Genomic DNA, 57,671 nt, shown 5'->3' with positions numbered 1-57,671 from the left:
TACATCCAAGGCTGCGACAAAGGGCGGACATCTCTAGTATCAATACCTGTTTTTGCTTCCACCAAACCGACTAATTTAGCAAATCCAGCCACTCGCATTGGTAGCAAATAACCTTCACCCGAATGACTCAAAAAATAGTAAACTAAACCTCCTTGACCGGTCGATCGAGGTTTGAGAGCTTTTACCTCAGTCCAAGGTAGCGACCAACCCTTGCGAAAAAAACGCGGGAACCAGTTAGGATACGTGACTTCAATCCCTTCCTCGCTCAAAATTACCCTTTCACTGAGCACGCCGTACAGGCCCACAGCCCCGACAACAATTGCTGCCCAGAGTGCGGCGGGGGGAACGGGTGCTTTAGTTACTTCCGACAAAAACGGCAATGGAATTGTCAGGGCTGCGTACAAGCTCAACAGCGTGATTCTAATCAGGGGAGAAAGCCGGAATATCGCCGGCTCAAATACTGGGGCAGAAGATGGGGAAGAGGCGATCGGCTGTGCTGACATGGCTGAAATTCGAGAAGCTGTTTAATGATATTTTTGCACAGCTTTCGGGCCCGCCAACAAAACTCAGGGAAATACGAAAAACCGGACAATATTTGCAGTTGTGAGTCTTGATCTAAAATTCATTTCAGAAACTTTGATTCTTAACTGTTGAGTTTTTACCGCTTTGCAGAAGTTGGAATTTTGAGCGCGGAGTTATCAATTAACTGACAATTTATAACTCAAAACTCACAACTGCGATTAATCGACGGCGGTTAGTGCCGGGACAGTCAAAGGTTCTGAGATTTCTCGGGATTTGGGGCGGCCGACCATTACTGCTCGATCGCCCTGAACTGCCTCTGGCGATCTGCTAGGATTGACGTTTGAATAGGGGCCTTCGTTAATCTGCAAGCGATCGCAAGGAATTTTATCCGACAAAATTGCACTGGCCATCATCCCGGTGTGAATTTCCAATGCTGCGGCCGGCATCGCTTCAAACACTAAGCGCTGTCCGGGAAACACCACTCGTTCAAAGTACCAGTTAGGAATGTTGGCGATGCGAGCAATCTGAATTTGACTGGTGGCGTTGACGTAGCAGCACAGAATCTTGCTGTCGGCGTCTGAGGGTACGGGGTCAAGAATTTGAGCCATAACTGCTGAGGGAGCCTTGCCTAAAAGTTTTAGTTATCTTCTCAGGCTAACACTAGGCGATCCCAGCCTACTGTAAAGCCGACTACCAACTCCCTCACAGATTAGAGACCGATCGTACCTAACTTAAAATATAACCGGATAAATATCGGCTTTTTGACTCCCCGCTGGGATTTTCAGTCAAAATACGCTGTATTGACTTATAAATTAGCTTTTTTCTGCTGCTGTCGCCGATCGACACCAACAAGCTCGGCCTTAATCCCAATAGAAAAATTTAAGAATATTTAATGTCAAATTGCGAAAATTAGATAGATTGTAAAGTTATATTAAAAGAATATTAACATAGCTGAAAAAGTTCCACTTTAGGATATGGCAATCATGGAAAACCGAGAAAACCGAGTCCTGTACGTTCGCCTCCCTTGCAATCCTATTTTCCCGATTGGAGTTGTGTATCTTTCGGATCACGTACACAAGCTGTTTCCCGATGTCGAACAGCGCATTTTTGATTTAGGTGCCGTACCCCCCCTGGATTTCGCTAAAGCTTTAGATGCCAGCATAGACGAGTTTAAGCCGACTCTGCTGGTTTTCTCTTGGCGGGACATTCAAATTTACGCGCCCGTGGGCGGCAGGGGCGGCAACCCGCTGCAAAATGCCTTCGAGTTTTACTACGCCAAAAATCCGCTGATCAAGTTCCGGGGAGCACTCGGAGGACTGCGTTTAGCAGCGTCTTACTACACCGAACTCTGGCGCAATTTGGGACTGATTAAGCGCGGATTGAAGCGGGCCCGGAAATACCGCCCCGAAGCTCGTGCAGTGGTCGGAGGCGGTGCTGTGAGCGTGTTTTACGAGCAGTTGGGCCGCAGTTTGCCGGCGGGAACTGTGGTTTCGGTGGGGGAAGGCGAAGCTTTGCTGGAGAAGTTGATTAAGGGCGAAGATTTGGCCGAGGAAAGGTGTTATGTGGTGGGAGAAACCGTGCCGCGCGCGAAGCTAATTCACGAAAAGCCAGCCAACATCGAGAAAACTGCCTGCGATTATAACTACATCGAAACCATTTGGCCGGAATTTTCCTATTATCTACAGGATATGGACTTCTATGTGGGAGTGCAAACCAAGCGCGGCTGTCCTCATAATTGCTGTTACTGCATTTATACGGTGATTGAAGGGAAACAAGTGCGGATCAATCCGGCGGATGAGGTGGTGGCGGAGATTCGGCAATTGTACGATCGAGGTATCCGCAATTTCTGGTTTACCGACGCTCAATTTATCCCAGCACGCAAATTCATCGACGATGCAGTTGAATTATTGCAAAAAATCATCGCCGCCGGCATGGACGACATACACTGGGCCGCTTACATCCGTGCGGACAATCTCACACCAGAATTGTGCGATTTGATGGTAAAAACGGGGATGAATTACTTTGAAATCGGCATCACCAGCGGTTCCCAGGAACTGGTTCGCAAAATGCGGATGGGCTACAACTTGCGAGTAGTTTTGGAAAATTGTCGCGATTTAAAAGCAGCAGGTTACAACGATGTGGTTTCAGTTAATTACTCGTTTAACGTCATTGACGAAACCTTTGAAACTATCCGGCAAACTATTGCTTATCACCGAGAATTAGAGCGAATTTTCGGAGCCGATAAAGTGGAACCAGCGATTTTCTTTATCGGGTTGCAGCCGCACACAATTTTGGAAGAATACGCCTTTAAACAGGAGATTCTGCAACCTGGTTACGATCCCATGAGTTTGATGCCTTGGACAGCGCGCAAGTTGCTGTGGAATCCCGAGCCTTTGGGTTCGTTTTTCGGGCAAATTTGTTTAGAAGCTTGGCAGCGTAATTCCAATGATTTCGGCCGCGAAGTGATGGCTATTTTGGAGGAAAAACTCGGCTGTGCGGATTTGGAAGAGGCATTAACCGCGCCTGTGGAAATCAAAGGCAAACAGTTGGCAGCAGTTAATTAATTAGCAGGTTGGCAGTCAGGACGACGGTTATTTAAAAAATGGGAAATGGGAGAAAAAATGTATCTTCTGTTTCCCTTTTTATTATTCACTAAATAGCTAACCGCAAATAAACATTACCCTGTAACTGAGTCAGTTCGCGATCGCATGGGAGGCGAGAAACCCGGTTTCTAGGAAAATCAAAGGTTTAGTAACGAGAAATATATGAAGAAACCCGGTTTCTCAGATCGGCGCGAACAAGTCATAAAATCTTAAAAATGTCCTAAATGCAAGAGATTGCTTTCCTTCGATCGCATTGACATACTTATGTATTTTCACTGGTGTAGGGTGCACAGCTCGCACCTTACTTAAACCGACAGTGTAGCGTGTTTCTGCACCTTTCACCTCTGATATTAAATATTATTAATATCCAGCAAAGATCGCTTAAGATGTAATTATATAGTTAAAACCAGGAGTGACAAGATGTTTTATAAAGATAGAGTTAAGGGCATTAAAGGAGTAGGTCTAGTTATAGCAGGCATTAGTGCGATTCCCTTCGGGATAGCTTCGCTTCACGGCTTTTTGACAGCCTCAGCAAAAGCAACTCCACTAAATCAACCGATTGCCAAAGTTCGGGCGATCGCACCCAACACTTTGGGCAATAATCAACCGCTGCAAATTGCTCAAGTTGAGGGATGTCCGAGGGCCCAAATGGTGCAATTTTTCGCAACGCCCAACTTTTCTATATACATTTGCAAAACCCAGGAAGGCGAAATTTTTTACCGCGGCCTCAGCAAAATAAATGGCAGCCAAATCAATGTCATGCAAGTAAGGACAGGTGACGACGGAACTTATGAAGCGACTAACGGCAATATTATCTATTCGATTAACCCGGAACGCCTGCAAGTCCGGCAGAATGGCAAGGTAATCTTGACCGAAGCTGTCATCAAGTAACACTAACTGTTATTTAATGATAAATTCACTAAATTTAGGGTGTATTTTATTTAAGTTAAAAATTCAATAGCTGCCCAAAGATATTGATTCCTTAATAATCAAAAATAATTAGTGGTAACGCTTATAAAATTGACTAACTTTTGTTTAAATACCTCTGAATTAGGACGATCGCCACTATATCATCTACCGGCCGCGGCGGAGTCCGCATCCCCTGGGGAATCAAGCGAGAAAGTCCCGTCGGAGGGTACATTTCCCAGTAGCGTTCTTTGGCTTCCAAACTGCTGAACCTCTCGTCAACCCGAACAATTTCGATCTCCGGCGACAAACTCTGCGTCAGTTTTTGTTTCCAACTCTTAGAAGTGGTTTGATCTCCCATCACTAATAACTCAATGGGAAACTGTTGGCACAAAGATTGAATAGTAGATATCGCTGCTTCCGACAGCACAACTTGATGGTAGCAGACCTTCTTATCTCTACCCATTACAGCTATGCCGCATTTGTCTTTACCTGGATCGAAACCTAAAATCATATTATATTTATTAGTTCTGAGTTAATAAGTTTGTAGTTGCGCTGTTGTGGCCGAGGAAACCCATCGCCAACCTAGATATCATCTGATACTTGCATTCTTGAATGTCTCAACATTTTTGCGGGCGATCGTACTTATTTTGCTTGACTTTTTTGCCGGATTGACCTATTATATCATCATGGGAATCCGCGCGGCAATATAATGCCTAAAATCAGAAACCAAGTTTTTGCCATAATCTTTACTTCCCGTTTTAATTTATCGAAAAAACCCGGTTTCTTTGACCCCCCGCAGCAATCAGAAACCGGGTTTTTGCCACAATCTTTGCTTTCCCGTTTTAATTTATCGAAAAAACCCGGTTTCTTTGACTCCCCGCGCAAAAACCCGGTTTCTCTCACCCCTGTGCAGGCGGTGCGTCGCTATGAAATTGTCGATTTGATTTGCAAATTGCAGATGGCGACGCACCCTACTATTTTGAATCGGGTGCAAAGATGAGTTCCCCCAAAAAAAAATTAAAGCGCGCGCAAGAGGGTAAAGAGGAAAAAGGGAAAAGGGCTAAAGAGTCAAGAAGAGTCCTCACAGATAAGACAGGGAGGAAGGGACAGCCAAAGCAACCGCTACACGAAAACCCCTGCACGGGCCCAAGAGGCCCGAGTAGCGCGCAGGGAAGAAGCTGCGGAAGGCAGCACGGCAATTGACCGCACCGATCCTCCACGAACCTCCACGCAGCACTCGGCCACTACTTGTTCCAGTTTCCCAAGAACTTCCGTCAATCGGTGCGCCGTCATAGTTAATGTGCACCTTATCGCTGCACCATTCGCCGACCTGACCGTGCATATCATAAAGTCCAAAGGCATTCGGGCCAAAACTCCCTACATCCATTGTTTGTCTGCGAACAAGTCCCTCGGGCGCTGCACCATAGGGTTGATAACCGTTATAATTAACTAAATCCGTGGTAATTGTCTCGCCAAAATAGAAAGGTGTTATAGTTCCGGCGCGACAAGCATATTCCCATTCTGCTTCCGAAAGTAAGCGATAAATCTTGCCTGTTTTTTCAGAAAGTTTCCGGCATAATTCTACAGCCTGATTCCAGCTTACGGTTTCTACAGGAAGTTTTTCACCTCTAAATTCCGATCGATTATTTCCCATAACTGCTTGGTACTGTGCTTGGGTGAGGGGGTATTTTCCTGCATAAAAAGCTGGTACTGTTACTTGATGCTGCGGACTTTCCTTATCTTTTCTACCTTGCTCTGTTTCTGGCGAACCCATCATAAATGTGCCTCCGGGAATGTAAACCATTTCGAGCACAACTCCATTACCTAAGTCTTCCGGGAAGTAATGAGCAAAAGACTTTCTACGACTGTTTTCTTTTCCTTCAGCATCCACTGTGATGACATCAAATTCAAATGTAGGGAGATAGTCTTGAAACTGCGGTTTTATCTTTAAATCATCTCTATCTTTCAGGAGTGAATAGGCAGCAAATTTCACCTGCATTGATTCCTCGCGCAAGGCTTGCATTATCACATCTAAGCCTGCTTCTCCATATTTGAGTGCTTCGGAGAGGGCGGCGATTCTCACTTCGACAATGGGTGAGGCTAGGCGGCTTTTAACACCAGGAATGCCTCCGAGTACCGCAGCATTGACAGGAATTGAATTTTGACCGCCACGGACGGCATCGTATTCTCTGGGTTCATTTTGATTGTCTGACATTACACCGCACGCTCCTGCATTTTAACAGTTGACAGTTGGCAGTTGGCAGTTGATGATTGCATAGTACCGGAATCGAACCATTTATGCTTGACCGGTATTGGCTCTATTTATGAGGTTATTTATGTCCGCGCCTGATGTGGAGGTTGCTATATAATATATGGCGGCACGGATTCCGATTATTTAATAATATGTCAAGGGCGCGAAAAAGTCAAGCAAAATTGTGCTTCGATCGCGCACAATTTTTGCTCAAATTCGATATATTGATCGCACTTATTATTTAACTTTCAAATCTCCTCCGCCCGGTGGTTGTTGTCCGGTGCGGAAAACAACGGCTCCGTTTTCAAGAGCCACTAAATCTATTTTAAGCGGGCCGGCGATGTAAGTGACATCTGCTGCGATCGCCTGAACGTCCAGCGGTTTCTCGTACTGCTGCAACTGCTCGATAAAACCAGCTAAAGTTTCAATCTGACTGTCGGCAACTTGGACTCTACCGCCGACAACACCGATCAGGCGAGCGCGAAATTGACAAGCTTCTATCAATTGCAGCAACTGCTGCCGCACCTGTTCGTCGGTCAAAGTCACCGGATCGACAGCAACCCCTGCAATCACATCTCCAGCGCGGAAAACCACTCGATTGATTTCTGCTTCTGCAAATACCTTAATTACCTTTTCTTCCCGCAGGTAATTAGCGCCGGCGACAATTCGCACCACGTAGTCTTGACCGTCTTTAACCTGACTAATTAGTTGATCGATTTCTGCTTTAGTAATTTGAATAACCTGGTCTCTAACCTTCCTATTTTCCGGCTGCATCAGTCCGACGGTGGTTTTATTTGCTTCTTGCAAAAGCCGATCGATCGCGCGGCTCGCCATACCGGCTTCGATAATGCGAACGACGCCAGCAGCTAAAATTTGACCGCGCCTGATGGCAACTGTACCCTCGCGGATTGCCTGAAAGTCGCGTTCCAAAACTTGCACTTGCTGCTGCAAGACAGTTTGTTGCTGTTCGAGTTGAGCTTGTTGCTGTGCCAAGGTTTCTAAGAGTGCTTCCCTCTCGGCAATTACTTTGTCGCGCTCGACAATAGTTCGATCGCGATCGGCCAGATTTTGCACCCGCTGGGCAATTTCCTTGTCTCGCTGGGCAATTAGTTCGTTGCGATCGACAATTGCTGCGTCTCGCTTAACAATTTCTCCCTCTCGCTGGGCAATTTCCTTGTCCCGCTGGGCAATTTCTGCGTCTCGCTTGGCAATTTCTCGATCGCGCTGGGCAATTTGAGTTTTTACCTGCTCTCGCTGCTCGATTAACTGTTGGCGTTCCTCTTGGAGTTGGGCGATTTCCGATCCTAAAGTCGTTTTTTGAGCAGAAACTGTTTTCAATTGGTTCTCGGTGCGATCGAGCTGAGCTTGTGTAGTCGATCGGATCGTTTCAACCAGTTTCAATTGTTCTTCGGTGCGGGATTTAGCTGCTTCCACGCTGCTGAGCTGTTCTTCTGTCTTAGATTTAGCCGCTTCTACCTGACTTAACTGCTGTTCAGTTTTAGACTTGGCTGCTTGCACGCTGTTGAGCTGGGCCCGCAGCGAGTTTAATTTTGTTTGCGTCCGAGCTTGCTCAGCATTAGCTGCTTGGAGCGATTGATTAATTTGCTCTAAATTGGCTCTAGCTTGCGCTTGAGCGGCTCTGGCTTGAGCTAATTCACTTTCAACTCGATTTTTTTCTTGAGTGGCCTGGTTGATTTCTCTGCGGGCGTTGTTGAGCCTTTTTTGAATCTCGTCTATTCTAAAAACTCCTGTTCGCAGCGGCTTGCTAGTAGCAAACAAAATGGCCAGAGTAATTGCTGACAGGATGCTGCCGGCCATCACTGTCACAACAACAGCAGTATCGCGGGGGCGAAGTTTGAACAAGCTCAACCTTGCCTTGCCGACTTTCGTCCCAAGGCGATCGCTGACAGTGGCGATCACACCCCCCAACACTAACATTACAAATACCAGGATGTATCCAGCAGTCATTCCGATTTTAGATTTTGGATTTTGGATTTTGGATTGAATCTAAAATCCAAAATCCAAAATCCTATACTTTCTCGGCATCAAGTGAATTGCTGGCTTAAAGCCACCGGGTTGTGGACTGTGATCTTTTTCTTGTGGATCGAGATCATGGTTTCTTGTCTGAGATCCCCCAGCAAACGAGTCACCGTTACCCGAGTCGAGCCGATCGCTTCGGCGATCGCCTGGTGGGACAGCTTCAAATCAATCGTAATCCCCTCTGTACCGGGCACGCCAAAATCCCGGCACAGAATCAGCAAAAAGCTGACGAGTCTCGAACCCATATCTCGGTGGGCCAGCGTTTCAATCATCATCTCGGTTTGCAAAATCCGAGACGACAGTCCCCGCAGCATCACCATCGACAGTTCCGGGTCTTCCTTGAGCGCTTTCTCGACTTGTTCGATCGGCAACGAGATCAACTCTACCGGCGTAAAGGCTACCGCGTGGTAAAACCTGTCCGATCGGTGTCCCGTAATCAGAGACAGCACCCCAAATACGCTATTTTCGCGCAGGAGGGCGACTGTAATTTCTTCCCCTGCTTCGTACACCCTGGAGAGCTTCACAGCACCTCTAATGAGAACGTAGACGCGCTCAGCCGGGTCTCCAGGGAAAAAAATTGTCTTGCCCCGTTCAAAGGTTTCCACAATGGGTGGAAACGCCCCGCCGCTGATTTGGCGGAACACGGCTGCTAGCGGTCTATCATGCGTCACGACTAGATCCTTCTGTACTAATCAATACTTTATAACTTGCCGATTAACCTTATTGAGTAAATATACTGCCCAACCTCCAATATCCAAGGATTCGGTTACTTCCATCTAATGTTAAGGTAAACACGCACTGTATGATTAAATCTAGCCCTTCTCTTAACTTTTTCAATTCCGCCCCCATGTAGCTCCACAGCAAAATTAATATAATTGTGTCTCAATTGTGTCTCAATTGTGTCTCAATTGTGTCTCAATCAGTTAAAGCTGAATCAGTTGTGTCTAAACTGGCGGGGTTGTCGCACAGAGCCAATGAGAACGGTGCTAGTTGCTTCTAGAAGAAATACAGATGATAGATTTGACCGGAAAAAATGCTCTTGTTACGGGCATTGCCAACAATCGCTCGATCGCCTGGGGTATCGCTCAGCAGCTCCACAAAGCTGGGGCCAACCTCGGCATAACTTATTTGAAGGACGAGAAAGGCAAGCACGAGCGCAAAGTCGCTGAACTGGTGGAACCGCTCAATCCCAGTCTGTATTTGCCCTGCAATGTCCAAGACGAGAGCGAAATTGAGTCTACTTTTCAAACCATCGCCGACAAGTGGGGCAAGTTAGATGTCCTGATCCACTGTCTGGCTTTTGCCGGCAAGGACGAACTTTCGGGAGATTTCACCAACACTTCGCGCCAAGGTTTTTCCAATGCTTTGGATATTAGCGCTTACTCGCTGGTACGGCTTTGTGCAGCAGCTAAACCGCTGATGGCCGAGGGTGGCAGTATTGTGACGCTGACTTATTTGGGCGGCGTCCGGGTAGTTCCTAATTATAATGTGATGGGAATTGCTAAGGCGGCTTTGGAAATGAATGTTCGCTATCTGGCTGCTGAACTGGGCCCGTTAAATATTCGGGTAAATGCGATTTCTTCCGGCCCGATTCGGACTCTGGCTTCGTCAGCAGTTGGCGGTATTCTGGACATGATCCACCACGTTGAGGAAGTGGCGCCGCTGCGGCGGACGGTGACTCAGCAGGAAGTGGGAAATGCTGCGGCTTTTCTGTGCAGCAATCTCGCTAGCGGAATTACGGGTCAAGTTTTGTATGTCGATGCCGGTTACGAAATCATGGGAATGTAACAGTTGTCGAGAATTTTGAGTTATGTAGGGGCGGGTTGAGACAATAAACTTTAACTTTAACAAGTAAGTTTTATGCAAAAACCGCCCCTTTCGAGAGTTTTGAGTTGTGGATAATTCTCTTAACTAAACACTGGAGAATCAGCGCTGCTCAATCTGTAATCTTCAATTACTAATTATCAATAACTAATGAATGACCCATTGCGAATTATGGAGATAATCGATCGCCCTTCTCTTCCTCCAACAAGTTCAGTTCAACCAGCTAGGGCCGCCTTGGTGAAACGCACGACACTGGAAACGGATGTCACGGCCAGCCTCAATCTCGACGGTGTAGGAACTTGCAAGGCGTCTACGGGGATTCCGTTTTTAGACCATATGTTGCACCAGATTGCTTCTCACGGATTGATCGATTTGGACGTGCAGGCGATCGGTGATTTGGAGATTGACGACCACCACACGAACGAGGATGTGGGAATTACCTTAGGCCAAGCGCTAGCAAAAGCTGTCGGCGATCGATCGGGCATTTCTCGCTTCGGGCATTTCATCGCACCTTTGGATGAAGCTTTAATTGAAGTAGTGCTAGACTTTTCGGGACGGCCTCACTTAAGTTACAGCTTGGAAATTCCCAACCAGCGGATCGGCACTTACGATACCGAATTAGTCAAAGAGTTTTTTTCGGCGGTGGTGAACCACACTCAAATGACGCTGCATATTCGACAGTTGCAGGGGGGAAATTCTCATCACATTGTGGAAGCCGCGTTTAAAGCATTTGCGCGAGCTCTGCGGATGGCGGTAGAAATCGATCCGCGGCGCGCCAGTCGAATTCCGAGTTCTAAAGGAGTTTTGTAGTTCGGGGTTTGTAGTAGCGTTTGGGCGCTACTACGAACCTGTAAATCAAAATATATCTGCTATATAGTTAAAAACACCTTGACTTCCCTCACCGTACTTTCCGATAAATTCCGCGATTAGTCGATCGCTACACCTTTCTATAGCTTCAGCAATAGAACTTTGTGCTAAAACTTGACTGGCGGATAGACGCAAAACTTCAAACAAATTGACAGTGAAATCAGTATCTTCACTGACAAAATCCCACAGTTCTCGACCTATTAAAGTTATCATTTCCGAATTTGGCAAAATTTGCTTCAGCAAACCAAGTGTTACAGTTTTATTAGTTCTTTTGCCGTAAGCTATACCAATATAAGCGCGATCGCCCTCCTGAATTTTTTCCTCAATTTTGGCAGCCCAATATACTATCTGGTCTTTATCCATATCATTCGGGCCACTTTTTACCTGTATCCAGCATTTCTCGCCATCACTGGTAGTTTTAATGGCGTCCCATCCTGACTTGCCCGGTGGACTTTCTGCACTTTCAGAGCAAGATATCAATAGTTTTTGAATAAAAAATCCCATTGAAGTGACAATAGACCTAGTAGCCGTCATATAAACATTTAGCCTGACAACTTCTTCAGGAGTGTCCAGATTTAACGCCCTAATTAAAAATGGGTTGGGATGAATTTTCCCTAAAGTCAGATTTTCAACCATAACTAGCTGTCGCCCAGTAAAATCTCGACAAATACTGGCTAAAAAATTTTCAGCGATAGTAAGTTGCAGCGACAGCTTGCCTGAAGATATAAATCCTAAAATCCGTTCAATCTCATCGGGAGTAAATCTGAGCGCTCTTTTGCCCGATATGCTGCTGATGCCGTTTCTGAGTGTTGCGGCTTCTAAGTTAAAAAATTCTTCTAACTCCGCAAAGTGACTGGCGAAAGAACGAGACTTGCTCGCCGGGAGTCCTACTTCTTTTTCTAAAACAAAGGCTAATAATTCATGAAGTTGCTCTGACACTTTTATTTCTCCTAAACTTTGCTTTAAATATTAGTTAATTAAATAGAGAAAGCTGTTGAGTTATTTCTCGCCCTTGTACTCGATCGCCCTTAATTACCTGGCAAAGGTACTTACCGATCGCCTCTCCCAATAATACAGGAACTGCATTCCCAATTTGTCTGTATTTAGAAGCAGTCGATCCATAAAAAACCCAGTCGTCTGGAAACGTCTGAATTCGCGCGCACTCTCTGACGCTCAAAGGACGCAATTCATCAGGATGACACATATCTGTAGCCTTTTGATGGGGACTGGTTGTGACAGTAGGCGACGGTTTATCCCACGCCAAGCGTCGATAAAAACCAACTTTACCGCCTTCAGATTTATAAGCTCCTCCCATTGCTTCTTGTTGTAATTCGCTGGGTAAATGCCTCCAGTTTTGACCTGCTGTTAACAGGCGCAAATACTTGAGGCGACTTTCTGAGTAAGGGACAAATTCTGGCTGAGAATCTACTAAATCTTTTAATCCTTCTCTAAGCGTCAGCCATTTGGGTTTTTTACCAGTACCTTTCTGACTGTAATTGGGGAGTGGCAAAGTAACGGAATCATTACCTTTATAACCAATAAAAATTACTCTTTCTCTAACTTGAGGAACGCCGTAATCCGCAGTATTGAGCAAATCATACACAACTTCATAACCAATGCGTTTCATCTCTGCCAAAATCACTTGTAAAGCTGCACCGGGCATCTCATCAGCTTCTAACTGGGGGCAACCTAAACCTCTGCGATCGTGAGGTCGATGTCGAATCGGAGCTGACAGCAATCCCTTAACATTTTCCATGATAAAAAAGCGGGGTTTGATTTCGTCAACGATGCGTATGAAATCCATAAATAAGCTGCCGCGCGGATCGCCAACAGAGCCTCGTTTTCCGGCTGTGCTGAAAGGTTGGCACGGGGGGCCACCAGTCACTAAATCTACTTCATCAGCGCGCAGAGGCCTATCTAAACCTAAGATTTGTCCGCCTTCTTCTAATAAAGTTTGGGCGCTGACTTGGCAAATATCTCTCGGTACAGCAGATACGGATAAATGAGGACGATTTAGAGAGATTGTTTTGGTAGCATCAGGTTCGATTTCTACTAAACTTACTGTCTGAAATCCTGCTTTTTCTAGACCTAAATCTAAACCGTATGCTCCAGCAAAGAGGCTAATAGTTATCGGTTTGTTGTTAATCACAGGTTTTGCCTCAAGACTAGATATTGCTGGAATGAAAATTGTACTTTACTAAAATCTCAAAGCAAGAGCATCAAGCATATATTTACCCTTCTCCCGCCCGACTTCTTGGTATATATCCAAAAGTTCTTCGTAAGCAGTCTCTCCCCCTATAATATTCCAAAACTCATGTCCCATAATGACAGTTTGTTCAAAGGGCGTGTACTTCCTTGCCACTGACCATTTATAATCTGAACGATTTGGCCCGTAAGGATTGTCAGCCATAGCAGAATAAGATTGAGCATCGGGCCGAGACAGTCCGCACAGTAAATGATATCTCAGCAGGGGTTGAATTACCTCCAAGCATTGTCCTTTGTTGGGTTTCGATCCTTTAATTTCCAAGAAAAATTTCCTGCCGTCACGGGATAACACGTACAAATCTGCTTTGACCGATCGCGTAACTAAATGGTTCGTTTTTTGAGCCTCAAGAACAGCTTCAATCATTTCTTCCAAAGCAGGTTTATTTCCATTTTTGTCGGCTGACTGCTCAAATAGCGCTATCTGACGGTCAATTTCATTGATAGCCTCTATGCTAACTTCGCCAGAAATTTCATAGCTTCTGCGTGGTTCTTGGTGATGTTCCAAAGCAATGAGTTTTGCACATTCTTCATAAGTTGTGCCCAAGCTGCTGCTGAAACCTCTTTCAAACTCGTTAATCCGTAGCAAGTCTGACGGGACGATCGCACACAGTCCCGGCGACCCCTGGGTTTTTTAATTTGTGACCCCTAGGATGACGAGCGTTGGTGAGGAAACTTGACAAGCAGCGGCCACACAACTTTTTTTAAGCTGGCTAGATTGGGGAGTAGTTTAAAAAATTAACCCTATGGATTCACTAACTTTTTTGCAGAACATCAAGCTGACAGCGACAAGACAGGAGACTCCTGCCGAATCGGAATCTCAATAGTAAACTCTGTTCCCCCGCCTGGTGCAGAAATACACCCCAAGCTTCCCCGGTGTTTTTCCACTACAATTTGCCAGCTAATCGATAGCCCAATCCCTGTGCCCTTACCGGGGGGTTTTGTCGTAAAAAACGGGTTAAATACGTGGCGACGAACCTCTTCCGAGATCCCTGGCCCATTGTCCACAATTCGGACAGCTACCCAATTGCTGCTTGTTACTTCTGTGCTAATCCGAATCACGCTAGGATTCGCTTTAATTTCTTCTAGCGATCTCTGCGTGTTCCACTCGTCAATAGCATCGATCGCATTTGCAAGTACATTCATAAATACCTGATTCATTTCTCCCCCATAACAGTCCACTTCGGGCAGGTTTGGGCAATAGTCCCGAACCACTTCAATCGAGGGGCGGTCTGAGTTAAATTTTAGCCGACTCTGTAAAATCATCAGCGTGCTGTCGATCCCTTCGTGAAGGTTGACCGATCTCATTTCATATCCTTCTTGCCGTGCGAAGAGGCGCAAAGATAAAACGATTTCGCGGATGCGATCGGCTCCTAAGTACATCGATTTGAACATTTTAGGCAAGTCGTCTTTGAGATAATCTAGCTCGCTTGTGGCGATTTCTGCTTGTATATCTGGAGCCGGATTAGGATAGTGCTTTTCGTAGAGGTCAAGGATAGTGACCAAAGTTTTTGAATATTCCAGAGCATAAGAAAGATTTCCATAAATAAAATTAATTGGATTATTGATTTCATGGGCTACGCCAGCTACGAGCTGACCTAGCCCGGACATTTTTTCGCTCTGAATGAGCTGGCTTTGCACCTGCTTGAGTTCGTGCAGGGAATTTTCGAGCTCTAGGGCTTTGTGCCGCTCTCGCGCTTCCGATGCTTGCAAAGCTGCTTCTGCAAGCTTGCGTTCAGCAACCTCCTGGTTGAGGCGTTCATTCGTTTGGGAAAGTTCAGCGGTGCGCTGTTCTACTCGCGTCTCTAGCTCTTGTGTCAAAACTTGTAGGTCGGCTTGCGCTCGCTCGCGCTCGACAATTTGCGCCTGAAGCTTTTTAGTTAGATTTCGCAGATTCAGGTGCGTGATAGCCCGAGCTAAAACTTCTTCCTGTTGAAGGGGCTTAGTGATATAATCAACTCCCCCCACATTAAAGCCTTTGACTTTGCTTTCTGTATCGTCCAGCGCGGTCATAAAAATCACTGGGATATCTTTAGTTAAGTCATTTGTTTTTAGATTTTGACAGGTTTTAAATCCGTCCATCTCTGGCATCAGAACATCCAACAAAATTAAATCCGGCTGGGAATATTGCACTTTTTTGAGAGCGCTAGACCCACTGCGAGCTACCCAAACAGTGAAGCCAGATGCGCTCAAAAAATCCAATACTGAACCCAGATTAGTGGGCGTATCATCCACAATTAAAATGGTGCCTCTGTCTAAAGATTCGCTAGTCATTTTTACTCCTCATCTAAACTGTTGAACAAATTCTACTAATTTGTCTTCTTCAAAGTTTTTAGTTAATTCAAGCAACTGATTGACAAAAGGTGCATAACGCATATCTATTGCCTTCAGCTTGCTGGCTCGCTTCTCAATACTGAGGAGTTCACCTTTCATCGCTAAATCGAACAGGACTGCAACTTCTTCCGAAGGGGGAGCAATCATTTGTTGGTCTTGGATTTGGGAAGAGGCATCGGTAAATATACCTTCTGAACTGAAAGTTGTTCGCTCCTCATAAACCCATTCTAAACCTAAATGGTTTCCCAAGCATTCTAATAACTTTTCTGCCCGAATTGGTTTGAGGAGAAAAGCGTTGCAGCCAGCCTGGAAAATGCTGTGGGGATCGCCCGATAAAATGCTAGCAGAAGTTCCGATCGCGATTACATCTTTCAATGCAGGGATTTTTCTGATCCGCCTCACCGCTTCAAAGCCGTCCATGACTGGCATTACTAAGTCAATTATAATACAGTCCGGCTGAAATAACAGCGCTTTATTCACGCAGTCTTGACCGTCCGTTGCCTCCATTAATTCAAACCCAATAGGATCTAAAAGATTAACTAGGACAGAGCGATTTTCCCAGCGATCGTCAACTACTAAAATTTTCCGCCGATCGCCTGAGAAACCCCTGATAATTTTTTCAGGTTCTTTTTGATTTCCTTCCCAGGTTTCGGTAATAGGCAACTCTAACTCAAACCAGAAAATACTGCCTTTACCTACAGAGCTTTTTACTTTCAGTTCGCCGCCCATCATCTCCACTAATTGGCGACTAATTGGCAGCCCTAATCCTGTCCCCTCTATCTGGCTAACTGAACCGCTGGCTTGCTCGAAGGGCAAAAATATTTTTGAGAGTTCCTCCGGCGCGATGCCAATGCCTGTATCTTCTACTTGGAAAATAAATTTTGCTGTTAGGGATTGGGGATTGGCGATTGGTGATGACAAAGATTGCTGAGTCTCCAGCCTGTCTACTTTAAAACTAACGCCTCCTTTTTCGGTGAATTTTATGGCATTACCGAGTAAGTTGATGAGAATTTGCCGCAACCTTTTTTCATCGGCTTGGACGCAAGTGGGAAGTGGAGTTAGCGGTTCGTAAATCAAAGAGATTCCCTTCTGTTGGGCGCGAATCTGGCAGATTTCAGTAATGCCTTGGAGAAAGTCTGACAGGTGAAACTCGGTGAGGTAGAGTTCCATTTTTCCGGCTTCGATTTTGGACAGGTCTAGAACGTCATTGATCAGAGTTAGGAGGTGTTCGCCACACTGATGAATGATGTTAATACCAGAATTTTGCTGACTGGTTAAACCTGTGTCTCGTTTGAGGATTTGGGTATAACCTAAAATGCCGTTGAGCGGTGTGCGAAGTTCGTGGCTCATGTTGGCGAGAAATTGGCTCTTGGCGCGGTTTGCGGCTTCGGCCGCTTGCTCGGCTCGCTGTCGCTCTTGAATTTCCACTTCTAGGCTCGTATTTTTGGCTTTTAATTCCTCGGTTCGCTCTTCTACTTTGACTTCTAAAGTGTGATAGAGGTTGGCATTTTCTAAGGCGATCGCAGCTTGTCCCGATAGCATCCGCAACACTTCTACCCGCTTCGGCGTGAAAGCGCCAGCAATCACGTTGTTTTCTAGGTACAGGATGGCACTTAACTTACCTTGAGAGAGGATAGGCGCACACAAAATTGATTTTGGTTTGTGTTGGGCAATGTAGGGGTCGGCATTAAAGATTTCCTCGCGGCTGGAATCATTTAAAACGACATCTTTCTGAGTTCGGGTGACGTAATTAAGTACGGAGATAGGCACTTGCCCATAAGTTGATACTGGTAAAGATTCTAGCACTCGGACTCGATCTTTAGTCCCCGCCGCTTCTATAACAAGTTGACCCTCTTTTGAGAGAATAAGCGATCCAGTTTCAGCGCCGGCGTTTTCTATCAAAATTTTCATTAACTTGGTGAGCAAGTTAGGTAGAACAATTTCGCTAGAAATGGCAATAGATGCTTTCATTACAGTTGCCAAGTCTAGCAACTCTGGTTGACCGCCTGTAATGGTCAAAGGAGCAATTGTCATCTTAGGATCTAAAGGGGTTTCGGTGACCGCAGGCGATCGCGCTATTAATTGCGGGTATTTTTCTTCTAGATGTTTAACTTTAGCTAAAGCTCCCCAGCGCATATAGGCATAATAAGCATCGGTCATGTAGGTTCGGGCAATCTTTTCTTTACCCCATGAACAATAGAATTTAGCAGCGAGTTCCTGAGCTAGTGCTTCTTCGTTGATATACTCGTTTTCTTTAGCAAGAGCGATCGCTTTGTCGTACATCTCGATCGCTTCTACTTTTTCGCCTAAAACACGATATTTTTCGGCCTCTACTAAATAGAATTTATGCAGATGATTCATTGGGGCATACTGCGCCCATTTTTGCAATTTTTCTTGATTAGCTTGTACTCGGTTAAGAATGTCCTGTTGGTCGGACTGCGAAGTTTCAGGATACACAGCTAGCCGTACTAGAGAATCGTAGAAATAGAAGATAACAACAGTTAGCTGCCCTGTAGACGATCCGAAAGAACTTTCTACTTGAGGGATATTTTTTAAAGCTTCCGCGTAATTCTCAAACACATAACCAAGCGCAAGTTTGTGCAAGTATAAGTAATGAATTGCCAGTTGGTTGTTGGTTTGCTGATATAGCGGCAGCATTTTGTCTTCGTCGTAGACTTCCCCCTTTAACTGCCATATATTTTCGCTTCTTCCCATCATGTTTAAGACGGCTTGCCAACCGATTTTTGTATTATTAAGCGCTGTTTCTTGGCTAATTTTATGAATTGCATCTGTGTAAGTTGCTATCTCTCGTTCGAGCTGCATTAGTTGCTTGCCAACAAAAAACGAGTAATGACTCCACACCATGACGGCATAGCCAGCATATTCTAAATCTCCAGTTTCCAGCCCAGTAGAGAAAGCTGCCAGGAAAGGTTCTAAGGTATTTCGGACGTGTTCTTTCCAATGTTGAACAGCAGCATACACTAAGTGGCAAGTCTTGACTTCGATTTCTTTGGCATTTAACTTTGACACTAGACGTAAAGCTAATTGGCCCAACTCATAGCCCCGCTCAATATCTCCTACCGCCCCGCAAAGAAGAAGACTGTATAGCGCATATGCAAAGGGAGACACAGAAGCATTGCCATATTGAACGGATAAATCGACCTGTTTGCACACTGTTAAAGGCACCAGTGCGGGCATCCCAGAATAGCAAGCAGAAAATATACTTGACAAAATCCTGATCGCTGCTAATTGATAAGGATCGCTCATTTCAGGGAGATCGATTAAGTCCTCAATTCGGGTTCCGCTCAAAATTGCCGCAGTTTCCCCCAGCGCCTGCCCAATATCAGATGGGTTTGGCGAGTCGGGAAACTCTACCTCCAACTGCTTTAAGACTTGCAGCCCCGTATTCAATGCTTCGACCAGCTTGTTCTGCGCCATATAAGCTTGAATCTGGACTTCGTACACTTTTACTATGTCCAATAGCGTTTTGGCGCAGTTTTGTACTATCTCAACGAATCTCTGCATTCGGTCAAAATCACCACTCAAATATGCTGACTCTGCTGCTTCTTCATGCAGCCTTAATGCCAGTTCATACCGATTGTCCCAGCTATCTACCGCTAGCAGAGATAAACCCACTTGCAAATATTTGACGGCGGAATCGTGGGCTGTAGCAGCTTTCGCTTTCTGACCTGCAATCAGATTCAATTGGGCTAGTTCATATTTTTGGGATTCAGTGGTAAGTAAGTCAGTACCATAATTGAGTTGGTTAACTAAAGCGAAAATATTTTCTTTTCGGTCTTCTGGCGTTGTACTTTGCAGCAGCAGTTGACCGATTTTTAAGTGGGTCTCTTTTTTCTGCTCATCTGGAATCAAAGAATAGGCAGCTTGCTGCACTCGGTCATGTAAAAACTTGTAGTCAACCTTCACATCAGTTAAGGTAAAACCGCCCGATTCTTCCTGACTAAATACGAGGGGAATTTTGTATTCGTTGCTCAAAGGTAAAATCAACCCAGCTTGAAGGGCTGCCCACAATTGCGCTGCCGTGACTAAGGATGATTCCTGATTGACAATCGCCAAAACTTCTAAGTTAAAAGTGTTGCCAATACAAGCAGCAAATTTTAATACTTTTTGTGTATCTTCTGGCAATTTGCGTATGTTCCTAGCAATCAGTTCGACAACATTGTAATCAGTGATGCCGATCGCTTGAATTTGCTCGATATTCCATTGCCAACCCCCCTTTGTCCCCCCTTGGTAAGGGGGGATTAGGGGGGTGAAGTTATAAGTCAACAAATCTTCTTGATAGAGAGTTTTCAGGAGTTGACTTAAGAAGAAAGGATTGCCCTGCGTTTTATTAAAAAGTAGAGACGCGAAATTTCGCGTCTTTACAGACAGGGATTCCGAACCGCCAGATTCATTTAAAGTATCCGCAATTAATTCTTCGACATGAACTAGGTGTAATGGTTGAAGGACAATATTATTCACCGTCGCACCAGTTTGGCGAATCTTGTCAATTGTTTGAATCGTCGGATGAGTTGGAGAAACTTCGTTATCTCGATATGCCCCAATCAGCAATAAATACTTGCTATCAGAATCAGTTATTAGCAATTCAATTAATTTCAACGATGCCGAATCCGCCCACTGCAAGTCATCGAGGAAGATAACTAAGGGATGGTCAATAGTCGTAAATACGCCAATGAATTGTTTAAAGACGCGGCTGAAACGGTTTTGAGCTTCAGTTGCCCCTAGTTCTGCTACGGGTGGCTGTTTGCCAATAATTAATTCGACTTCAGGGATAACATCAATGATGACTTGTCCGTTATCGCCTAAAGCGGATAACAGTTTTTCTTTCCAAGTTCGGATTTCTACTTCGCCTTCGGTTAGAAGTTGCTGAGTTAAGGATTGGAATGCTTGAATCAGGGAAGCATAAGGAATATTGCGCTTGAACTGGTCAAATTTCCCCGCAATAAAATAGCCTCGTTGCCGCACAATGGGTTTGTGAACTTCATTGACCAAAACTGTTTTGCCTATCCCGGAATAACCGGAAACCAGCATTAATTCGGTGGTGCCACTGGCAACGCGCTCGAAAGTTTCTAGAATTTCTTCAATTTCTTTGTAGCGACCGTAGAGCTTTTGCGGTATATTTAATTGCCCTGCTTTATCCGCACTTCCAACAACAAAGTTGGAAATATCTCCGCTAGCCTGTAGTTGGATAAAACAAGTTTCTAAGTCAAATTTTAGTCCTTCAGTGCTTTGGTAGCGGTCTTCAGCATTTTTAGCTAATAACTTCATCGCAATCGCTGAAATTTGTGGTGGGATTTCAGGATTTAGCTGGTGAGGGGGAATGGGAGTTTTGGCAATATGGCTGTGTACCAATTCCAGCGGGTCTGTGGAATTAAAGGGCAACTCGCCTGTGAGCATTTCATAGAAGGTAACGCCTAGTGAATAAAAATCAGTGCGGTAGTCAATTGACCGATTCATCCGGCCAGTTTGTTCTGGCGACATATAGGCGAGTGTGCCTTCGAGCAAATCGGGATGGCTGAGCGTCGAATTTTCTCGCTCCAGGCGCGAAGCGATGCTGAAATCAATAATTTTAACTTTTTCAGTACCTGGGTTGATGATAATATTTTGTGGCTTTACATCTTTATGAATAATGTTATGTTTATGGAGTTCTGCTAAGGCCGAGACAAGCTGGAGGCCCAAAGAAAGGAATTGAATGATTGTGAGTTTTTTACCCTTCATCCAATCATTGAGAGACTCGGAGCCGGAATCTTCTAATATCAGTGCTAAACCGTTTTTATAGCTTTCTAAACTAATGGCTTTGATAATCGATTCTACGTTCAAGCTGTGCAGGATTTGATATTCGTGTCGCAAGCGGGTGATGTCCGAAAGAGTGGGATACTCAGCCTTTAGCCTTTTGACGATCACGCTGGAAAAGTCTGAATCCTTCCGAGCGCGATCGACTGAAGTTCTTATCCCGCTGTGGAGGGTTTCAACGAATTGATAGCCAGCTAAGTTGATGGTCATTGTTATTCTACCGATCGCAAGGGAATTGAGTGTGAGGTTAAGGCCGGTTTTAAAAGTTAATTATTATTGGAGCTGATCGTAACATAGTAATTTACTCAACAAAAGTGAGCTCATGTTTCGCTTCTGGCAATCATGGTCTCATGAGATTGTGTTGTTAACTGTGCTGCGTCAAGGCGCGTTTTGGGTGTTTGTTGGGGGATTAGTTGGCTGCACTTTCAAGGGGGGTGTCGATCGAGTGTTTTGCCGTTGCTGATAATTATCGTTGTCAACCATCACCTCAAACCGAATCATCTATCCATCCGCAAGCCGAACAATCCCAATGAACAGGCGGCGTTTCATACTGGGCGTAAGTCATTTCACATTGGGGACACCGGTCAGTAAACCGTGGGTGGGTATCCAAAAGTTCTAACTGTTTTTCTTTCTGGTGTCCACCGCTACCTCGGTTGCAGAATCAATTCGCCACCATAGTAGCTTGCCCCTTCGGCTTCCCACACTTCATCGGGTTCAGCGTTGGCGTCTGCTCAAAAGTCGGGGCAAGTGTCGGTGTCTGAGCCTGTGGGATGAACTGCACAGATTAAGTGTGGGTTGGGGGCGATCGAGGAGACAGCTATCGCATTCGGGAAGTTTGGGCATGGCGGGCGTGTTGGGGTTTTGGTTTTAGTTTGGCTCAAAATCAGAGTTGGCGGCGATCGCTGGCGCTGTGTAGCTTAGGCTCCCATTAGGTTCCTCGCTCCTTCAAGATAGAAAAGCCTGAGACGTTCGCCCAAAGGAGTCAAATCAGGCTCGCAGTTTAAAGGAGTCCTTAATAGTTCAACTTGTGCTCCATTTACCTCTGCCACCAAAACGAGTTCGTTTCCTGTTGCAGCTCCTGTAAACTTAGGAAAAAAATCATTTGGTAAAAATTCATTAGTGATGCCGTGCCTCTCCGAGAACTTTAGGTGAGTCCAGTCTATGTCAATTCGCTCGAAATCGCGGCTTTTCAAGTACGTTCTATTATGAACTGTACCAAAGCCTTTTCCAAGTTCCCTTGCAACAGTTCGACTCATGTTATAAAGTTCCCGATTAAGCTGTTGAGCAAGTTCTTTAAAAGACTGGCGTCGGGCATAATCAGATGAAGTTGATACTTTATTTTGAATTCGAGCAATATATTGTTGGGCATTGCGAGCGTTCTCAGTTTCAGAAATGCAAGCTATCAAGGCTTGTTGTAGCTCGGGTATAGATTGCCAGCGGTAGTCGATTTGAGTTCCAAAAGCTCGGTCAAAAATTCCATTCACTTTAGCCAGCAAATCATCAGGGATTTTAGCCAGAGCTTTTTGACTTTCCGGTCTTTGATGGGGCATTCTTCCTTCGTGGTCGAGCAAAGTGACAGGAGGCGAACCGACGATCACAAAAAATAATATCCCGCAGCATTGCGTAATATCTGCCCTGGGGTCGCGCTGCATACTGCTATTTACCTGGAGTTCGGGAAGTGCTAAAAATCTGTTTCCCAGTTGCTGCCAAGCGGGGGTTAAAATAGTTTTGTCAGTATCGGATTCATTAAACGATATGCCAAAATCTATAAGAACTGGAGCGCTGAGGTCATTGTTGCGGATGATAATGTTATCCGGTTTGATATCTCGGTGTACGATGCCAGCCTTGTGACAGTATAGTACGGTATCTAGAAGTTTCAGGACAAGATTAACAGCATCCCCAATCCCCATAGGTTGACCGAGCTCTAGGACTTGAGAAAGTGTTTTCCCTTCAATAAATTCACCAACCATGTAAAGCGGAACGTCGGCAGCAAATTGGTCGGAATTCGAGTCAATTAATTGCGGGATGCCGGGGCAATCGAGGGTTCTCAACGCAGCAACCTCTCTGTCCATTCTCTTGCGTCTTTCAGGATCTTTCTGATTTTTGAGTTTTTTTAATACACAAGTCTGAGACAAAATTTTAGGATCTTTAGGTTGGACAAGAAAAGTCTCGCCTTGTCCGCCACCACCAATCGGTTTGACTATTTCCCATTTTTCATCCCAAGGTTTGTTTTTCTGTTTGCTCATAGTTTTAAAAGTGTGGGTTGACGGAGATGATTACTCGTTCGCAAAGCGAGCAGAATTCATATAAAAATATTCGGGAGTTTTGCCTGACCATAATACAGTATATACTACACCATCCTGGGTTAGGCACTTAAGGCACAGCAGCACTTGGAGGCAGGCCCACACGCATCCACTGATACCGTAGCTGAGATAACGGCTTTCCGATGGTATGAGGTAAAGAAATATTAAGAAACCCCCGGTAGAGACTGGGTTATTTGAATCAAAACGCCAGCACCCCATCTAAAGTTTGCAACCAGAGAGCGGCCATTGGAGCGATCGCCAATGCTGTGTAGGTTCGCAGACTCAATAAAATTGGTGCCGACAAGCGTGAAATATTTTGGCAGACTAACTGGAATCAGCGCGGACTCACGGCATTTGTAGGTTTTTCGCTCGGCTTTCCCAAATAAAGAATACCGAGAGCAATTCTAGCTCCCGGTATGAGTTTTTCCAATTCCGTTGTTGTTAGGTAAATCCAATCAGGCTCAATTTGGTAAAATTTGTCTCACTCTTAAGCGCAGCATTCTGCGTACTGAGTTCACCATTCCTTACACCAAACGCCGATCGTTATTGCTTAGCCTGTTCTAGGGTCGGATTCGCTGGAGTTCCAGCAATTTCACCCAAGTTAATCTTGACGACTTTATTGCGAGCTTCAGTCACTTTGGGCAGGGTTAGCGTTAGAATGCCATCCTTGTATTCAGCTTGCACAGAGTCGTTTTGAATGTGTGCGGGTAAGGGAAGCGTCCGGTGGAATTTGCCGTAGCGGAATTCTGAGCGGACGTAGCCGGGTTTTTCGTCTGTGTTTTCGTAGCGGCGTTCGCCAGAAATAGAAATTGCTTCCCGAGTGACTTGAACGTCAATGTCTTTGGGTTCAATTCCAGGCAGTTGCGCTTTTAATACGAAGTTGTCCCCAGCATCAGCAAATTCCACAGCGGGCACCCAAGTGGCTTGTGAGTTATCTTTCGTTGTTGCCCGTTGGTCAAAAACTTTATCGAGTTGCTGGCGGATCGTTTCAATTTCTGTGAATGGTTGCCAATAGCGCATCAACATAATCTGTCACCTCAAAGATTGGTAAGACTTTATAACGAAAGTTTGGGTTTAAGCTCGTTGCTTACAGTTATCATGATGCCGCTTTCTAAGTAGGAGCAACAGCCAGGAAAACCCCACTGAGTTGGTCGTATTTACCAGAATGAACGTGAAAGAATCAGAATTAATTGGCAGTGAAGAAAACCGTACAAAGCTATTCCTAGAAACCGACTATACTGGGGCAACGCCATGATGAGCCAGCCGAGCGAACTCTGCACGGCGCGAGCCTCGGGGGAAGGAGCGCTGGTGTTGCCAACCGTACCAAAAATGCGGTGCGGGTGATGTGTAGCAGGGTAAGGACGTGCAGAGCGGGCGCAAGCTGCTTTCTAATAGCCATCGCTCTCTGAGGGATCTCGCATAATCCCGATCGAGCTTAAATATCTCCCTTATTTCTTCGCAGAGGCGGACTTAGTTTTGTGTAGTTGCGGTTTCAACCGCCGAACTATGGAGGGGGTAGCTTGTATTAACCACCCCCACTCAATCTATCCAAATTTCGTCAAGAACCGGAAAGCATCGAGTACGTGACTCGCGCAAACGTAAGGCGAAGTGTTGTAAAAAGCTTGCCAAGCCGCCGCTTTATCTTCGTCGTATTTACCGGCTCTTTCCGGGTATTTTCCTTGCCAATTCAGCCGGACTGCGTGACCGACTAATACATCTAAAACGATGTATTCTTCTACTTGCAATTCAGGGTTGCGCTGGGCGATCGCCGCCAACTCCATCAGCGCCTCAATATTGACTTGTCGGTATTCCGGCGCCACAATCTTATTCAGCAAATGCTCGATTTGTAGCGCGAAATTCTTTTCTCCCGGCGTCATTTCCGATAATATAATATGGCTATCTAACCGATTGCGCCGCTCTAATTTGTCGCCAATTATCAAGCCTTTGCAGTGCCGCAGCAGTCCCCAAACACTCGGATAAAAATCCTTCGGTACGCGATTGACTGCACCTTCCATTTGCCGCTTCCGCCGCCATCCTCCCGCAAGCATTTGCGGTTCTTCGGAAACTGGCGCTACTACCCATTCAATATCTTTTTCCTGCTGTTTGACCCGCAGGGATTCTTGCTGTTTGAGGATTTGATTCATTTCCTCGTATTCTGTCAACACTTGGCGCAGGCGATTTTTGATTTCAAAGGGACTTAGCTGCATTAAATGTTCGTAAGCTTCATTTTGGGTCACTCCCAATTCGCGGGCTAATTCGCTTGTTAACAGCAGAATAAAGTAGCTAACTCTCAGTGTCAGCAGACCTTTAAATAATTGCGGTTCTGCTTTAATTAGGACGCTGAGATAAATTAGAATTTCTTGGGTGAGAACTCGATCGCGAATATCTTCTCCGCAGAATTGGCGAATTTTGTCCATCACTTCCGTGTAAGAACCTGGTCGCGAAATTATCGAATCTTCGCTGTAGGCTTTCCCCACAGCAATTTGTTTTTGCCGCACCAAAATATCTGTCACCGCATCGGACAAGCTGATATCAACTTTGTCCAGCAAACCTGCGGCATGGCGGATGACTGCCCATTGGATTTTTGATTGCGAACTTTCTCCAGCTTTTGTATAAACTTCGTTGAGCAAATCCACAACTGTAACTGTTTCTTCGGCACCTCCAAATCCTGTATTAAAATTTAAGCCTTTGAGGCGAACTAGCGTGTGTAGCAACTCTATTTGTTCGTACAAGTTTTCGGAATTTCGCAGGCTATTTAGCAAGAATTGAGTATTAGTTTCGCACTCTAATTTAAATTCTTGCGTGTGACCTAAAGGCCAAGTTTTTTCAGGATTGTAAGTGAGATAGCTGCGCGTTTCTACTGCACCTGTTACCGGAGATTCGGTAAATTCAAAGTCGTGCATGAGATCAATTCTTTCGGTGCCGGCAGTCAGCATTAACTGCTTAAGGTTTCCGAGTTTAACAGGCGTGTTGTTACAGTGTCCATCCCGGAATTCCTTCATTAATTCTAACAACGCTTCCCGGCCGGTTTCCAGCATCGTATGAGTCAGCATCAGCGTTACCGTAGGGCGTCCCAACTGATACCAGTGGCGGTGAATGTGAGCTATTTCGCTCTTGATTTGAGCTACTAAAAAATGGTAATCTAAAGTTAAGTAAAACTCTTGTCGGTTCAAAAATGAGGGGAGAAATACGATCGCCTCTTCGCGAATTTTAAACACCCGAGAAGTTGTTAAACTCCGCAGACGGCGCACGGGGCGGCCGGTTAAGCCTAATTGGTCGTTGCGTCCAATTTGCGTGTAAATAGCTGATAATTCTTTAGTCTGGCGGACTTGAATTGGTTCTACCTGTTTTGGAGTTTGGGCGGCAATGCCGTTAGCCGCTAATTCTGCTTGCAAATCTTCGTCTTCAGCTAACAGTGCAATTTGCACTAAAGGTTCTCTCTGTTGGCCCACTGAGAGGTGCCTTCCCAGCGGGTCGATGTCGCCAACTGCGATTAATCCTTCGTTCAGCAATTGACCGAGAAAGTACAAACTTTGCGCCCAAACGAGGGGAATATTTTCATTGGGTAAGCGCTGCTGGCTGCGGGGATTTAGCTTTTCTGCTTCTATATTTTCGGCGGGGACGTAGTACAATTCTGGTAGCAGGGGCAAACCAGAGCGATCGACTGCTAGAGATTCCAAACGCTGCTGGTACTCTTGCACTTGGGCTTGATTTCCCTGAAATATGCCGTCCAAGAGCAAATAAGTGAAAAATAGCGGCCACTCGCATTCAATGTGCTCGAACTGCCTTAATTCTGTGGGTTCGTAGTGCAGGCGATCGGCATCTTCCAACACTGTTTGGTGTCCGTCCCGCAGAAACCGCTTGCAGCCGTATTTTCCTTGCAATTTGTCAATAATCTTATTTCGAGTCCGTTCTATTAATTCTCGGTCTTCAACAGCAAAAGCCGGAAAACTAATCACGCTCAATAAAGCAGCATCTACTTCTTTTGAACTAGATTCGCGAGGCAAAAGCGATTCCAAAGTTATGCGGCTTCTGGCAATTTCGTCTGGCAAAACGTGAATAACCGATGCTTGAGAGCCTTTAATTCCGAACAAATCTAACCCATTTATTGCTTCCAGCGCTGCTTTTGCCATGCCAACTGAACTGGCGTTCAATTCTGCATTGCCGCGATTGATTTTATGGCCTCTTTCCCAAATTCCGTAATCGGGCGTGCGGTAGGCTCTACCGATGTAGTAAACTAAATTTTGCACAAAATTGACTTCATCTATTGTAAAAATTACGTGCAGCCCGGAAGCCGTCATTTGAGCAAGAATTAATAAGAATATAGATGTAGCGTCTAACTGTAAATGGCCCCACTTGTCATCACCGACAACAATACTTCCAGTTTGAGTGTTGTATTTAGCGTGCAGGGCATCTAGGGGCGACTGAGTATTTTTAAAATGTTCTACTTTGCTCGATTGCTGCATCATCGCAAACAGCAATCCGCGCATCAGTTTGACTGTGCTGTGTTCAAGTTCAAATGTCCTGCCCTGATCACCATCAATTTTGCGGTAAGCTAAACCCAAACCCCAAACCGCGAGAATGCTGTACACGTTGTCACGCACCCAGGCATCGGTGTAGTCGCCGTGGGCGTTAACGGCGGTACTCGCCGGCAGCAAACCAGTAATTGGGTTCTGGCGCTTGAGGATGATGTTTTTGATTTGCTGGTAGTAATAATCTAACCTGGTTTGCCGCTGGGTTTTTGCGATCGCCATTTCGTTTTCCTTCTTTTTCCTGATGCGAATAGATTTGCGGTGAATAGACTTTTAAATATATCAGATATTAGATCATTTCTCAAGTTATCCAAACACAAAAAGGTAATTGCCATGTCTACCCAAAACCACAATAACAACAGCATTCCTTTCGTGAAAGTTGTCTACTCTACAGTGAAAATTAATGGTAAAATTGAGCTAGTACCGATGGAATGGTACGCTGACGGGTCTGTCAAAAAAATCGAACACTAATGCTCGATCGCACTTGGCTGGCAAACTCTAAGGAACTTGCGCGACCCGTCGCTTACAAAAAAACCGGTTTCTGGGCCACCGAACGATGACTTAACAGACTTTTGGTGGCACAAACCGGGTTTTTTGCGACCAAAACTGCTCTAGCGTCGATCGCCAATCTCAGCTAATTTAAATAACTAGGTGTGTAGGAATCTCAAAGAAAAAAATATGGATCGATCGCAGCCGCAATTTTCAGTGCTGGGACTACCAGTTCACATATTAGATGATTATGCAGGTTGGCTGATGCAGCGCCTGCATCAAGGGTTAGGAAGTCACGTCGTGACGCTGAATGCTGAAATGGCGATGCAAGCCGAGCAAAATCCGGCTTTAGCAGATGTAATCCGCAAAGCAGAACTGGTCATTCCAGACGGTTCGGGAGTGGTGCTGTACTTGCGGATGCGTGGCAAACCGGCGCAGCGCTATCCGGGGATTGAATTAGCAGAATCGCTGCTGCAACAAGCTGGAAAAGTGCCGGATTCGGAACCACTATTTTTCTTTGGAGGTTCCCCGGGAGTAGCGGCTGCTGCTGCAGAAACTTGGCAGCAAAAGGTTAACGGATTGTCGATTGCTTCTCAACACGGTTATCTTTCGGCAGAGGAAGAAAAAGACTTCCGTGAAAGCCTCAAAAAAATGCAGCCAAAACTGATTTTTGTAGGCTTGGGAGTGCCGCGCCAAGAATTTTGGATTGCCGAACACCGACACCTTTGCCCTCAGTCAATTTGGGTGGGAGTAGGCGGCAGTTTCGATATTTGGGCGGGAACAAAAACCCGCGCGCCGGCTTGGTTTTGCGACAATCATTTAGAATGGCTGTACCGACTTTATCAAGAACCTTGGCGGTGGCGCAGGATGTTAGCTTTGCCACAATTTGCCTTGAAAGCTTTGGGGGATTTTAGAGCTTAAAAGCGGCCAGCACAAAATAGGTTGGTAGTGAGGGCTTTAGTTATCATAAAATTCTGATAACTTAAGTCCTCACTACGAACCTATTGCCATTAGACAATGTAAGGAGAATCGATCGGCTTTGCCCGATTAATCGCCACCAAAGTCTGGTAAATCAAAGCCGAAATCTCAGCCCGGGTAATATCCCGCTGCGGCGAAAGCCAATCGCGGGAAGGATAATTAACCACAATCTTCAAAGCAGTTGCTGTGGCGATCGCACTTAAAGCAAAATTAGGAATTTGAGAACGATCGTTGTAAACTTTCAAAGAATCAGGATTGCCGCCCTTGAGTTCCAAACCGTTAACCAAAGATACGATCGCCTCACTCTTAGTCAAATTCTGATTCGGGCCGAACTTCAACCCCGGAAACCCCGCCAAAAACCCCCCCCGATTTGCCCGTTCGATCGCACTTCTCGCCCAAAAAGTAGCAGAAACATCAATAAAATTTGTAGCCGGCACCCTCGGAATCGGACTAAACGCACTCACCAACAGCGCCGCATATTGAGCACGGTTTAAACTCTCATCAGGCCGAAAAGAACCGTCAGGAAAACCGCTAATTATATTCGCCGCAGCCAAAGCTTCAATAAACTTCTGTGCCCAATGTCCAGAAATATCGCTGAACACCGCCCCGCCGATATTCGGATTGCCGCCACCCTTTCTCACCGCAGCTTGCACAGCTTTCAAAGCATTCACTTTCCCGTAACCAAACCAATCGCTGCGACCGTTGTTAGGATCGTAATTTCCCAGGCGATTGCCCAACTGGGGATCGGGATCGAGATCGACAATTTTCTCAGCAGTTTGTTCGAGAATTCCCCGCACTTCCCGCGCCGTCAAACGGGGGTTAGCCGAAAGTATCAACCCTGCAACCCCAGCGACTACTGGAGTGGCGCTGGAAGTACCGCCAAAAGTATCAGTATAGTCCCCCCAGTCGTAGCCCTGATTCCCGACTCGATCGGCAGTAAACACCCCCAAACCGGGCAAATACTGCGTCACCTCCGGCGGCGTGGCGATAAATCCGGTTTCGGGCAGCCAAGTTCCCGGCGGCGCGTTGTTGCTGGGGGCGCAAACCGAGATGCTGCTGCCCCAATTGCTGTAGGCTGCTTTTTTGTTGAGGGAAGTGGAAGCGCTGACGGCAATTACGTCGGGGTGAACGGCAAATCCGTTTAGCCATCTAGTTTGACCCTCCACGACTTTGTTGGGCCAGCCTTTCTCGTTAACAGTACCGTTGACTGGGCGGTTGGCATTCCCAGCAGCGAACAGAATAACGCAGCCTCTGCCGCCCCGCCCTTGGGTGGCGGCTTTGGTGATAACGGCACTCTGCCGCAGGGAAAGGGGATAGTAAACTGCCGCAGGCCCCCAACTGCAAGAAATGACGGCGGCCCCTTTTTCGATCGCCCAATTAAATATTTTTTCGACAGAATTGTCATCGAGAAAACCACTGGTACGGATGGGCATCAGGGCGCATCCGGGGGCGACGCCGACAATGCCTTTGCCGTTTTCTTCAGCAATGGCGACGCCGGCACAACTTGTGCCGTGGTTGTCTGAGTCGGCGACTGGCATCGGGGAGGTATCGCCCTCTTTGAAATCGATGGGTGAGACAATTTTGCCTTGGCCTTGAAAATCTGGGTGGGTGATGTCAACTGAATCGTCGGCGATTGCAATTACGATCGATCGAACTCCACGAGTCATGTCCCAAGCTGGTTCTGCATAAATTTGAGCGCCGCCGACAAGTTCCTTGCCGCCTTTGTTGTTGAGATACCACTGTTTGGGATAAAGCGGATCGCGGGGCGTGTAATGCTGCTGCGTCTCTACTAAAATGTTGGGTTCCGCAACGAGAACTTCTGGATATCTTGTCAGGCGGTTGGCAATTTTGACCGGGTTTTCTGTTGCTTGTTTTGTGACTTCGCAGACGAAGGTGTTGGGAATTCCTTCTACTGGCCGGACTATTTTTAAAGCTGCTGCATTGGCGATCGCCTTTCGCGATTGTTCGTCTACTTGTTCGCCAAATTGAATCGTAATTTGGTCGGTTAAATAAAAGAATGTACTCGGATTGTTCGCGGGGCAATAGACGTGGCTGGCAAAAGCTACGGCATCGCTGGCGCGGGCTGCTTGCATTGCTGCTTCTAGGTTAGAGGCCGCAACGAGATATTCATCGAGATTGCTTTGGCCGACGCGGCGGTTGAGTTTTGCCCCAGTTGTTGCAGTCCAATCGTTTGAGGCTGATGCTGTTGATGAGGGGCGGACTGTAAAGCGATCGTCCGCTTTTGACAGCAGCAATTCGTCGCCGCCGCGCTGCAAAATCACTGCCAGACTTTCTTCTGGAACTCCGATACCTTGATAATTTTGGAGAATGTCGGAGGTCGGTTTGCCGGGTTGTACCATCAGAAATGTTCCTGTTTGACTTTGATGTCTATTTATCAAACATATTTATAAGCCGTCAGGGATGTTTTTACCATGAGGGGTTTGAAACTGTAACTAACAGCGGTAGTTTTTCCATCAGTCCGCGTCGGACTTAGTTTGTGCGATCGCGTTGCTAGCGGTTTCAACCGCCGAGTCTTTTTCGAGATCAGCGAGTTTTTCAGATAAACACGCTCAAATAAACACGCTAGGATTAACATTTAAAAATTCTCCCAGCGCCTTAGCTTGCGCCTTGCTAATCGCCCGTTTCCCATTAACCACCTCAGAGACTACTCCTTTGGAACCAATCACGCCCACTAAATCGGCTTGTTTGAGTTCGCGAACTTCCATGAAATGCAATAGAACATCCCGGGGAGTCACTTCGGGATCTGGGTAATATTTTGATTCGTATTCTTCGATCAACAGCCCCCAGAGACTCAGTAAAGTTTCTTCTTCTACTGTTAATTCTTCCTTAGACATCAGAAAATCAACTTCTGCGAGGGCAAGATCATTATCTTCTTCGTTCAGGATTGGCTTAGGCTGAGATTTAGCCAGCAGTTGACCGTAAGCTGTTTTTTCAATTGTGATGTTCATTTCTCATTCCTTTGCTTGCTTACTTAGACATGGTTCTCAAGTAGAAGGTGGGTGTTTGTTTCTCGGCATCATGATTTTGACGTTTGGAGTAAATGTTTTGGAGTGATTGAATACATCAGGGAATCTGTAATGTTTTCCTGATGATTTTAGTGGAACTTAACCTATTTTATGTTTGACTTCATCTTCATCATTCCACTTGATATTGTCATATTCGCTATGGGTTAAAATTTTTTTAAAATATATAATTTTGGCGGTATAGTTGATTTTTACGATTAATCTATACTGATTGCCTTTAATATTAAATATGGTATATCCACAGACTTGATCGACCGATTTGGAATATCCCTGTCGAATCTCTTCTAGTGATTCCCAATCGTTGTCTTTGATGGCCTTGCGCCCGACTGCGATCGCAGCCTTGGCATCGTCGGAGTAGGATTCGATCGCACTCTCCAGATTTTTCTTGGAAATTAGCCTCATTCCAGTACCGTTTTTTACACGACACCTCTATGTTCTCACTATGAGAACATACTGTCAAGTCTCTACTTGAATTTTTCCTAAAAAGCTTTTCTCCCGATCGAACCCTTTGACATTTCAACAAATTTGGTTTACACTTAGCCGGTTGCGATCGCCAATGGTAAGATCGGCTCAAGCTAAATATTTTTTTAAAGCGCACAGGCGCAAAGTAATTTCATGGTATACTCTGGAACTGTTTGCTGGCTTCGCTCCACTGCCCGGATTACGATCGGGGCGATCGCAGCTTTTACCCTGTTGCAACCGCTCCAAGTCCAAGCACAACAACCTTCTGGGCCAGAGAACCAACCGCAAGTCGAACCCGCCGACGACCCCACAGACCCCAACAATCTTCGCCCTCTGACGCAAGACAGCAGCCTGCTGAGCGTCCAAGGAGGCCAGCGTTTGATGACAGAAGCCAGCAGTGCTATTTCCAATCAAAATTACACACTCGCCAGTCAAAAACTCCAAGAATCCCGCCAAATTTTCAATCAACTGTCCAACTTCTACCAACAACTGGGGAGCAGTTTTGCCGGAATTGACATCCGCTTGGCCGAAAGCCACCGCACCAAAGCTGTAGAAACAGCCCAAATGCGGGACGAAGCTACCTACCGGCTGGCGTTGGTACACCGGGCGCAAAATAAGCCCGAACTTGCTGTGCCCCTGCTGATTCAGATTATTCGATCGCAGCAGCCAACTCGCGACTTGGGCAAGAAAGCTTACCAGCAGTTACTGGAATTGGGTTTTGTGGATTCGCCCTTTCCCCGGCCAGCCAGCAGTCAACCGAGCTCATCGACAAAATAGTTCCACTAAAATCTAAATTACAGCCGTTTATCAGAGAAACCAATGGTTACACCGTCTCAAGTAGCAGAAATGATTAAGGCAGGGTTGCCCGACGCTAAAATAGAAGTTGAGGATTTGACCGGTGGCGGTGACCACTACCAGGCGAGAGTAGTCTCTGCAGCCTTTGAAGGAAAAAGCCGAGTACAGCAGCACCAACTGGTCTACGGTGCTCTCAAACAGGCAATGGCTAGTGAAGCCATCCACGCTTTGGGCTTGGAAACCTTAACTCCCGCAGAATGGGAAGCGAAAAGTCAAGTTGCTTAATTGTTGACTTGCAAGTGGGTATCACAAATTTGTGCGGGTGTCAATAGTTGCTTGAAATACAACTGCTCCACTTAGGCACAAAAACCACAAAAACCCGGTTCTTTTACCGGAATCTATGGCTGTAACGAAAGATTTTCGTAAAAAACGCGGTTTCTGCGTCAGTCAACGTTTAAAAATTTTCAAACAATATTAGGACCTACCATGAGTACAACAGCACATCAAAGAATTGACGAGTTGGTTAAGCAAAACAAAATCATGGTGTTTATGAAGGGCAATAAGTTAATGCCCCAGTGCGGTTTTTCTAATACTGTGGTGCAAATTCTCAATACTTTGGGAGTGCCTTACGAAACTGTGGATGTTTTGGCAGACCAGGAAATTCGTCAAGGCGTTAAAGAGTATTCCAACTGGCCGACAATTCCCCAAGTTTATATCAACGGCGAGTTTATTGGTGGCTCGGATATTATGATCGAGATGTATCAAAAGGGCGAATTGCAAGAAGTTGTAGAAGTGGCTTTGGCTTCTTAAATTAGACAGAAAAAACATATCCCCAACTTCTTAAAGAAGTCGGGGATATAACAGCAATCGCGTTTTACGTGGAATTAGGTTGATTTACTTAATTATTCGTTATAGCAATACTAAATCATTTGTGAATTTCTTACTCCCTCCCCGCCAGTTCGGGGATGGCTGGGGTGGGGTAAAAAATTTACGGCTCATTTAGGATTGCTATACCAGGCTCTGCCTGGGAACGCAATGCGGTCGGCTCGGCATCGAATTTTTAGGCTCCCAAAGCGAGGCCGAGCCTCTGGACATCGGTTCCCAGGCAGAGCCAGGGAACCCGTTACAATTCCCAATTCCCAATTCCCAATTCCCAATTCCCAATTCCCAATTTCCAAATCATCAAGGGTTTATCCAACCGAATTTGCTATTTAATAGTAGTCGGCTTCAGTTTGGGTCTGTGGCATTGCAAAATTGGAGGGGTCGTGAATGTAACGCGCTGCTTCTTCCTCTAGTCTGTGAATCAGATAGGGTTCCAGACCGTTGGAATGCCGCAGGGCTGCTAAATACCCGTCTAAGTAAAGCCGCAGGTCATCGAAGCGATAACCTCTATTCCACATTTCGACGAGGGCGTCGGTGAGTTTTTGGTAGTGCCGGATTGTTTGGGTGTCTTGTAGCATGGTGTGAGGTTGAAATCCTTTGTGGTTTGTATAATGACGGCGGGATTTAGGAATGGCCTCGATTGATGCTGAGTGGCTCCGCTTGAGGCTATTTCTAAATAAAAGTTTTTACCCTGCTCTACAGGCTACCCTCCATAAAAAATTTCACTCGTTGCAATGCAGTTGCTCGACTTTTGGCGCGCACCTAGATAATTCGCTGTGCGTTTAATGGAGTCGGGATGTTGCTGAATTTGGCGGTCAAAGTGGCTGAGTCTTCCGGCTCCCGAGCTAACGGTTGGAGGAATTCTAGTTTCACTTGCGCGATTTGTCAACCTCCTGGGAGTGGGGGCTGGGCCGGGGGGTTCGGTTGTGGCAGGCGGTTGGGGCATGGGATCAATCGGCTTTACACTGTCTTATTTTCATTGTAAGCTTACCGCCAGAATGATTTAACCTTTCTGCAGGCTGACCCTCGGAAATTGACCCAATATTTAAAAGTCCTAGCCTAGGTATGTCCGCTGCTTTAAATGCAGCTCATGCTTGAGTAGCGATGGTTACAAAAGCTTGACAAAAGCTCTGTTAACCTTGTAGCAATTAGTGATATGGGAAGCTCGCCTCTGTGGAATCTGCAAGTATTTCAATTGTTGAAGGGAATCCGCACCTGCGATCGCTCTTGGGCTGGCATCTACAGCAAGTCGGTCACTGGGTGCACCAGTCAGCGGATATCAGTCACGCTAGGGAAATATTTTTCAGCCGTCAGCCAACTCTAGTCATTCTGGATGCCCAATTGCCGGATGGGGACGGTTTGGAATTTTGCCACTGGCTGCAACAGCAGCAGCAGTCGCTGATTTTGATGCTGTCGGCGCGGAATTCGGAATCGGATATTGTTGAAGGTTTGAAGGCGGGGGCAGACGATTACCTGACTAAACCCTTTGGGATGCAAGAATTTATGGCCAGGGTGGAAGCTCTGATGCGCCGCAACCGCACGATGGTACCGCCGGCGACGCTGGAGTGCGGGCTGCTGAAAATTGATTTGGTGCAGCGCCGAGTGAGATTGTACGAGGAACATATTGAGCTGACTCCCCAGGAATTTAGCCTGCTGTACGTGCTAGCTCAAGCTGGAGGAGTGCCGCTGTCGCGCTCGGATTTGCTGCGGAGGGCGTGGCCCGATGCGATTGATAACCCCCGGACGATCGACACTCACGTACTCTCTCTGCGTAAAAAAATCGAAATCGACCCGCGACAGCCGAGCCTGATTCAAACTGTACGGAATGTCGGCTACCGACTGAATCTGGAGTTGTTGAATGGGAATCAACGGCATTCTCCGCTGGTACCCGGAGCTGTGAGTTCTTAGACTACGATCGGGCTATAAGTCGGATTTTATTTTGAGAATTGATTGGCGATCGCATCGGTTTTCGCAGCCATAATAAAGTCATTGCGGTGCAGTCCAGAAATCGCGTGAGTCCACCAAGTAACGGTAACTTTTCCCCACTCGGTTAACAGTGCGGGGTGATGTCCTTCGGTTTCTGCTGCTTCGCCGACGCTGTTTGTAAAGGCGATCGCACTTTTGAAATCCGGGAATTCGTAGGTGCGTTCTATTTGGGGAATGCCCTTTTTTTCGATTAAATTCCAGTCGGGAATTTGAGGTTTTAGCTGGACAATTTCGTAAGCTGTGAGGCGGGGAGAGTTTGGGCGGCAGGCGGCACAGGGTTCTTTTGCTAAAGGTTCCATAAATTGCGTGTTAGCGAGAAGATGCTAAAAGATATTATAGACATTTATAATCGCAGCAAGTAGCTGGGCGCAACGTAACTAGCAAAAGAGGTAGAGGCGATCGCTGTTTCGCTCAGAAGTTATAACACCCGTTTCATGTTATTATAATATGCTAATCTGATTTTGAGTATTAATGTTACTACACTAAAAGTTTGTTTTTAAAGTTCAATTCACGAGCGGGCGATCGTCCTTTTTTACCTATACTGATTAAAAGAGCGATCGCACTTTCGAGTTAACATCCTGAGTGAATTTTCTTGTGGGGTGTCCCGCCCGCGGATAAGCAACAGGCTTTCCGGCCGGTTCCACAAATAATGAAGTTTCTTGTCGGTTAGCAACAGGCTTTCCGGCCGGTTCCACAAATAATAAATTTTATTCTGGGGTGTCCCGCCCGAACAGGTTTTCCGGGCTGTTCCACATTAGATGCACCACAGTTTACTCACTTTCTTCTTCAACTTTTTCTACATCAATCGCCGCTTTCTTGAAAGGACAATCATTACAAAAATAGAGTTTCGATACTTCCTCGCTGTTTAAAGTTTGTTCGATAGGGCAACGCGACACTGCCTGTTGATTTTTGTCAAAGCAGAGGTGGAAACGGGAGCATCTCATTTTTGCGAGTCTGTAGTGCCGGCCCAATAGCTCTCACTTAGATACAGACCCAAGCGAGCTCTCCGGCTGTCAATCTTAGAAAAAACGTTGTTTGCACAGATTGGGATGTTCGCTTTGGTCAGCTTAATTCACCTTTTCAACTAGCTTTATCCATGTATAGATGTCAGGCTTTTGAGCTTATGCAGTTGCCGAGATGCCCGTGAGGGAAAGGTGTACGCCATATTTTCCAAAATACCCGCCCTAGCTCTGGCTAAGTATCCGCTCTTGAATGGGGTCGAGGCTATTCAATCCATTCGGTGCGGAGCGCGGGTAGGGATAAATACGTAGTGATTAGATATTTATTGGCTCACCATCCTTAAATGGGTAGGATTGAAACGAGATGTTATGGTCTGACGGGGGCGGTAACGCAAGCGTTAAGAATCTGTGAAGCAGGAAATCTTAAATGTGAGTTTAAGAATCCCCCATCGAGTGCGTAGCTTGACGGCGGGAGTGTCAAAGCCAGTTACCGATCAGGATAAAGGAGGCCCATTTAGCGGGATGTATATTCTTGTTTCGATGGATCAGCGCCTTCTGTGCTTCTTTTAGGGCTTCTGCTTTGCTCATTTGCGATCGCAAGTTCTCGTAAAACTTACCGACTAATTCTTGTGTAAAAGCATCGTCAACGTACCAAAGAGAAGCCAAAGCACTTCTGACGCCTGCTTGCACCGTAATGCCAGCCATACCTAGGGTAGCACGGTCATCTCCTATACCGGTTTGACAAGCCGTGAGCGCGAGCAATTCAACTGGCTCTGTACCTTTACTAAAGCGGCGAATATCACTCTCTAGCTGAGTAATTGTTATCTTCTCATTATTACCCGTCACTAGAAAGCTATCTTCTGGAATAGTGCCAAATTGACCGTGAGTGGCCATGTGAATAATCGGGTAAATTGTTTGTTTAAGTTCTTGCTCTAAACTCTCAGGAGTAAATTGTTCGTTCAAGAGTTTCTTGCTACCTGGAAATAGCTTAACAACTCGATCGACTTCATTAGTGACATTTGCCAAAGGCTTAAATTCTTCACCATCAACGGTAGCCGCTTCGCTTAACCCCAAAGCTAAAGTCCGCAGACTTTGAAAGTTTAGGGAGTTAGGGGAAGTCAAACGCAACCCAGGAGTCGTAGCAATGGCGTATTTCTGAACTAGAAAATCTTCACCATCGTGGAGTGCAGCCATTGGTACGCTGCGTAATAGCCCATCTTGGATGAAAACGAGAGTTTTGATTTTTGCTGGGTTTATATCAGAGGCGAAAGGGCGAATCAGAGAGTCATATAGATTTTGTGCTGGTGTTAAAAAAGCGTCAGTAGGATCGTAAAATTTCTGAATTTCTATACGGAATTTTTTGATTTCTTCTGTAAGTTTTTTACTATTGTCGATCCAGACTAGCCGTTTCAATCTTCTTTCAGTATTTGGCTTGCTCTTCTTTTCAGGATTGGGTAAACTCACCACAATTGCCGTTCGATCGTCCAAAATTATCGAACTAAAGACAGCAGTGTCTTCTCTTTCTAAGTCATCAACTCGTTCCGGCTCAAAAACGGTAAAGACACAATCATTGCCGAAGTAATTTTGCAATTCTGCTAGTTTCAAAGAATCAATCGCGTTGAGTGCAGAATCGAGTTCCTTTTGGTACTCAAGACTTGCAATGGACAGCGCTTCAGCACGCTCTAGCTTTAACTGAGCAAACTCACGGTAGAGAGGAGTAATCGTATCCCGAAAGCTAAATTGCAAGTCTCGCTGGGTAATTAACAAATTGTCTCGAATACCTCCTGAGCCTTCTAAAGTTGCGATCGCGCGTTCGTAAGCAGCAATTGCCTCAGATTCTTTCCCCTGCGCCTTAAATATTCGTCCCGCCTGCCACTCCCACAAATAAAGACTATCTCTAGCACCTAAGTTTTGGTCTGCTGCCAATCTTGCCTGTTTGGTAAAATCTAAGACTTTATTGTAGTCTTTACGGCATTCGTAGAGATGAGCGAGTTTACCTAAAGCAAATGATTCGGAGCGATAATCTTTAATGCTTCGAGCAATAAAAACAGCTTTCTGCAGCAATTCCTCTGCCTGCAATTCGTTGAGTTTTTGGGGCGGACATTGAGATTGGAATGAACTATAATTAATAGAATCAACAGGTTGTTCTAGTTCGGCTAGATCGATGGCTGCATAGACTTTATTGGGAGAATCGGGGATGCTATTAAGTAGGGTTAGAGCTTCTTGCACTGCTTGCCCTGCTTTATTAGTGCGATCGGGTAACTTAAAATATTTTGGGCGGTAATAAAGTTGAATCAAATTGAGAAGCGATCGCATTTGACTCGATGGGTCATTTTGAGTCCGGGTTAGTTTGAGACTGATCTCGAAATAATCTAAAGCTTTTGTGTAATTAGCAGTAGCTTCTTTAATGAATTCATTAGCCTTATTTTCTGCATTTCTGAACTTAGCAGAATCAGCACGCTGCTCGTTCAGTTGAGCTTTACTAAAGTAAGCATTACCGAGACTATTAAGCAGTGAGGCGCGATTAACTGGTGAGTTAATCTCATCGACAATCTTTAAGCTAACCTCTAGAGTTTCAATGGCTCGATCGTACTTTCCCAGTCGGCGATATCCTTCTCCCAAACTTCCCAAAGCCGCCGCTTCTCCTTGGTGATCGCTAAATTCTCGGGCAATTTGCAAAGCACTTCCTTCACTTCTGAGGCAAATTTCATCAGCCTCAGAAGCACCGCATAAAAGCGCGATCGCTTCTCTATTTTGCCCCAAACGGCTGTAAGTTTGAGCGAGTTCTGTGAGTAACCGTCCCTCTTTCACGAAATCTTTTGATGAGCGATAGTTGGCGATCGCACTTTTCCAATAATCGATCGCTGACCCGAATTGACCGATTTGCTGATAGGCTAGGGCTAGTTTTTCTCGAACGATCGCCTCGTTAGCACGGTTGTTAGTGCTTTGATAGGCGGTTAAGGCGGTTTGCCAAAGTGCGATCGCGCCTTGGAAGTCTCCTGTTTTATATCGTTCAATTCCTTGTTGTACGAGTTGGCTGGAATTGGCAGACTGTGCGGTTGCTACTTCTCCCCATCTAATAAGTTGTAAAGAATTAAAAGAAACACGATCTGGTTCCAGACAAATGGTGAGGCTGGTTAGGAATAAAATTATCAGAACGTGGCGGACACAGAATCGGCGGTGTCGGCTTGGCATGGTAGTAAGATATGGTAGGATATCGTGAAGATTTTAATTCTCTATTTTGCTATAAAACCAAGCTGGAGTTTAAACCCCTTTCTAGCTTTGGTTTGCAATTAACATAGCATAATAGGTGAATGCCTGACTTCGATATTGAGCGACATTGATTATTGTTAATCAAGCTAACATTTCCCGATCGCATGATTATAATGCTCGCAAGTAAACTCCAGCGATCGATTTCTCAACGTGTTTTGGAAATTAACCTATGATTGCTAAAAGCTGGTTCGATCGGTGTTGGCAGCGGAATATTGGGGGTTGCGTCGCCATATTTGGGACACTCCTCGTAGGAGGGGGCGAGCGCGTTAATGCTCAAATCGTGCCTGACCATACACTGGGGGCTGAAAGTTCTATTGTTACACCCGATGTCACTATCAATGGTATTGTTAGCGATCGCATTGATGGTGGCGCAATTCGAGGCGCTAATCTGTTTCACAGTTTTGAACAATTGAGTGTTTTAGAAGGACGAGGCGCTTATTTCACCAATCCAGCAGGGATATTAAACATTCTCTCTCGCGTGACCGGGGTGAACCGTTCTGAAATTAATGGCAGGTTGGGAGTTAATGGCAATGCTAATTTGTTTTTGATTAATCCAAACGGCATTGTGTTCGGGCCTGCTGCCAGTTTAGACGTGCAGGGTTCATTTTTGGCAACGACGGCTGATGCGGTAAAGCTGGGCGATGCAGGACTATTTAGCGCCACACAACCTGCAACGAGTAATTTACTCACAGTTAGTCCCTCAGCTTTGTGGTTTAATGCCGTTGCCGCTCAACCGATTGTCAATCGTTCGCAAGCACCTAGCTTGATTGGTGAGCCTAGTTCAGATAATGGTCCCCCAGGACTACAGGTGCGATCGGGTCGAACCCTAGCGCTGGTGGGTGGGGATGTGTTGCTAGAGGGAGGCAGGCTAAACGCAGCACAAGGACGAATTGAACTCGGTAGTGTGGCCCGAGTGGGTCAAGTGAGTTTGAGTCAGAGTGGGAACCGCTTTGTCCTGGGGTATGACTCGATTAATGATTTTGGCAATATATCGCTATCAAACAGGGCGTTTGTGGATGCCAGTGGAGAAGGGGGCGGTGACATTCAGATTCGAGGTGCGCGGTTGGAGATGACACAAAGCTCGAAGATTTGGGCTAACACCTTGGGAGCAGAAAATGGCGGGAAGGTACTGGTACGCACAACAGAGGTTGTTCTGAGTGAGAGTTCGTTGCTGAATGCTAATGTGACCATTACAGGAACGGGAACTGGAGGAGACTTAACGATTGATACGGGGCGCTTGCTGGTGAACGATCGATCACAGGTATCAGCCGGTACTAGAGGTGAAGGCAACGGCGGCAGGTTGCAGATTACGGCTTCTGATTCGGTCGAGGTGATTGGTACTGGTATTTCAGCCGATGGTGAGGTTCCCAGTGGCTTGTTGGCTGCGAGTACAGGGAGTGGGGATGCAGGGAATTTGACGATTGATACGGGTCGCTTGCTGGTGCGCGATGGAGCACAGGTATCAGCCAACAGCTTAAGAGAAGGACTAGCAGGCAATATCAAGATTACAGTCCGAGACACCCTAAAAGCCAACGATGGCACAATTACAACCGTCGCCCAGCAATCTTCTGGGGGTGACATCACCATCACTGCAGACACGATTCGCCTATATGGTGACAGTGATATCACAACCTTCGTTGCCCAAGGAGGTACAGGAGGTGGCGGCAACATTATCCTGACTGCTGGATCCATCATCGCTTTCGATGACAGCGATATCCTAGCTTATGCTCCTGATGGCAAAGGTGGTGACCTTAACCTAAATACTCCTGTTTCCTTCGGCGAAAACTACGGCCCCGCATCTTCTCGTGAGGATCCCCCAAAAACCCTTGATGCCAATAACCGAGTCGATGTCGCAGCCAGTGGAATCATCACCACACCCGATGTCAGCTTTATCCAAAACAACCTCACCGAATTACCAGACAATCAGATTGACACTGACAGCCTTCTGGCGAATAGCTGCATTGTCCGCCGCAATCAACCAACCAGGGGCAGCTTCACCGTTACAGGAACTGGTGGCTTACCCCAGCGCCCCGGAGATGCTCAGATGTCCACCTTTCCCACAGTAGACATAGAAAGTTTGCCCAATGACAGCACACCCACAAATACCAACCCAAATCGCCCTTGGCAGAAAGGCGACTCCATTGTAGAACCCCAAGGCGTGTATCGACTGCCTAATGGGAAACTCGTGTTGAGTCGAGAGTGTCCTTAATTCAATAACATAAATATGTACCCAATCTTCAGGTGGGTTGCCATTTCAGGTTCTTGCATCGCAACCTCAGCTTGCTTTACCCTCAGTGCGATCGCCCAATCCGCACCGCCACCAGGTGTTACCATTCCCCCTAACGCACCTGACGCGATCGAACAAACGATTCCCAATCCCTCTCAAACACCCCGTCTTCTCCCTAATGAAACGCCTTCACCACCACCGGAACCCGAACTGCAAACTCCCCCAACTCAAGAGTCACCTGAAGTTACTTCCCCATCGGGCGATCGCTTTTTCATCAAAAAAGTAGAAGTGCTGGGAAACACCGTCTTAGAGGACGAAATTGCCAAATTAATTCAGCCTTACGAGAACCGTTCAGTCACGTTTGAAGAGTTACTCGAACTGCGCTCTGCCATTATTCAACTCTATATTAAAAACGGCTACATTACCTCTGGAGCCTTCCTGCCCAACAATCAAGACCTCAACAGTGGTATAGTCCAAATTCAAGCGGTAGAGGGCGAAATCAAGCAGATTGAAATCGGTGGGTTAACTCGATTGCGAGAAGGATACGTGCGATCGCGCCTCGAACTTGCCACCTCTACCCCATTAAACCAGCAACGCTTAGAAGAAGCTTTGCAACTTTTGCAACTCGATCCGCTTATCGAGAGGGTAAATGCCGAGTTAACCGCAGGCAGCACTCCGGGTCGCAATATCTTGCGAATCAATCTCAAAGAAGCCCCTGCCTTTCACAGTGCGATCACGGTTGAAAACAACCAATCTCCTAGCATTGGTTCAGTCCAAGGCAGCGTGCAAGTCAGTCATGATAATCTGTTGGGATTTGGCGATCGCTTAGCAGCCCAATACGGTCGTACTGAAGGACTCGACCTCTACGACATCAACTATACCATCCCCATTAATGCTCGTAACGGTGCCCTTAACTTCCGCTATAACAATGGCGATAGCCGAATTATTGAACGAGAGTTCCGGGATATCGGTATTAGAAGTGAGACTCAAACCTATGCCCTCAATTTCCGCCAGCCCATTACCAGAACACCAACCCGTGAATTTGCATTAAGCTTAGGTTTAGATCGGCGTCGCAGCCAAACGTATATCCTCGACGATAGGCCCTTTTCCTTCACAGAAGGTCCTGAAAAAGGCGAATCTAAGGTTACAGTAATTCGGTTTTCTCAAGATTGGGTCGATAGGGGCAGAAGACGAGTTTTAGCCGCTCGCTCTCAATTCAGTCTAGGGATAGATGCCTTTGATGCAACCATCAACAACACGGGTACTGACGGGCGATTCTTTTCCTGGTTGGGACAATTTCAGTGGGTACAGCAGTTATCGCGCAGAAATGTGCTAGTAGCGCGAATTGATGCTCAGCTAACTCCAGATTCTTTGCTACCTTTAGAACGCTTCAGTATTGGTGGAGTCGATACAGTTCGCGGCTACCGACAAAACCAACTCGTTGCCGACAACGGCATCCTGGGTTCAGTTGAAGTTCGCATTCCCCTCGCGTCAGATCCCAGCGCACTCCAGTTAGCGCCTTCTTTTGAAATCGGAACGGTCTGGAACAATCGAGATCTTGACCCAGATCCAGCTACAATTGCCAGTTTAGGACTGGGTTTGCGATGGCAGATTGCCCCTGATTTATCGTTGCGCCTAGACTACGGCCTCCCCTTAATTTCAGTGGGCGATCGGGGAAACTCGCTGCAAGATAAGGGTATCTACTTTTCAGTGCGCTATCAGCCGTTTTAAAGCAGACTGTAGTAGTTTACCAGCCCAATTGCAGGTTTGTGCGATCGAGTTTGCACAATTGTGCAATATATTGTCTAGCTGATTTCTCTATCATAAAAAATGAAATTAATTTCATCACTTAAATCGACGATTTGTATGACTCATACTAAATTCGCGTTTTCTACCACATTTATAATTAACCACAGAGAGTACAGAGAGAGGGAGAGAGTACCAAGGGGATACTAAACTTGGATTTGGGAGCGTTAACTGAAGCAAAAAACTTAAATTAACCCCAAACTGGATTTTTCTTAGTTATTTTGATAATAAAAACATACTTGCCCCACACCGATCGAGCTAAATGCTTACTGGGTAAGAACTTACCAATTACCAATTACCGATTACCGATTACCAACAGCACGACACGGATGGCACGGATACACCGATAGGTATCTTTGGTCACTATCTACCAATGTCCAATACCCAATGCCCAATTACCAATTACGGTTTCAACGATGAGCCAAGATTTACCAGAACCAGAGACACTCAAAATACTTGTAGTGGATGACCACGAACTAATCTTAAGCGGAACGATCGACTTGCTGAAACGGCAGTACCCACAAGCCGAAATCCTTAGCGCTAAAACAGCCCAGAATGCTCTGCAACAGGTCGAAGCATTTGAGCCTAACCTCGTTATTATGGATCTTTCCCTGCCAGAAACCTTCGGGAATACTGCCGAAATCAATCGAGGCATAAAAAGCCTGGGAACTTTAATGAAAAACTATTCCACCTTAAATTTGGTCGTACAAAGCAGTTATGTCAAGGCACTGGTGCGGATTAAACCAGATATCGATGCTCATGAAGGAGGATTTACCGTAGCTGACAAAGGACTTTCCAGCCAGGAGATGTTGAAGCGGATTGACTTGGCACTCAAAGGAGTTACCCATACCAAAGATTTGAAAAGGCCACCAGGGGAAGTCAAGCCAGAGTGGCTTGAGGTACTCAATCTCGCTTTTGAAGAAGAATTGGAAGATAAAGCGATCGCCGATCGCATGAACCTATCCCTCAGGACAGTACGCCACTACTGGACAAAAGTTCAAGACGTTTTAGGCGTTTACCCGGAAGATGGCAAAAGTCTCCGCATTCAAACGGAAAAACGAGCCAGAGAAGAGGGGTTTATTGATTGATTGGTTTTGTTAAGGAAGAAACAGTTGTTACCCACTATTTCGAGCAAAATTAAAAAAGAATTTAGCATCTGGTCTGTAGGAACACTGCCAGGGATTGTTGCTATAGTTCTGATTGTACTCGTTCGTTTGAGTGGAGCGCTGCAAGTGATAGAATGGGTAACTTTCGACTCGTTTCTGAGGCTGCGACCATCTGAACGTATCGACGAACGAATTGTGATTGTGGGAATTGATGAAGCCGATATCCAACGTATCAGAAATTACCCTATACCCGATCGCGAAATTGCCAAACTGTTAAGAACGTTGCAGAAGTATCGGCCCCGAGTTATCGGTCTTGATATTGTTAGAGATCTACCCGTTGAACCCGGTTATGCCGAACTGGTTGCAACTTTTAAAGATATCAAAAATCTGATTGTGGTGGAAAAAGTTATACCTGTTTCTATTAAGCCGCCCCCCGACTTACCCCCAGAAAAAATCGCTTTTATAGATTACCTTTCCGATGATGACGGCAAGGTCAGGCGTGCACTCTTGGGAATAAATAGACCTGAAAACGATAAAAAATATGTCTTTTCCCTGCCTTTGCGACTGGCACAAACCTATCTCAAAGCTGAAGGCGTTGAACTGAGCAATGGCATTCGCGATCGCAAGGCGATGCGGTTTGGTTCGACTGAACTTCCTCGCTTTTTCCCCTATTCTGGGGGCTACGCGGGCGCTGATGATTTTGGTGTTCAGCTACTCCTCAATTATCGCAACGGTCGGGAACGATTTCGCACGCTATCCCTTCAAGATATTAACGATATTGAAGCCGCCAAAGGTAATCCCGATCTGTTGCGCGATATTTTCGGCAGCCGAATTGTTCTGATTGGGAAAACAGCTCCTAGTATTAAAGACTTTATCAATACTTCTGGGATCGCTAATGTGCAACCGCCTGGGAAAATTTATGGCGTAGAGTTTCATGCTCATGTTACCAGCCAAATCGTCAGTGCAGTTCTCGATGGACGACCCCTTTTAAAAACCTGGTCGCAGAGTTGGGAATATCTTTGGATTGTTGGTTGGGGTGTTTTAGCTATTTATCTCGGTCGGCTGACTCAATCTCCCTTAAAAAACCTCGTGTATGTTGCCGCTGCCAGTCTTGGGTTAGTGGGAATTAGTTATGCCTTCATCATCGGGGGATGGTGGATTCCAGCAGCACCAGCTTTATTAATTTTAGTCATTAATGGTGCAATCTTGAACACTTTCTATCAATACGACCGATTTTTGAGGTTTCAGATTGAGATCCGCCAACACACCATCGAACGGACATTTGTTGAAATTCATAATGGCCCTCTGCAAACGCTAGCCAATATTTTGAGGCACGTTCAAGACCAAGATTTAGAACCAAATCGATTGCTTGAAGAGCTGAAAGATTTGAACTGGGAAATCAGAGAAGTCGGCGAATACCTGAAACTAGAAGCCCTCGATCGAAAGGAAAGTTTCCGCCTGGGCAGTGGTCTAATCCTCGACTTAAAGATACCGATTCGCGACCTGCTTTATGAAGTCTACAGCCATACACTCCAGCGCAACTTTCCTTCCTTTAAAACGCTCAAAGTTAAAGCTTATTCGTTCGAGCCAATTGAAGAGCAATACTTAAGCCTGGAACAAAAGCGAGAACTCTGCCAATTTCTGGAAGAAGCACTGTGCAATGTCGGAAAACACTCTAAAAAATTGACCCGTCTCAGTGCTACTGGCTCTTCAAATAAAGGCTGGTACACTCTAAGTATTAAAGATAATGGATCTAGCATTTGCTCTTCCTTTGAAGGTCGAGGCACAAAGCAGTGTCTAAATCTCGCGAAAAAATTAAAAGGAAACTTTAAGCGAACCTGTCTCGGAGAGAAAGGAACTTTGTGTGAGTTAACTTGGCCCATTACGGGTAGAAACTGGAATTTTGCTAGGATAGGACGTAACCTCAAAACCAAGATTTTGAAAGGAAGACTCGGCGGTTGAAACCGCGTCTAGACATACAAAGTCGGCCGACCCCGACTAAAAGATAAAGGGGTAAGAAACCCGGATGTTGGGGATGAGCATCGACAAGAATAGTTTTTGTGATCGCCGACTTATTCAGCAAGTCCTACTTATCCATTGCAGAGTTGTGCAATGATAACTACTTTAGAGAGCAACAGGAAATACCAACTTAAGCAATTAACTTGGCACAAACTACTCTAGTTTCATCCCATCTATTTATTTATCGTATTAATTAAGCAAACAAGCTTAACTTCAGTTCAAACAACAATCTCAAATCAAGGAGAAAAACAATGTCTACAATCAACAACCAAACCAAGGGTCTATTTGCGCTCGACACTGTAGAAGATTTGTGCCAGGAATCCGCGGCTGCAATTCAGGGCGGCATCTTGGTTTCGGCTGGTCCCAACTTCACTGGAGTGAGGAGGGATCTGCCAGCTAGTTCCAATCTAGTTCGCCAAGGCCTAGGATGGAATGACGTTATCTCCTCCGTCTATAACAATACCCGACAAACCTGGGCATTCTACACCAATGCCAATTTTACAGGACCCAGTTTCGTTCTACGGCCCGGTCAGCAACACCGCAATTTGGGAGGTTTCGACAACAAAATTTCTTCGATGAAGAGTCTTTAGGAACGGTTTCTAAAGTATTAACTGCTTACGTTGTCTAATTTTGCATAGATCCCCCTAGTCCCCTTAGGGGGGGGAACCGAAAATCTTCACAGTCCCCCTTCTTAAGGGGGATGCAAGGGGATCTCCAGTACCAAGCCTGCAAATCAAGTAAGGCTTTCGCAAACAATCAACAACTGAGGATTAAAAATGAAAGACAATCAACATGAACAACTGTTTAGCAAATTAACTCCCGCAGAAGCGGCTGTCGTAGAAGGTGGACTTCGCCTAACAATAGATCGCATTCAAGCCATCAAGGCTGGTGCAGACAGTCTCAGCAATGATGATACCTATATCACAGTCAATGGCACAAAGATATGGGGAGACTACGGCATGAACTCAGGTCAAACTCGCTTGGTTAACCGAAGCCGCACGACTCCAGGTTCTTCGGCACGGGTTCAACTTTTCGACGCTGACTGGCCAGATAGTGATGACTCAATGGGAGGATTTACCGCAGGCAACACCAACGGTGCGCTAACGCGAGCACGAGTGAGTGGAAGTGGGTCTACCTACGACGTATACTACCGTGCTTTTGCTTGAAGTAAGGCTAAAAGACAGACTAAGCAACTTTTAGATGTCTAAGGACAGTATTCGGTTCTCAGTCGTTAGACATCTAAGTTACAAAACTCAACCCGTGATCGAGTCGGACTTTTTGGCCGACTGTCTTTTTTTACCAGTCATTCCTCCTAAAAATGAGATACCAGATTGTTCTACAACACAGTGAAGAAGACTGCGGTGCTGCCTGCCTTGCTACTGTTGCCAAACAGTACGGACGTACCTTTACCATCAATAGGATTCGGGAAGCAGTCGGCACCGGGTCGCAAGGAACCTCCCTGCTGGGTTTGAGTCGGGGTGCAGAAGCTCTAGGATTCAATACCCGCCCCGTCAAAGCCTCCCCACAAATGCTTGACCAATTACATAAAGCTCCCCTACCAGCCATCATTCACTGGAAAGGCTACCACTGGGTTGTTTTGTACGGGCAAAAGGGGAAAAAATATGTAATTGCTGACCCTGGCGTCGGCATCCGTTACCTCACCCGCGAGGAGTTAGTCAAGGGTTGGGACAATGGCGTGATGCTACTGCTGGAGGCAGACGACAGCCGTTTTTATCAACAACCGGAGGATAAAGTAGGCGGATTTGGGCGTTATCTGGTGCGCGTCTGGCCCTATCGCGCCATTCTCATCCAAGCGATTGCAATCAACATTGCCATCGGACTGCTTTCCCTCGCTTCCCCTTTGATGATGCAACTCCTCACCGATGACGTGTTGGTGCGGGGAGATACCCAACTGCTAACCACCGTAGCAATTGGCGTCATCGCCATGAATCTATTCAGTAGTGCGATCGGTTTGGTACAATCTCATCTCATCGGTCACTTTGGTCAACGGCTGCAATTAGGACTAATCCTAGAATACGGGCGAAAACTCCTACACTTGCCCCTTTCGTATTTTGAAGGACGCCGCAGTGGGGAAGTCGTTAGTCGCATTGCTGATGTTAATGCCATCAATGAGCTAGTTTCCCAAATTGTTCTGGGTTTACCCAGCCAATTTTTTATCGCATTGGTTTCCTTAGGCTTGATGCTGTTCTACAGTTGGCAACTGACTCTAGCTTCCTTAGCCGCTTTTGTCATCGTCACCCTCGTCAACCTGCTTTTTCTCCCAGCCTTGCGCCAGAAAACCCGCAACCAGATTGTCTTGGGTACAGAAAACCAAGGCTTTCTCGTCGAAACCTTTCGCGGTGTCCAGGTTCTCAAAACCACCCAAGCCACCCCACAAGCTTGGCAAGAGTATCAGACAAATTACGGTCGCCTTGCCAACCTGGCCTGGACTACGATGAAGCTGGGGCTTTATAGCAGCACAATCACCAGTATTATTTCCAATTTCACCAGTATTGCCCTACTCTGGTTAGGCAGCTACCTGGTGATTAATCGCACATTAACCATCGGTCAGCTATTAGCATATAGCGGATTGAGTGGCAACTTTCTCGGCTTCCTGGGTTCGGTAATCGGGTTAATTGATGAGTTTATTACTGCCCAGATTGTGATCCAACGCCTAACAGAAGTCATCGATGCCACGCCGGAAGACGAAAATGACTTTAAAAAGCCAAAAGCAGAAATTAAGGGCGATGCTGATATTATCTGCACCAACCTCAACTTCCACCACGCGGGTAGAGTTGACCTCCTGGAAGATTTCTCCCTCACCATCCCCGGCGCTCAAGTAACTGCCTTAATTGGTAAATCGGGCTGTGGCAAAAGTACCCTCGCTAAACTGATTGCTGGTTTATATTCTTCCCAATCTGGTAATATCCGCTATGGTTTGTACAACCAGCAAGACCTTTCTTTGGAGTGTCTGCGACAACAAGTGGTGTTAGTCCCGCAAGAACCTCACTTCTGGAGTCGCTCAATTATTGACAACTTCCTCTTCAGCTATCCCCACATCAGTTTTGAACAAATTGTTGAGGCTTGCCAGATTGCTGGTGCAGATGAGTTTATTAGTAAACTGCCCGATAAATATCAAACTGTTTTAGGAGAATTTGGCGCCAATATCTCTGGTGGACAACGACAGAGATTAGCCATAGCCAGAGCTATCGTTACTGACCCGCCCGTACTAATTTTAGATGAATCCACTGGCGCTCTCGACCCCGTAAGTGAAGCCTCCGTGCTAGATAAACTGCTGTACCATCGGCAGGGCAAAATCACAATTATGATTAGCCACCGTCCTAAAGTCATCCAGCGAGCGGATTGGATTGTACTGCTGGAGGAAGGGCACTTGAAAATCCAAGGCACTCCAGAGGAGCTGCGTCATCTTCCTGGCGAACACTTAGACTTTTTAGACGATATTGTCCCAGCAACGAATGGTTTGGTGGTGAAGTCCTCTGGCTCTCATTCCAACGGCAAAGTCCCTGCAATCAGCAATTACAACCATCATGCTTAACAACTCCAACTCAAACTATCTGCCCCCAATTCAAGAGAGCGATTTTCTCCCGCCACTTGGTCGTTGGACTACCGTTGGTGGAATGGTTATGCTTGCTTTTGTAGGAATAGCGATTACCGTTGCCTCTGTGACCAAATATAAGGTCACCGTCAAAGCCGAGGCAAACATCCGTCCTGCTGGCGAATTGCGACTCGTTCAGGCGGCTGCGGAAGGTCCAGTTATGCGCGTTTGGGTTAAACAGAATCAAGTTGTCAAAAAAGGAGATGTCATTGCTACTATCGACGACTCTCGCCTTCAAACGAAAAAAAGCCAACTGCAAAGCAACATTCAGCAGACCCAGTTACAACTCGTTCAAATCAATGCCCAGATTAGTGCCCTCAATCGGCAGATTATAGCCGAAACTGACCGCTTCACCCGCGTTGTCGCTGCTGCTAAAGCTGAACTTTCGCACCGCAGCCGGGACTATCAAAACAAACAAATTACTACTGTTACTGAAGTCCAAGAAACCGAGGCGAACGTTAAAATCGCCCAGGAGGAATTACAAAAAGGTTTTGCGGAGTTAAAGTCAGCACAAGCTAACTTAAGCGCGACTCAGGCTGCTTTGGGAGCAGCTAGATCAAAGCACAACCGATATCAGGCTGTAGCCAATGAAGGAGCGCTTTCTAAAAATCAATTGGAGGAAGCACAACTCGCTGCTGACCAGCAATCGTCAGCCGTTGAGGCGCAAAAAGCGGTAATTGAGGGACAAAAACAAACAATTGAACGGTTGCAACAAGCTGTCGTGGCAGCTTTTGCTAGACGGCGAGGCGCAATGGCTGCACTCAATCCGAGTAATGCAGAAGTCGCGATCGCTTCTGAGCGCATTGGCCAAGAAAAAGCTGCGGGTGTTGCCGCCGTCGCTACATTAGACAAAGAACGCAAAGCTCTCATCCAGCAACGGATTGGAATTGAGCAAACAGTTGAGCGCGATACCCGCGAACTCAAACAAGTGGAAATCGACCTCAGCCAGACTGCCATTACTGCCACAGCAGACGGTATCATCTCTAAGCTAAACCTGCGAAACTCCGGTCAAACTGTGCGCCCTGGAGAGGAAATAGCCCAAATTGTCCCTAGTGATGCCCCATTGGTGATTAAAGCAGCGGTGGCATCTGAGAATAAAAGCAAGTTGAAAGTTGGACAAAACGTACTTTTGCGGGTTTCTGCTTGTCCTTATCCAGATTACGGTACTCTTAAAGGTAAGGTCAAAGCGATTTCCCCAGATACGTTTTCCCCTCAAAGGAATAGTAGTGATGCGCTTACCTCTACAACAGCTACTCCTCAGAAAGCGGTTGCAGGAGGTTCTTTCTACGAGGTAACAATTGAGCCAGAAAGCCTTGCTTTACATCAGGGAAAAAAACACTGTTCCATCCAATTGGGGATGGAGGGCAGAGTCGATATTATTTCCAGAGAAGAGACTGTACTCCAATTCTTTCTCAGGAAAGCAAGGCTGATCGCAGATTTGTGACATCTAATTCCGATCGGTGAACCCGTGTGATCGCATAGCGCACTACTCATAGAACTATATGATGATTCCAATCCAATGGTTCCCAAACAAACGCATCAACATCAAAATACTCACCAGTTGTGCATTGAGTTTAACGCTGATTGTAACTCCGGCAGTTCTGGCGGGTTATGCACCGGGCGATCAAAAGCCTGTCCCTCCAGAAAGAAGATCGGATGGAGGAACGACTAGAGGGTGTTCTGGAGGAGATATGCCGCTAACCGTTCTTGCCTCTGTGAACTACGTCGGACGAACGATTTCTCGACATCCTACGTTCGCTTGGTTTGTGCCTAATGATTCTGCCTCCAAGCCAATAAAATTCACGATTTACGAGTGGGTTCCAGGTGCTAAACCCAAACAAGTTCGCCAGATGTCCTTGCAGAGTTCACCGGGAATTATGAAATTATCCCCCTTCTCGAATAGCGAACAAGGATTGCAACAGGAGAAACAATATCTTTGGCAAGTTGTTATCAATTGCGACCCAGATAACCCATCAGGCGATCTAGTAAGCGAGGCAAATATTGAGGTTATAGCAATGCCTGCAGCCGTGCAAAGTAAACTCAACACAGCAGTAAATAGCGTTGAGAAAGCTAATATCTATGCTGAGGCAGGTTTATGGTACAACGCGCTAGATGAAGCGCTCAAACTAGCCCAAGCGTCGAAACTGGGAGAAATGGGTTCAACGTTGTTAAAAGATTTGGCTGTGTCGGAAGCACCAAAAACCACTTCACAATTGTCGCCAAAAGAACGGGACGCTCGCGCGAAACAAATTGAAACCTTGAAGCAGATTGCAGATAGCGCACGCTGAGATACTTGATAGCCTCTACTTTTTAGCAACATTTTAGTTATGACCTATGAAGAAGCGATGGGGAGCATCCCGATTTTGCAAGTAGGCAAAAGTATGATAAAATCTATCCCTTTGTGGTAAAACCTACACTTAGCTTCCCAAAAAAATCTGTTTTAGAGTCAATGAGCCATTTTAGAGCAATTGAAGAATAGAGTATCTCAAGAGTTACAATAGTCAATAAATAATTTTGACGGACCCAACATGACGCCTGACGAACAAGCACGTTTACAAGCCCATACTGCTGAAATCGCCAAAATTTTATACAGAAACACTCCCCCCGAGGCATTAAAGAGCCTGGAAACAATAGAAGGGCACCTGAGAAAACAATGGATAGAGATAGTGGGGCCCCAAGTTGCTTTTTTTTTATCAAAGAAACAACGGGAACAGACAAAGGACGTCCCCGAACAGTAAAAAGCTGTGTGGGTGAGTTAAAAATTACCGAAAAACAAGCGGAACAATTAAACCTCAAAAAATCGACTCGGTTGGCCCCTTTTTTCGAGAAATGCTGTCTGCGACAAGTGGCCGTGTTATCCTATTCCAAGGCATCTAAAGAAATTGAGGTACAGACGGGAGTCAAGATAGGTCATACCACTTTACATAGATTGGTAGAAAACCAAGAGTGGGTCGAACCAGTAGCGGCAGCCCCCGTTAAAGAAACCAGCGTGGATGGAGGGAAAGTGCGTATTAGAGGACCAAAAGGGGAGGGTTCTCACTGGCTCGATTATAAAGCAGTTAGTCTTCATGACAGCTTTTATGCTGCATATTTTCTGGAAAATGAAGTGTTGATTGATTATGTCAATCGTCAGCCGTTAAATTCCCTACTGACTTGTGTAGGCGATGGACACGATGGAATTTGGAATATCATCGGTAAATTCAATCCAGATGGCAATCGCCGAGAAATCTTAGACGGGTATCATTTAGTAGAAAATCTGCACAAAGTAGGAGGGTCAAACAAACGGCTGTATAGAGCAAAAAAATTGTTGTGGGAAGGCCGTGTAGATGAAACCATTAAGTTGTTTGAGTTGTGCCGTAGCCGTCAGAGTACCAACTTTTGTAACTACATAACAAAACATCGGAATCGCATAGTTAACTATCAACTCTTCTCCAGTCAAAATATTTGCTCTATTGGCTCGGGAGCCGTGGAATCATTAGTGAAACAGATTGATAGAAGATTAAAAATTTCCGGGGCTCAGTGGCGGCGTGAAAATATTAATCAAATGCTGAAACTTAGGTGTGCTTACTTGAATGAATTAATGTAAAATATAGATGCCTTCTTCGAGAGCCATTTTCCTTCCCAACTCGCATACTTTAGATGCTCCTCAAAGCCAGTGCGCTTAGCGCGCGGGCGAAACTTTTGCGTTCTATGATATAGCGCAGGGCGAAAACTTTTGGCTCTTATCCTACTTTTAACCATTTACAAAACCGGGATGCTCCCGGTGGAAACCTACTAACCCAAAAGTCAACAATATCCCCGCCGAAGAGTTGATGGCACCGACTACAGTACCGAGAATCGCCTCTCCAATCATCCATTGATGCTGTTTTGATAACTTCATAAACCATTTCCAACTCAACTAATTTGAGTGTGGAATTTCGGGATACCCGAAGGCAAAGAATGGCTGGAACTGTTCTATAATCGCCATTAGGGATATTCGGGACAGTCATTCGGTATCGGGATTCCCGAAACTTTCCCGAAACTTTTTTTAGCAATTTACTTTGGGAATCTATGCCCACGCAGGGAAAAGGCGAAAAGTCTTGGCAGCGAGTCAGTTATTTGGTTGAGGCGCTAATAGATTATGCGTTGAATGATACAAATCGCATCTCTAATCTCCGCGTCAGTTGGAAAGATAACGATAAAGACTTGCTAGTGACGGCGACACTGGAAGCCCTGCGCCACCTGCTGAAAGATAGAGGCAGCTTTAAACCAAATAAGACAACATCTGACTCGCAAGTTAGAAAGTACATCGGCGAGGTACTGACTGATTATCTCGGAAAAAAGCTCAAAATTCTAACGGATAACCGCCCGGAGACGGCAAAGCGGGGTTGTAGCGATTGGAATTTTACTCTGAAGCTGTGGAGTAGAGACAAAAAAGAGAATTTGAAAAAGTTGGCAGAAGCGTGGGGCGTTAACGGCGAACCCGGTATCAGTAGTCAGATTAACAGCGGACAAAATACTGACGGCAAAAGCGAGAATGATGATGTGCCCGCAGATGTCCCTCCCGACAAAGTAATTAGAGTGGCTTTCTCTCAACTACCTGACTCTATTCCTGTGTGGAAAGGGCGGGATGAATTGGTGGAAAATTTAACGGCAAAATTAGTACAGATGCTGCCCGATGGCACTTCGCCGCCGAAAGTATTGGCGATAATCGGGCAAGGCGGTATGGGCAAAACGAGTTTGGCTGTCAAACTTGCAGAAGCATTAGGAGTGAATTGGCAGAAGTCGGTTTTTCAAAAGGGGGAAAGTTTGCCCGGTGGCGATTACGAGTGCGCGATGTATTTCGAGGTAAAGGAGGGAACGAGTTTTGATGACGTGGCTGGATTTCTGTTAAGTGAAGGTTTGGGGATTCAGGCTGCGGAAGCGTTGAAAACTGCCGATGAAAAGATTGCGAAAATTATGGCTGGTTTGCAACAAACTCGCTGTCTTTTGGTACTCGACAACCTGGAATCTATTTTGCATCCTGCTGTTGATGCGGGAAATCCAGACATTTTGGCTGCGGCGCAGGTACATCGAGCTATTTCACCGGATTTGGGTAAGTTGCTGAATGCTTTGGTTTATCAGCAGCACCAATCGCAAACGATTTTAACCAGCCGGGAAGTGCCTGCGGATTTGGCACATACCCGCTATCCGGGGTTAGCACCGGATTCGGAATTGGTGCATATAGAAGTGTTGCGAGGTGTGGATTTTGCGGCGGGTGTCGAGATTTTGCAGCAGCGAAGGTTGACTGATACATTAGCTGATTTGAAGTGGATATCTCAGCGGGTTGAAGGTCATGTTTTTTTATTAACTCAATTGGCGGCTCTCGGCAAGGGAAAACCGGGGTATCTGCGGAAGCATCCCGAATTGGTAACGAAGAATGCAGAACCGATGTTGCGAGAACAATTGGCAAGGCAAAGTGAAGTGGCGAGAGATTTACTGCGTCGGATGTGTGTTTTGCGAGTACCGATAGATGTGAGAGGTTTAACTTTTTTGCGACTGTATACGGATGATTGGGAAAAAGAGCAGCGTTTATTCATAGCAGCCCAGTCAAACAAACGAGTTGAATTTACTGATAAAGAAATAAGCGAGACCGAAAAGATTTTGAAACCATTAGTTGATAGCTCTTTGGTTGAAAATGTCTACGATCGCAATAAATGTGAAGATTTATACTATAGCCTTTCTCATAAAGATGAGGTACAATAACAGCAGTGAGTAAACCAATTCCAAAGATTTTCTGATGTAACTTC

44 protein-coding genes (1 of these 44 running past the window's edge) are annotated in these 57,671 nt (G+C 45.9%); 22 read left to right on the top strand and 22 right to left on the bottom strand.

Going from position 1 to position 57,671, the window contains the following annotated elements; all coding sequences use genetic code 11:
* Positions 1-503, bottom strand: the 5' portion of a protein-coding gene (locus QUA71_RS14365; protein WP_333285870.1) for a hypothetical protein. The gene continues 88 nt to the left of window position 1, outside the view; the window shows 503 of its 591 coding nt (coding positions 1-503); it begins with the start codon at positions 501-503; its stop codon lies beyond the left edge, outside the window.
* A 237-nt stretch (positions 504-740) separates the two neighbouring features.
* The gene (locus tag QUA71_RS14360) at positions 741-1,130 is read right to left on the bottom strand and encodes a DUF1830 domain-containing protein (RefSeq protein WP_006634015.1); all 390 of its coding nucleotides are present in this window, start codon (positions 1,128-1,130) and stop codon (positions 741-743) included.
* A 375-nt stretch (positions 1,131-1,505) separates the two neighbouring features.
* On the opposite strand from QUA71_RS14360, the gene QUA71_RS14355 reads away from it, so the two are divergent.
* Positions 1,506-3,086 (top strand): photosystem II high light acclimation radical SAM protein, encoded by a 1,581-nt coding sequence (locus QUA71_RS14355; RefSeq protein ID WP_333285867.1) that lies wholly within the window; start codon positions 1,506-1,508, stop codon positions 3,084-3,086.
* A gap of 459 nt (positions 3,087-3,545) precedes the next feature.
* A complete protein-coding gene (locus QUA71_RS14350; protein WP_333285865.1) occupies positions 3,546-4,016 on the top strand; it encodes a hypothetical protein in 471 nt (156 codons plus the stop codon).
* 133 nt (positions 4,017-4,149) lie between these two features.
* On the opposite strand, the gene QUA71_RS14345 is transcribed toward QUA71_RS14350, so the two are convergent.
* Positions 4,150-4,545 carry a pre-16S rRNA-processing nuclease YqgF gene (locus QUA71_RS14345; RefSeq protein ID WP_333285863.1) on the bottom strand — a complete coding sequence of 132 codons (396 nt, stop codon included), beginning with the start codon at positions 4,543-4,545 and terminating at the stop codon, positions 4,150-4,152.
* Positions 4,546-4,743: 198 nt separating this feature from the next.
* Between QUA71_RS14345 and QUA71_RS14340 the strand changes: the two genes are divergently transcribed.
* Entirely contained in the window at positions 4,744-5,034 is a 291-nt protein-coding gene (locus QUA71_RS14340; protein WP_333285861.1) for a hypothetical protein, read from the top strand.
* 81 nt (positions 5,035-5,115) lie between these two features.
* Here the strand turns inward: QUA71_RS14340 and QUA71_RS14335 are convergent, their stop codons facing one another.
* The 3 genes from QUA71_RS14335 to ntcA form a co-directional block, all read right to left on the bottom strand.
* On the bottom strand, positions 5,116-6,249 hold the full coding sequence (locus QUA71_RS14335; RefSeq protein ID WP_333285859.1) for a formylglycine-generating enzyme family protein: 1,134 nt from the start codon (positions 6,247-6,249) through the stop codon (positions 5,116-5,118).
* 273 nt (positions 6,250-6,522) lie between these two features.
* Positions 6,523-8,253, bottom strand: coding sequence for a DUF3084 domain-containing protein (locus QUA71_RS14330; RefSeq protein ID WP_333285857.1), 1,731 nt, complete (start codon positions 8,251-8,253; stop codon positions 6,523-6,525).
* Positions 8,254-8,330: 77 nt separating this feature from the next.
* On the bottom strand, positions 8,331-8,996 hold the full coding sequence (ntcA, locus tag QUA71_RS14325; protein ID WP_006634020.1) for a global nitrogen regulator NtcA: 666 nt from the start codon (positions 8,994-8,996) through the stop codon (positions 8,331-8,333).
* A gap of 340 nt (positions 8,997-9,336) precedes the next feature.
* Between ntcA and fabI the strand changes: the two genes are divergently transcribed.
* Positions 9,337-10,113, top strand: a complete 777-nt coding sequence (gene fabI / locus QUA71_RS14320) for an enoyl-ACP reductase FabI (protein WP_006634022.1) — start codon at positions 9,337-9,339, stop codon at positions 10,111-10,113.
* 207 nt (positions 10,114-10,320) lie between these two features.
* Positions 10,321-10,959 (top strand): imidazoleglycerol-phosphate dehydratase HisB, encoded by a 639-nt coding sequence (gene hisB / locus QUA71_RS14315; protein WP_333175893.1) that lies wholly within the window; start codon positions 10,321-10,323, stop codon positions 10,957-10,959.
* Between the two features lie 45 nt (positions 10,960-11,004).
* Here the strand turns inward: hisB and QUA71_RS14310 are convergent, their stop codons facing one another.
* The 9 genes from QUA71_RS14310 to QUA71_RS14270 all read right to left on the bottom strand — a co-directional run bounded on the left by QUA71_RS14310 (position 11,005) and on the right by QUA71_RS14270 (position 28,483).
* Positions 11,005-11,955: a PmeII family type II restriction endonuclease gene (locus QUA71_RS14310; RefSeq protein WP_333285855.1), complete on the bottom strand. Its 951-nt coding sequence runs from the start codon at positions 11,953-11,955 to the stop codon at positions 11,005-11,007.
* 34 nt (positions 11,956-11,989) lie between these two features.
* Positions 11,990-13,165: a DNA cytosine methyltransferase gene (locus tag QUA71_RS14305; protein ID WP_333285853.1), complete on the bottom strand. Its 1,176-nt coding sequence runs from the start codon at positions 13,163-13,165 to the stop codon at positions 11,990-11,992.
* 48 nt (positions 13,166-13,213) lie between these two features.
* A complete protein-coding gene (locus QUA71_RS14300; protein WP_333285915.1) occupies positions 13,214-13,891 on the bottom strand; it encodes a TdeIII family type II restriction endonuclease in 678 nt (225 codons plus the stop codon).
* Positions 13,892-14,052: 161 nt separating this feature from the next.
* Positions 14,053-15,552, bottom strand: coding sequence for a response regulator (locus tag QUA71_RS14295; protein ID WP_333285851.1), 1,500 nt, complete (start codon positions 15,550-15,552; stop codon positions 14,053-14,055).
* A gap of 9 nt (positions 15,553-15,561) precedes the next feature.
* Positions 15,562-21,636, bottom strand: a complete 6,075-nt coding sequence (locus tag QUA71_RS14290; RefSeq protein WP_333285849.1) for an AAA family ATPase — start codon at positions 21,634-21,636, stop codon at positions 15,562-15,564.
* Positions 21,637-21,804: 168 nt separating this feature from the next.
* Positions 21,805-21,927, bottom strand: a complete 123-nt coding sequence (locus QUA71_RS14285) for a hypothetical protein (protein ID WP_333285847.1) — start codon at positions 21,925-21,927, stop codon at positions 21,805-21,807.
* A gap of 416 nt (positions 21,928-22,343) precedes the next feature.
* Positions 22,344-23,672, bottom strand: a complete 1,329-nt coding sequence (locus QUA71_RS14280) for a serine/threonine-protein kinase (RefSeq protein ID WP_333213840.1) — start codon at positions 23,670-23,672, stop codon at positions 22,344-22,346.
* A gap of 600 nt (positions 23,673-24,272) precedes the next feature.
* Positions 24,273-24,755: an Hsp20/alpha crystallin family protein gene (locus QUA71_RS14275; protein ID WP_333285845.1), complete on the bottom strand. Its 483-nt coding sequence runs from the start codon at positions 24,753-24,755 to the stop codon at positions 24,273-24,275.
* A 518-nt stretch (positions 24,756-25,273) separates the two neighbouring features.
* Positions 25,274-28,483: a glycoside hydrolase family 15 protein gene (locus tag QUA71_RS14270; RefSeq protein ID WP_333285843.1), complete on the bottom strand. Its 3,210-nt coding sequence runs from the start codon at positions 28,481-28,483 to the stop codon at positions 25,274-25,276.
* Positions 28,484-28,594: 111 nt separating this feature from the next.
* Between QUA71_RS14270 and QUA71_RS14265 the strand changes: the two genes are divergently transcribed.
* Both QUA71_RS14265 and QUA71_RS14260 read left to right on the top strand, forming a co-directional pair.
* Positions 28,595-28,732: a hypothetical protein gene (locus QUA71_RS14265; RefSeq protein ID WP_006634028.1), complete on the top strand. Its 138-nt coding sequence runs from the start codon at positions 28,595-28,597 to the stop codon at positions 28,730-28,732.
* A gap of 207 nt (positions 28,733-28,939) precedes the next feature.
* Positions 28,940-29,671 carry a WecB/TagA/CpsF family glycosyltransferase gene (locus tag QUA71_RS14260; protein ID WP_333285841.1) on the top strand — a complete coding sequence of 244 codons (732 nt, stop codon included), beginning with the start codon at positions 28,940-28,942 and terminating at the stop codon, positions 29,669-29,671.
* Between the two features lie 89 nt (positions 29,672-29,760).
* Here the strand turns inward: QUA71_RS14260 and QUA71_RS14255 are convergent, their stop codons facing one another.
* From QUA71_RS14255 to QUA71_RS14245, 3 genes are all read right to left on the bottom strand, one after another.
* Positions 29,761-32,088 carry a S8 family serine peptidase gene (locus QUA71_RS14255; RefSeq protein ID WP_333285839.1) on the bottom strand — a complete coding sequence of 776 codons (2,328 nt, stop codon included), beginning with the start codon at positions 32,086-32,088 and terminating at the stop codon, positions 29,761-29,763.
* Between the two features lie 210 nt (positions 32,089-32,298).
* A complete protein-coding gene (locus QUA71_RS14250; RefSeq protein WP_333285837.1) occupies positions 32,299-32,697 on the bottom strand; it encodes a transcriptional regulator in 399 nt (132 codons plus the stop codon).
* Positions 32,698-32,853: 156 nt separating this feature from the next.
* Positions 32,854-33,174 carry a type II toxin-antitoxin system HigB family toxin gene (locus QUA71_RS14245; RefSeq protein ID WP_333285835.1) on the bottom strand — a complete coding sequence of 107 codons (321 nt, stop codon included), beginning with the start codon at positions 33,172-33,174 and terminating at the stop codon, positions 32,854-32,856.
* Between the two features lie 213 nt (positions 33,175-33,387).
* Here QUA71_RS14245 and QUA71_RS14240 point away from each other — a divergent pair, with 213 nt between their 5' ends.
* The 3 genes from QUA71_RS14240 to grxD all read left to right on the top strand — a co-directional run bounded on the left by QUA71_RS14240 (position 33,388) and on the right by grxD (position 34,839).
* On the top strand, positions 33,388-34,011 hold the full coding sequence (locus QUA71_RS14240; RefSeq protein ID WP_190734082.1) for a hypothetical protein: 624 nt from the start codon (positions 33,388-33,390) through the stop codon (positions 34,009-34,011).
* Between the two features lie 42 nt (positions 34,012-34,053).
* On the top strand, positions 34,054-34,314 hold the full coding sequence (locus tag QUA71_RS14235; protein WP_190657703.1) for a BolA family protein: 261 nt from the start codon (positions 34,054-34,056) through the stop codon (positions 34,312-34,314).
* 201 nt (positions 34,315-34,515) lie between these two features.
* On the top strand, positions 34,516-34,839 hold the full coding sequence (gene grxD / locus QUA71_RS14230) for a Grx4 family monothiol glutaredoxin (RefSeq protein WP_190657705.1): 324 nt from the start codon (positions 34,516-34,518) through the stop codon (positions 34,837-34,839).
* A gap of 401 nt (positions 34,840-35,240) precedes the next feature.
* Here grxD and QUA71_RS14225 read toward each other — a convergent pair whose 3' ends face one another.
* The gene (locus QUA71_RS14225; RefSeq protein ID WP_006634037.1) at positions 35,241-35,489 is read right to left on the bottom strand and encodes a DUF6761 family protein; all 249 of its coding nucleotides are present in this window, start codon (positions 35,487-35,489) and stop codon (positions 35,241-35,243) included.
* A 595-nt stretch (positions 35,490-36,084) separates the two neighbouring features.
* Between QUA71_RS14225 and QUA71_RS14220 the strand changes: the two genes are divergently transcribed.
* Positions 36,085-36,819: a response regulator gene (locus tag QUA71_RS14220; RefSeq protein WP_190657709.1), complete on the top strand. Its 735-nt coding sequence runs from the start codon at positions 36,085-36,087 to the stop codon at positions 36,817-36,819.
* A gap of 26 nt (positions 36,820-36,845) precedes the next feature.
* Here QUA71_RS14220 and QUA71_RS14215 read toward each other — a convergent pair whose 3' ends face one another.
* Both QUA71_RS14215 and QUA71_RS14210 read right to left on the bottom strand, forming a co-directional pair.
* Positions 36,846-37,196, bottom strand: a complete 351-nt coding sequence (locus tag QUA71_RS14215) for a 4a-hydroxytetrahydrobiopterin dehydratase (RefSeq protein ID WP_333285832.1) — start codon at positions 37,194-37,196, stop codon at positions 36,846-36,848.
* A 1,137-nt stretch (positions 37,197-38,333) separates the two neighbouring features.
* Positions 38,334-41,051 carry a CHAT domain-containing protein gene (locus tag QUA71_RS14210; protein ID WP_333285830.1) on the bottom strand — a complete coding sequence of 906 codons (2,718 nt, stop codon included), beginning with the start codon at positions 41,049-41,051 and terminating at the stop codon, positions 38,334-38,336.
* 247 nt (positions 41,052-41,298) lie between these two features.
* Here QUA71_RS14210 and QUA71_RS14205 point away from each other — a divergent pair, with 247 nt between their 5' ends.
* The 10 genes from QUA71_RS14205 (at position 41,299) to QUA71_RS14165 (ending at position 55,489) form a co-directional block, all read left to right on the top strand.
* Positions 41,299-43,338 carry a two-partner secretion domain-containing protein gene (locus QUA71_RS14205; RefSeq protein ID WP_333285828.1) on the top strand — a complete coding sequence of 680 codons (2,040 nt, stop codon included), beginning with the start codon at positions 41,299-41,301 and terminating at the stop codon, positions 43,336-43,338.
* A gap of 15 nt (positions 43,339-43,353) precedes the next feature.
* Positions 43,354-45,087 carry a ShlB/FhaC/HecB family hemolysin secretion/activation protein gene (locus tag QUA71_RS14200; protein WP_333285825.1) on the top strand — a complete coding sequence of 578 codons (1,734 nt, stop codon included), beginning with the start codon at positions 43,354-43,356 and terminating at the stop codon, positions 45,085-45,087.
* A gap of 491 nt (positions 45,088-45,578) precedes the next feature.
* Positions 45,579-46,250 carry a response regulator transcription factor gene (locus QUA71_RS14195; protein ID WP_333285823.1) on the top strand — a complete coding sequence of 224 codons (672 nt, stop codon included), beginning with the start codon at positions 45,579-45,581 and terminating at the stop codon, positions 46,248-46,250.
* 24 nt (positions 46,251-46,274) lie between these two features.
* Positions 46,275-48,230 carry a CHASE2 domain-containing protein gene (locus QUA71_RS14190; protein WP_333285821.1) on the top strand — a complete coding sequence of 652 codons (1,956 nt, stop codon included), beginning with the start codon at positions 46,275-46,277 and terminating at the stop codon, positions 48,228-48,230.
* A 308-nt stretch (positions 48,231-48,538) separates the two neighbouring features.
* Positions 48,539-48,877 (top strand): peptidase inhibitor family I36 protein, encoded by a 339-nt coding sequence (locus QUA71_RS29265; RefSeq protein ID WP_445243781.1) that lies wholly within the window; start codon positions 48,539-48,541, stop codon positions 48,875-48,877.
* 186 nt (positions 48,878-49,063) lie between these two features.
* Positions 49,064-49,453, top strand: a complete 390-nt coding sequence (locus tag QUA71_RS14185; protein WP_333285819.1) for a hypothetical protein — start codon at positions 49,064-49,066, stop codon at positions 49,451-49,453.
* Positions 49,454-49,605: 152 nt separating this feature from the next.
* Positions 49,606-51,843 (top strand): peptidase domain-containing ABC transporter, encoded by a 2,238-nt coding sequence (locus tag QUA71_RS14180; RefSeq protein ID WP_333285817.1) that lies wholly within the window; start codon positions 49,606-49,608, stop codon positions 51,841-51,843.
* A gap of 88 nt (positions 51,844-51,931) precedes the next feature.
* Positions 51,932-53,347, top strand: coding sequence for an HlyD family efflux transporter periplasmic adaptor subunit (locus tag QUA71_RS14175; RefSeq protein ID WP_333285815.1), 1,416 nt, complete (start codon positions 51,932-51,934; stop codon positions 53,345-53,347).
* A 58-nt stretch (positions 53,348-53,405) separates the two neighbouring features.
* Positions 53,406-54,191, top strand: a complete 786-nt coding sequence (locus QUA71_RS14170) for a DUF928 domain-containing protein (RefSeq protein ID WP_333285813.1) — start codon at positions 53,406-53,408, stop codon at positions 54,189-54,191.
* A 240-nt stretch (positions 54,192-54,431) separates the two neighbouring features.
* Positions 54,432-55,489 (top strand): ISKra4 family transposase gene (locus QUA71_RS14165; RefSeq protein WP_333285811.1). Its coding sequence is split into 2 segments (ribosomal slippage): positions 54,432-54,588 and positions 54,588-55,489, totalling 1,059 coding nucleotides; the frame shifts between segments, so codons are not numbered across the junction.
* A 147-nt stretch (positions 55,490-55,636) separates the two neighbouring features.
* Here the strand turns inward: QUA71_RS14165 and QUA71_RS14160 are convergent.
* Positions 55,637-55,783, bottom strand: a complete 147-nt coding sequence (locus QUA71_RS14160; protein WP_333285810.1) for a hypothetical protein — start codon at positions 55,781-55,783, stop codon at positions 55,637-55,639.
* Between the two features lie 170 nt (positions 55,784-55,953).
* On the opposite strand from QUA71_RS14160, the gene QUA71_RS14155 reads away from it, so the two are divergent.
* Positions 55,954-57,627: a hypothetical protein gene (locus QUA71_RS14155; RefSeq protein WP_333285808.1), complete on the top strand. Its 1,674-nt coding sequence runs from the start codon at positions 55,954-55,956 to the stop codon at positions 57,625-57,627.
* The last annotated feature ends 44 nt before the right edge of the window (positions 57,628-57,671 follow it).

The sequence above is a fragment of the Microcoleus sp. MON1_C5 genome, assembly GCF_036701875.1.
Classification (GTDB): Bacteria; Cyanobacteriota; Cyanobacteriia; order Cyanobacteriales; family Microcoleaceae; genus Microcoleus.
This window is presented reverse-complemented; position numbering and strand designations above follow the sequence as displayed.

Excerpts from the sequence above, each read along its gene's own strand:
- QUA71_RS14245 (WP_333285835.1), bottom strand. The coding sequence starts at position 33,174 with ATGAGGCTAATTTCCAAGAAAAATCTGGAGAGTGCGATCGAATCCTAC.
- QUA71_RS14295 (WP_333285851.1), bottom strand. The coding sequence starts at position 15,552 with ATGACTAGCGAATCTTTAGACAGAGGCACCATTTTAATTGTGGATGAT.
- grxD (WP_190657705.1), top strand. The coding sequence starts at position 34,516 with ATGAGTACAACAGCACATCAAAGAATTGACGAGTTGGTTAAGCAAAAC.
- QUA71_RS14210 (WP_333285830.1), bottom strand. The coding sequence starts at position 41,051 with ATGCCAAGCCGACACCGCCGATTCTGTGTCCGCCACGTTCTGATAATT.
- QUA71_RS14290 (WP_333285849.1), bottom strand. The coding sequence starts at position 21,636 with ATGACCATCAACTTAGCTGGCTATCAATTCGTTGAAACCCTCCACAGC.
- QUA71_RS14195 (WP_333285823.1), top strand. The coding sequence starts at position 45,579 with ATGAGCCAAGATTTACCAGAACCAGAGACACTCAAAATACTTGTAGTG.
- QUA71_RS14205 (WP_333285828.1), top strand. The coding sequence starts at position 41,299 with ATGATTGCTAAAAGCTGGTTCGATCGGTGTTGGCAGCGGAATATTGGG.
- QUA71_RS14170 (WP_333285813.1), top strand. The coding sequence starts at position 53,406 with ATGATGATTCCAATCCAATGGTTCCCAAACAAACGCATCAACATCAAA.
- QUA71_RS14355 (WP_333285867.1), top strand. The coding sequence starts at position 1,506 with ATGGAAAACCGAGAAAACCGAGTCCTGTACGTTCGCCTCCCTTGCAAT.
- QUA71_RS14160 (WP_333285810.1), bottom strand. The coding sequence starts at position 55,783 with ATGAAGTTATCAAAACAGCATCAATGGATGATTGGAGAGGCGATTCTC.
- QUA71_RS14200 (WP_333285825.1), top strand. The coding sequence starts at position 43,354 with ATGTACCCAATCTTCAGGTGGGTTGCCATTTCAGGTTCTTGCATCGCA.
- QUA71_RS14180 (WP_333285817.1), top strand. The coding sequence starts at position 49,606 with ATGAGATACCAGATTGTTCTACAACACAGTGAAGAAGACTGCGGTGCT.
- QUA71_RS14335 (WP_333285859.1), bottom strand. The coding sequence starts at position 6,249 with ATGTCAGACAATCAAAATGAACCCAGAGAATACGATGCCGTCCGTGGC.
- QUA71_RS14225 (WP_006634037.1), bottom strand. The coding sequence starts at position 35,489 with ATGCTACAAGACACCCAAACAATCCGGCACTACCAAAAACTCACCGAC.
- QUA71_RS14215 (WP_333285832.1), bottom strand. The coding sequence starts at position 37,196 with ATGGAACCTTTAGCAAAAGAACCCTGTGCCGCCTGCCGCCCAAACTCT.
- QUA71_RS14330 (WP_333285857.1), bottom strand. The coding sequence starts at position 8,253 with ATGACTGCTGGATACATCCTGGTATTTGTAATGTTAGTGTTGGGGGGT.
- QUA71_RS14175 (WP_333285815.1), top strand. The coding sequence starts at position 51,932 with ATGCTTGCTTTTGTAGGAATAGCGATTACCGTTGCCTCTGTGACCAAA.
- QUA71_RS14345 (WP_333285863.1), bottom strand. The coding sequence starts at position 4,545 with ATGATTTTAGGTTTCGATCCAGGTAAAGACAAATGCGGCATAGCTGTA.
- hisB (WP_333175893.1), top strand. The coding sequence starts at position 10,321 with ATGGAGATAATCGATCGCCCTTCTCTTCCTCCAACAAGTTCAGTTCAA.
- QUA71_RS14270 (WP_333285843.1), bottom strand. The coding sequence starts at position 28,483 with ATGGCGATCGCAAAAACCCAGCGGCAAACCAGGTTAGATTATTACTAC.
- QUA71_RS14250 (WP_333285837.1), bottom strand. The coding sequence starts at position 32,697 with ATGAACATCACAATTGAAAAAACAGCTTACGGTCAACTGCTGGCTAAA.
- QUA71_RS14350 (WP_333285865.1), top strand. The coding sequence starts at position 3,546 with ATGTTTTATAAAGATAGAGTTAAGGGCATTAAAGGAGTAGGTCTAGTT.
- QUA71_RS14265 (WP_006634028.1), top strand. The coding sequence starts at position 28,595 with ATGTCTACCCAAAACCACAATAACAACAGCATTCCTTTCGTGAAAGTT.
- QUA71_RS14285 (WP_333285847.1), bottom strand. The coding sequence starts at position 21,927 with ATGATTCGGTTTGAGGTGATGGTTGACAACGATAATTATCAGCAACGG.
- QUA71_RS14340 (WP_333285861.1), top strand. The coding sequence starts at position 4,744 with ATGCCTAAAATCAGAAACCAAGTTTTTGCCATAATCTTTACTTCCCGT.
- QUA71_RS14360 (WP_006634015.1), bottom strand. The coding sequence starts at position 1,130 with ATGGCTCAAATTCTTGACCCCGTACCCTCAGACGCCGACAGCAAGATT.
- QUA71_RS14235 (WP_190657703.1), top strand. The coding sequence starts at position 34,054 with ATGGTTACACCGTCTCAAGTAGCAGAAATGATTAAGGCAGGGTTGCCC.
- QUA71_RS29265 (WP_445243781.1), top strand. The coding sequence starts at position 48,539 with ATGTCTACAATCAACAACCAAACCAAGGGTCTATTTGCGCTCGACACT.
- QUA71_RS14185 (WP_333285819.1), top strand. The coding sequence starts at position 49,064 with ATGAAAGACAATCAACATGAACAACTGTTTAGCAAATTAACTCCCGCA.
- QUA71_RS14280 (WP_333213840.1), bottom strand. The coding sequence starts at position 23,672 with ATGAGCAAACAGAAAAACAAACCTTGGGATGAAAAATGGGAAATAGTC.
- QUA71_RS14255 (WP_333285839.1), bottom strand. The coding sequence starts at position 32,088 with ATGGTACAACCCGGCAAACCGACCTCCGACATTCTCCAAAATTATCAA.
- QUA71_RS14155 (WP_333285808.1), top strand. The coding sequence starts at position 55,954 with ATGCCCACGCAGGGAAAAGGCGAAAAGTCTTGGCAGCGAGTCAGTTAT.
- QUA71_RS14275 (WP_333285845.1), bottom strand. The coding sequence starts at position 24,755 with ATGTTGATGCGCTATTGGCAACCATTCACAGAAATTGAAACGATCCGC.
- QUA71_RS14260 (WP_333285841.1), top strand. The coding sequence starts at position 28,940 with ATGGATCGATCGCAGCCGCAATTTTCAGTGCTGGGACTACCAGTTCAC.
- QUA71_RS14240 (WP_190734082.1), top strand. The coding sequence starts at position 33,388 with ATGGTATACTCTGGAACTGTTTGCTGGCTTCGCTCCACTGCCCGGATT.
- fabI (WP_006634022.1), top strand. The coding sequence starts at position 9,337 with ATGATAGATTTGACCGGAAAAAATGCTCTTGTTACGGGCATTGCCAAC.